The sequence below is a fragment of the Catenulispora sp. GP43 genome, from assembly GCF_041260665.1.
GTDB lineage: Bacteria > Actinomycetota > Actinomycetes > Streptomycetales > Catenulisporaceae > Catenulispora.
On record NZ_JBGCCT010000036.1, the window covers coordinates 1 to 57,671 of the forward strand.

44 protein-coding genes and 5 pseudogenes (1 of these 49 running past the window's edge) are annotated in these 57,671 nt (G+C 70.1%); 25 read left to right on the forward strand and 24 right to left on the reverse strand.

Annotated features, from left to right (window positions below):
* Positions 1-456 precede the first annotated feature (456 nt).
* From ABH926_RS44870 to ABH926_RS44885, 4 genes and pseudogenes are all read left to right on the forward strand, one after another.
* Positions 457-1,749, forward strand: a complete 1,293-nt coding sequence (locus ABH926_RS44870; RefSeq protein ID WP_370373055.1) for a glycosyltransferase — start codon at positions 457-459, stop codon at positions 1,747-1,749.
* Positions 1,750-1,851: 102 nt separating this feature from the next.
* A complete protein-coding gene (locus ABH926_RS44875) occupies positions 1,852-2,175 on the forward strand; it encodes a hypothetical protein (protein WP_370373056.1) in 324 nt (107 codons plus the stop codon).
* Positions 2,176-2,752: 577 nt separating this feature from the next.
* A pseudogene (locus ABH926_RS44880) lies at positions 2,753-2,920 on the forward strand (MerR family transcriptional regulator); the annotation flags it as partial.
* A 980-nt stretch (positions 2,921-3,900) separates the two neighbouring features.
* Complete coding sequence (locus ABH926_RS44885; protein ID WP_370373059.1) at positions 3,901-4,122, forward strand: hypothetical protein; 222 nt, start codon at positions 3,901-3,903, stop codon at positions 4,120-4,122.
* A 59-nt stretch (positions 4,123-4,181) separates the two neighbouring features.
* On the opposite strand, the pseudogene ABH926_RS44890 reads toward ABH926_RS44885, so the two are convergent.
* From ABH926_RS44890 to ABH926_RS44905, 4 genes and pseudogenes are all read right to left on the reverse strand, one after another.
* Positions 4,182-4,559 (reverse strand): annotated as a pseudogene (locus ABH926_RS44890) (ATP-binding protein); the annotation flags it as partial.
* Complete coding sequence (locus tag ABH926_RS44895; protein WP_370373060.1) at positions 4,481-5,779, reverse strand: PP2C family protein-serine/threonine phosphatase; 1,299 nt, start codon at positions 5,777-5,779, stop codon at positions 4,481-4,483. The pseudogene ABH926_RS44890 and the gene ABH926_RS44895, both read right to left, overlap by 79 nt.
* 531 nt (positions 5,780-6,310) lie before the next feature.
* Entirely contained in the window at positions 6,311-7,990 is a 1,680-nt protein-coding gene (locus ABH926_RS44900) for a SpoIIE family protein phosphatase (RefSeq protein ID WP_370373062.1), read from the reverse strand.
* Between the two features lie 39 nt (positions 7,991-8,029).
* Positions 8,030-8,719 (reverse strand): class I SAM-dependent methyltransferase, encoded by a 690-nt coding sequence (locus ABH926_RS44905; RefSeq protein ID WP_370373063.1) that lies wholly within the window; start codon positions 8,717-8,719, stop codon positions 8,030-8,032.
* A 174-nt stretch (positions 8,720-8,893) separates the two neighbouring features.
* Here ABH926_RS44905 and ABH926_RS44910 point away from each other — a divergent pair, with 174 nt between their 5' ends.
* Positions 8,894-10,411, forward strand: coding sequence for a ricin-type beta-trefoil lectin domain protein (locus tag ABH926_RS44910; protein WP_370373064.1), 1,518 nt, complete (start codon positions 8,894-8,896; stop codon positions 10,409-10,411).
* A gap of 57 nt (positions 10,412-10,468) precedes the next feature.
* On the opposite strand, the gene ABH926_RS44915 is transcribed toward ABH926_RS44910, so the two are convergent.
* On the reverse strand, positions 10,469-11,317 hold the full coding sequence (locus ABH926_RS44915; protein WP_370373066.1) for a GntR family transcriptional regulator: 849 nt from the start codon (positions 11,315-11,317) through the stop codon (positions 10,469-10,471).
* 227 nt (positions 11,318-11,544) lie between these two features.
* Between ABH926_RS44915 and ABH926_RS44920 the strand changes: the two are divergent.
* From ABH926_RS44920 to ABH926_RS44930, 3 genes and pseudogenes are all read left to right on the forward strand, one after another.
* Positions 11,545-11,820: pseudogene (locus ABH926_RS44920) on the forward strand (ABC transporter permease subunit); the annotation flags it as partial.
* Complete coding sequence (locus tag ABH926_RS44925; protein ID WP_370373067.1) at positions 11,817-13,082, forward strand: 6-phospho-beta-glucosidase; 1,266 nt, start codon at positions 11,817-11,819, stop codon at positions 13,080-13,082. The pseudogene ABH926_RS44920 and the gene ABH926_RS44925, both read left to right, overlap by 4 nt.
* Positions 13,067-14,062: an N-acetylglucosamine kinase gene (locus ABH926_RS44930; RefSeq protein ID WP_370373069.1), complete on the forward strand. Its 996-nt coding sequence runs from the start codon at positions 13,067-13,069 to the stop codon at positions 14,060-14,062. The genes ABH926_RS44925 and ABH926_RS44930 overlap by 16 nt, the downstream gene beginning before the upstream one ends.
* Before the next feature lie 426 nt (positions 14,063-14,488).
* Here the strand turns inward: ABH926_RS44930 and ABH926_RS44935 are convergent, their stop codons facing one another.
* Positions 14,489-17,131, reverse strand: a complete 2,643-nt coding sequence (locus ABH926_RS44935; protein ID WP_370373071.1) for a cell wall-binding repeat-containing protein — start codon at positions 17,129-17,131, stop codon at positions 14,489-14,491.
* A gap of 127 nt (positions 17,132-17,258) precedes the next feature.
* Positions 17,259-17,957, reverse strand: coding sequence for an aspartate/glutamate racemase family protein (locus tag ABH926_RS44940; protein ID WP_370373073.1), 699 nt, complete (start codon positions 17,955-17,957; stop codon positions 17,259-17,261).
* A 229-nt stretch (positions 17,958-18,186) separates the two neighbouring features.
* Between ABH926_RS44940 and ABH926_RS44945 the strand changes: the two genes are divergently transcribed.
* Positions 18,187-20,172: a substrate-binding domain-containing protein gene (locus ABH926_RS44945; protein ID WP_370373074.1), complete on the forward strand. Its 1,986-nt coding sequence runs from the start codon at positions 18,187-18,189 to the stop codon at positions 20,170-20,172.
* Positions 20,173-20,230: 58 nt separating this feature from the next.
* On the opposite strand, the gene ABH926_RS44950 is transcribed toward ABH926_RS44945, so the two are convergent.
* Positions 20,231-20,506: a hypothetical protein gene (locus tag ABH926_RS44950; protein WP_370373076.1), complete on the reverse strand. Its 276-nt coding sequence runs from the start codon at positions 20,504-20,506 to the stop codon at positions 20,231-20,233.
* A 37-nt stretch (positions 20,507-20,543) separates the two neighbouring features.
* On the opposite strand from ABH926_RS44950, the gene ABH926_RS44955 reads away from it, so the two are divergent.
* A complete protein-coding gene (locus ABH926_RS44955) occupies positions 20,544-21,104 on the forward strand; it encodes an AAA family ATPase (protein WP_370373078.1) in 561 nt (186 codons plus the stop codon).
* 170 nt (positions 21,105-21,274) lie between these two features.
* On the opposite strand, the gene ABH926_RS44960 is transcribed toward ABH926_RS44955, so the two are convergent.
* The 6 genes and pseudogenes from ABH926_RS44960 to ABH926_RS44985 form a co-directional block, all read right to left on the reverse strand.
* Positions 21,275-24,640, reverse strand: a complete 3,366-nt coding sequence (locus ABH926_RS44960) for a fibronectin type III domain-containing protein (RefSeq protein ID WP_370373080.1) — start codon at positions 24,638-24,640, stop codon at positions 21,275-21,277.
* Between the two features lie 118 nt (positions 24,641-24,758).
* On the reverse strand, positions 24,759-27,281 hold the full coding sequence (locus tag ABH926_RS44965) for a GH32 C-terminal domain-containing protein (protein WP_370373082.1): 2,523 nt from the start codon (positions 27,279-27,281) through the stop codon (positions 24,759-24,761).
* 20 nt (positions 27,282-27,301) lie between these two features.
* Positions 27,302-28,309 (reverse strand): carbohydrate kinase, encoded by a 1,008-nt coding sequence (locus ABH926_RS44970; protein ID WP_370373084.1) that lies wholly within the window; start codon positions 28,307-28,309, stop codon positions 27,302-27,304.
* A gap of 125 nt (positions 28,310-28,434) precedes the next feature.
* Positions 28,435-29,187, reverse strand: a pseudogene (locus ABH926_RS44975) (ATP-binding cassette domain-containing protein); the annotation flags it as partial.
* Between the two features lie 83 nt (positions 29,188-29,270).
* Positions 29,271-30,305 (reverse strand): ABC transporter permease, encoded by a 1,035-nt coding sequence (locus ABH926_RS44980; RefSeq protein ID WP_370373086.1) that lies wholly within the window; start codon positions 30,303-30,305, stop codon positions 29,271-29,273.
* Positions 30,306-30,313: 8 nt separating this feature from the next.
* A complete protein-coding gene (locus ABH926_RS44985) occupies positions 30,314-31,339 on the reverse strand; it encodes a substrate-binding domain-containing protein (RefSeq protein WP_370373088.1) in 1,026 nt (341 codons plus the stop codon).
* A 301-nt stretch (positions 31,340-31,640) separates the two neighbouring features.
* On the opposite strand from ABH926_RS44985, the gene ABH926_RS44990 reads away from it, so the two are divergent.
* From ABH926_RS44990 to ABH926_RS45015, 6 genes are all read left to right on the forward strand, one after another.
* Positions 31,641-32,699, forward strand: a complete 1,059-nt coding sequence (locus ABH926_RS44990; protein WP_370373090.1) for a LacI family DNA-binding transcriptional regulator — start codon at positions 31,641-31,643, stop codon at positions 32,697-32,699.
* Positions 32,696-33,160: an AAA family ATPase gene (locus tag ABH926_RS44995; protein WP_370373092.1), complete on the forward strand. Its 465-nt coding sequence runs from the start codon at positions 32,696-32,698 to the stop codon at positions 33,158-33,160. The genes ABH926_RS44990 and ABH926_RS44995 overlap by 4 nt, the downstream gene beginning before the upstream one ends.
* Before the next feature lie 106 nt (positions 33,161-33,266).
* A complete protein-coding gene (locus ABH926_RS45000; protein WP_370373094.1) occupies positions 33,267-35,705 on the forward strand; it encodes a penicillin acylase family protein in 2,439 nt (812 codons plus the stop codon).
* A 170-nt stretch (positions 35,706-35,875) separates the two neighbouring features.
* Positions 35,876-36,406, forward strand: a complete 531-nt coding sequence (locus tag ABH926_RS45005; RefSeq protein ID WP_370373096.1) for a hypothetical protein — start codon at positions 35,876-35,878, stop codon at positions 36,404-36,406.
* A 168-nt stretch (positions 36,407-36,574) separates the two neighbouring features.
* Entirely contained in the window at positions 36,575-37,129 is a 555-nt protein-coding gene (locus tag ABH926_RS45010) for a hypothetical protein (protein WP_370373097.1), read from the forward strand.
* Between the two features lie 58 nt (positions 37,130-37,187).
* Positions 37,188-37,673, forward strand: a complete 486-nt coding sequence (locus ABH926_RS45015) for a hypothetical protein (protein ID WP_370373099.1) — start codon at positions 37,188-37,190, stop codon at positions 37,671-37,673.
* Positions 37,674-37,705: 32 nt separating this feature from the next.
* On the opposite strand, the gene ABH926_RS45020 is transcribed toward ABH926_RS45015, so the two are convergent.
* Positions 37,706-38,404, reverse strand: coding sequence for an anti-sigma factor (locus ABH926_RS45020; RefSeq protein ID WP_370373101.1), 699 nt, complete (start codon positions 38,402-38,404; stop codon positions 37,706-37,708).
* A 351-nt stretch (positions 38,405-38,755) separates the two neighbouring features.
* Positions 38,756-38,914, reverse strand: a complete 159-nt coding sequence (locus ABH926_RS45025) for a hypothetical protein (protein ID WP_370373103.1) — start codon at positions 38,912-38,914, stop codon at positions 38,756-38,758.
* A gap of 177 nt (positions 38,915-39,091) precedes the next feature.
* Here ABH926_RS45025 and ABH926_RS45030 point away from each other — a divergent pair, with 177 nt between their 5' ends.
* Positions 39,092-39,424, forward strand: coding sequence for a hypothetical protein (locus ABH926_RS45030; RefSeq protein ID WP_370373105.1), 333 nt, complete (start codon positions 39,092-39,094; stop codon positions 39,422-39,424).
* Between the two features lie 63 nt (positions 39,425-39,487).
* Here ABH926_RS45030 and ABH926_RS45035 read toward each other — a convergent pair whose 3' ends face one another.
* Entirely contained in the window at positions 39,488-40,090 is a 603-nt protein-coding gene (locus tag ABH926_RS45035) for a hypothetical protein (protein WP_370373107.1), read from the reverse strand.
* Positions 40,087-41,019 (reverse strand): NAD-dependent epimerase/dehydratase family protein, encoded by a 933-nt coding sequence (locus ABH926_RS45040; RefSeq protein ID WP_370373109.1) that lies wholly within the window; start codon positions 41,017-41,019, stop codon positions 40,087-40,089. Before ABH926_RS45040 ends, ABH926_RS45035 begins: the two co-directional genes overlap by 4 nt.
* A 142-nt stretch (positions 41,020-41,161) precedes the next feature.
* On the opposite strand from ABH926_RS45040, the gene ABH926_RS45045 reads away from it, so the two are divergent.
* Together ABH926_RS45045 and ABH926_RS45050 are read left to right on the forward strand one after the other, a co-directional pair.
* Complete coding sequence (locus ABH926_RS45045) at positions 41,162-41,905, forward strand: TetR/AcrR family transcriptional regulator (RefSeq protein ID WP_370373112.1); 744 nt, start codon at positions 41,162-41,164, stop codon at positions 41,903-41,905.
* 10 nt (positions 41,906-41,915) lie between these two features.
* Positions 41,916-42,572, forward strand: coding sequence for a hypothetical protein (locus ABH926_RS45050; protein WP_370373114.1), 657 nt, complete (start codon positions 41,916-41,918; stop codon positions 42,570-42,572).
* A gap of 236 nt (positions 42,573-42,808) precedes the next feature.
* Here ABH926_RS45050 and ABH926_RS45055 read toward each other — a convergent pair whose 3' ends face one another.
* Positions 42,809-43,996, reverse strand: a complete 1,188-nt coding sequence (locus tag ABH926_RS45055) for an acetyl-CoA C-acyltransferase (RefSeq protein WP_370373116.1) — start codon at positions 43,994-43,996, stop codon at positions 42,809-42,811.
* A 91-nt stretch (positions 43,997-44,087) separates the two neighbouring features.
* On the opposite strand from ABH926_RS45055, the gene ABH926_RS45060 reads away from it, so the two are divergent.
* The 3 genes and pseudogenes from ABH926_RS45060 to ABH926_RS45070 all read left to right on the forward strand — a co-directional run bounded on the left by ABH926_RS45060 (position 44,088) and on the right by ABH926_RS45070 (position 45,051).
* Positions 44,088-44,579, forward strand: a complete 492-nt coding sequence (locus ABH926_RS45060) for a winged helix-turn-helix transcriptional regulator (protein WP_370373118.1) — start codon at positions 44,088-44,090, stop codon at positions 44,577-44,579.
* A gap of 21 nt (positions 44,580-44,600) precedes the next feature.
* A pseudogene (locus tag ABH926_RS45065) lies at positions 44,601-44,804 on the forward strand (PaaI family thioesterase); the annotation flags it as partial.
* A 52-nt stretch (positions 44,805-44,856) separates the two neighbouring features.
* Positions 44,857-45,051 carry a hypothetical protein gene (locus ABH926_RS45070; protein ID WP_370373120.1) on the forward strand — a complete coding sequence of 65 codons (195 nt, stop codon included), beginning with the start codon at positions 44,857-44,859 and terminating at the stop codon, positions 45,049-45,051.
* 27 nt (positions 45,052-45,078) lie between these two features.
* Here ABH926_RS45070 and ABH926_RS45075 read toward each other — a convergent pair whose 3' ends face one another.
* The 5 genes from ABH926_RS45075 to ABH926_RS45095 all read right to left on the reverse strand — a co-directional run bounded on the left by ABH926_RS45075 (position 45,079) and on the right by ABH926_RS45095 (position 54,700).
* A complete protein-coding gene (locus ABH926_RS45075) occupies positions 45,079-46,731 on the reverse strand; it encodes a glycoside hydrolase family 13 protein (RefSeq protein ID WP_370373122.1) in 1,653 nt (550 codons plus the stop codon).
* A gap of 117 nt (positions 46,732-46,848) precedes the next feature.
* Positions 46,849-49,788: a CBM35 domain-containing protein gene (locus tag ABH926_RS45080; protein WP_370373124.1), complete on the reverse strand. Its 2,940-nt coding sequence runs from the start codon at positions 49,786-49,788 to the stop codon at positions 46,849-46,851.
* 77 nt (positions 49,789-49,865) lie between these two features.
* On the reverse strand, positions 49,866-52,301 hold the full coding sequence (locus ABH926_RS45085; protein WP_370373126.1) for a choice-of-anchor D domain-containing protein: 2,436 nt from the start codon (positions 52,299-52,301) through the stop codon (positions 49,866-49,868).
* A gap of 254 nt (positions 52,302-52,555) precedes the next feature.
* Entirely contained in the window at positions 52,556-53,569 is a 1,014-nt protein-coding gene (locus tag ABH926_RS45090) for a LacI family DNA-binding transcriptional regulator (RefSeq protein ID WP_370373128.1), read from the reverse strand.
* A 72-nt stretch (positions 53,570-53,641) separates the two neighbouring features.
* Complete coding sequence (locus ABH926_RS45095; RefSeq protein ID WP_370373130.1) at positions 53,642-54,700, reverse strand: LacI family DNA-binding transcriptional regulator; 1,059 nt, start codon at positions 54,698-54,700, stop codon at positions 53,642-53,644.
* Positions 54,701-55,091: 391 nt separating this feature from the next.
* Between ABH926_RS45095 and ABH926_RS45100 the strand changes: the two genes are divergently transcribed.
* From ABH926_RS45100 to ABH926_RS45110, 3 genes are all read left to right on the forward strand, one after another.
* Positions 55,092-56,492 carry an ABC transporter substrate-binding protein gene (locus ABH926_RS45100; protein ID WP_370373132.1) on the forward strand — a complete coding sequence of 467 codons (1,401 nt, stop codon included), beginning with the start codon at positions 55,092-55,094 and terminating at the stop codon, positions 56,490-56,492.
* 106 nt (positions 56,493-56,598) lie between these two features.
* Positions 56,599-57,588 carry a carbohydrate ABC transporter permease gene (locus tag ABH926_RS45105; protein WP_370373134.1) on the forward strand — a complete coding sequence of 330 codons (990 nt, stop codon included), beginning with the start codon at positions 56,599-56,601 and terminating at the stop codon, positions 57,586-57,588.
* Positions 57,589-57,607: 19 nt separating this feature from the next.
* A protein-coding gene (locus tag ABH926_RS45110; RefSeq protein WP_370373136.1) for a carbohydrate ABC transporter permease crosses the window boundary here: on the forward strand, positions 57,608-57,671 show its beginning. The gene runs 887 nt beyond the window's last position; the window shows 64 of its 951 coding nt (coding positions 1-64); the start codon lies at positions 57,608-57,610; its stop codon lies off the right edge, out of view.

Genomic DNA, 57,671 nt, shown 5'->3' on the forward strand with positions numbered 1-57,671 from the left:
ATAACAGGGCTAACCCCCCGGCCCCCCCGCCTGGCCCAACCCCCCCCCACCCCCCCCCCGGCGGGGGGCCCCCCCCCCCCCGGGGGGCGCCCCCCGGCCGGCAACCGCGCAGCGACGACGGACCCCGACTTCCACGCGATCCTCGACGTCGCCGCGGACCCCGACGCCGAGGCCGGGCACGCGTCCGGCCCCGAACGCCTGACACAGGTGGCGGCCGCCTGGCCGGTCCTGCACGACCCAGCCAAACGCACCACCCAAGACCGCACCCGCACCCAGGCCCCGCTCACCGCCGACCAGCCGTCATCCACACCCAGACCCCACCACCATCCGGCCCGCACATCCACGTCGGACCCACAATCCGCCCGCACGACAGCAACTGCCCCGCGTCCCGTCGGCGCCCGGGGTGTCCGAGCAAGACCCGGACACCCCGGGCGCCCGGATGAAGGAGCCATTCGCATGCCGCACAGCGTCCCCCACCGCCCGGCCGCCCTGGCGCCGACCCATCGCCCGGCCCGGCCCCGACGCAAGATCGCGATCGTGTCCACCTATCCGCCGCGGGCCTGCGGCATCGCCACCTTCACCGCCGACCTGCGCCGCGGTCTGACGACCGCCGCACCGGACCTGGAAGTGGTGGTGGCCGCGGTGGACCGGGACCGGCTGGCCTACGGCTCGCCCGTGCACACGGTCATCGACCAGGACGACCCGCAAGACTATCCGGCCACCGCCAGCCGGCTGGCCGCCGAAGGCGTGTCGGCGGTCCTGATCCAGCACGAGTTCGGGATCTTCGGCGGCCCCGACGGAGCCTGGATCCTGGACTTCGCCGCCGCCCTGACCGCCGCCGGTATCCCGTACCTGACCACCCTGCACACGGTCGTCTCCCAGCCGACCCCGGGACAGGCACGAACGCTGCGGCAGCTGTGCGGCGGCGCTGCGGCCGTGACCGTATTCACCCCCACCGCGCAGCGCCTGGCCGTCGCAGCCGGCATCGCCGCCCCCGGCCGCATCCACGTCATCGGCCACGGCGCCCCCGACATCCTCTATCCCGCCCCCGCTCGACAGACCGGCCCGAACCTGCGGCCCGAGGTCGCCGCCGCCCTGGCCGGCCTGCAAGGGACGACCCTGGCCAGCACCTTCGGCCTGATCTCCCCGAACAAGGGCCTGGAGGCCGGCATCACCGCCGTCGCCCGCCTCGCGGCCGAACTGCCCGACCTGCACTACCTCATCGCCGGCGCCACCCACCCCGAGATCGCCCGGCAGTACGGCGAGGACTACCGCAACAGTCTTACCGCCCTGGCCGCCGACCTGGACGTAGCTGACCGCATCGTCTTCCTGGACCACTTCCTCACCGACACCGAGATCGCCGCCGTCCTGCACGCCAGCACCGTGTTCCTGACCCCCTACCGCTCGGCCGAGCAGATCAGCTCAGGGGCGCTGACCTTCGCCCTGGCCGCCGGCGTCCCGGCGGTGTCGACCGCCTACCACTACGCGCGCGACATGCTCGCCGACGGCGCCGGCATCACCGTGCCGACCGGCGACGACGAGGCGTTCACCGCGGCGCTGCGCACCATCCTCACCGACCCCGGCCGCCTGGAGGCGGCCACCACCGCTGCCCGCGACACCGGCGACCGCCTGCGCTGGACCACCATCGCCGACCGCTTGGCCGACGTCATCCGCACCGCGAACAGCCGACCCGCCGCTCCCGCCCACGGCAGGCAGCTGCGGCCGGCCGCCGTCTTGAGCACCGCCTAAAGCGCAGGCCCAGCCGAGAAAGCCACATGTCGGTCAGGATCTGCCTCAAGGAGAGGCAAGAGTCCTGATGGGCATGAGCCAGCAGGAAAGGAGCGCGGCATCATGGCAGACACGTCCGCCCCGGAGATCCCTGACGACCTCATCGAGCTCAAGTGCCGCTTCCTGGTTTTGGACGCCCAACAGGCCCGATTCGTCAAGACTCTGCCGGCCTCGACGGACATCGCTGCCGGGAAGGTGCAGCTGAACGACGAGCAGCGTGCCGCCCTGACCGCGATGCAGGTCGAGCTGACTGAACTGGCCGTACAGATCCACCGGCACCCGTTCCTGGTCGCCCTGACACCAGTGCCGGTGGACCGGTATGCGGCAGATCGGGCGGCGACGAAGGCTGCCAGGGCGCAGTTGAATCATGAAGCCCCAGCCGCGTAGGCCGCCATGCCTGGCCCGTCGCCCTCACCTCCCCAAGGCCCCAGACGTCTTGGAGCCATGCACCGGAAGGAGCACACCTCACCCGGCCGCTCTCCAAAATCTGTAGCCGGCGATGTAGACATTCACGGCCCGCGTGGGTATGGTTTCTGTCGTAGGCGAAGCAGTCGATTGGGCGCGACAGACACGAACTGGCGCGAGCAGGACGGCAATAGGGTTCCGAAGCCAGCAGTACCGGCCCAGGGACCGACAGCCGGGAAGAGCCCGGAGCTGCCGAAAAGTACCGCATGTGTAGTACCCGGTCAGTAGGACCCGTAGAGAACAGGAGGAAACACACCATCAGGATCGCCCGGACGGCACATTGTGTCCGGGTGGGCAGGTCAGGCCCCGGATTGGAAGGTGGTCCCCGGTCAGCAGTCCGAGATCCCCGCGCCACGGCATAGGCAAGCGCCCTGCGCGGAAAAGTAAGCCGACGACTCGTCGGTAGGTAGATGGTGTTAATTCCCTCAGGGCCCGGTGCCATACGGCACCGGGCCCCTTACCGCGTTCCAGCGCAGATAAGGTGTATCCGGCCTACACCATGGGCCGGGCCGCCGAGATGATCGGCGCCACGCCCGCCTTCCTGCGGGCACTGGGCGAAGCCAAACTGTTCGTCCCGCTGCGCTCTGAAGGCGGCCACCACCGCTACTCCCGCTACCAGCTACGCCTCGCCGCCCGCGCCCGCGAACTCGTCGATACCGGAACCCCACCGGCTCAACGAGCAACTCCGCCAAGGCACCCAAGCACCCTCCGAGTAGAGCCACAGAAGCGCCGATCCGCACCTGCAGTGGCCGGCGGTCAGGTGCTCGACATTCCGTTAGGGAGAGTCGAGCAGTCGCCACGCCGATCAGACCGTCAAAGCGGCGCGGCGTCCGGCTTCAGCGGTTCCAGGCCGACCGTGCCCTCGGTGGGGCCGCTTTGGATCTGCACCAGGTCGCAGATCTGGTGGACCAGCCACATGCCGTGACCGCCCATTTGGCCGAGGGCGGGCCGGACCCGGCCGATCAGTGGATCGGTGATATGGCCGGCGTCGAGGCTGTGGGCTGTCCTGGACCCGCGTGGACGCCGACAGCAACGCGAGCATCCGATGGTCGTGCTGCCGCGAGCTGATCCGTGATCCAGGCACGCGCGAGCAGCTGCTCGGCTGCCACGACGGCGTCCCCGGTCATGGCTTCGGCCGGCGACTGGACGCTGAACGAAACCATCCACGACATGGCCCACCGCCGCCACCTCATCGTTTCGCCTGCTTGTTCATGTCTCCCGCTCCGCTTCTCTCCCGTGCTGCGGGCCGTTGTACCCAGGCGCCGCACCATCAACCGGTGGTTTCTCACGCCAGATGCCGCGAAGCTTTGAGGCTAGTCAGGAACAGCACGGAACCGCTGGTGAGGAGCGTATTGACGCCTCATCCGGTCCGTGGCCGCGACCTGATCAAAGTTGTGCGGGCGTACGGGCGGCTCCTTCATCCGGCTGCCCGGGCGTCCGGGTCGGACCCCCACGCGCGTGCATCGGTGGACACCGGTCAGTTGCTGTCGTCCTGTCAACACCTCGTGAATGTTGAGCACGTTGCACCTCGGGAAAATTGACCCCGGCGTGTTTCTAGGCCGCGTTCTGGCGACCGCGGACGGGGGTGAGGCCCGCGTGGTCGGAATCGACTTGGGCCAGGCAGTAGCGAGTCTTACGATCAAGCCCATGAGCAGCACTCCGGAGTCCTGGACCGTTCGCCACTTCTCCCAGGCCAACCCCAAAGGCCCGGGCTGCGATAGTGTGCCGGCGCTCTTGCGGAGGCTGGCAGATTCGATCGAGGCACTGGGCCCGGTTGAGGTTCAGGATGTCGTAATCCAGTCGGAGATGACCGAGTTCGGATCCTGGCGGTCGGGCACGGTCTACTTCCACCTGTCCGAAGACGACTGAGCACGGATCGCGGCGCCGATGAGTAAGGCCGGGCCAGGGCCGCTGCCGTGACGTGCTGCCTAGTCGCGGCTGGCGCGGTCCTTGGCGAGGAGTCCGCGGCGGGCACGGGTCCGGTAGGAATCGCCGGTGAGGGTGAGAACCTCGGCGTGGTGCACCAGACGATCGATCATGGCCACGGCGACAACGTCATCGGAGAACGTCTCACCCCATCGCCCGAAGGGCAGGTTCGAGGTGACCATGACGGAGCCCTGCTCGTATCTTGAGCCTATGAGCTGGAAGAACAGGTTCGCAGCATCCTGATCGAACGTGGTGTAGCCAACTTCGTCGATGATGATCAGCCGGTAGCGGCGGATCTTCTTCAGCTCGGCTTCGAGCCGTCCGGCCTGGTGGGCGTCCTGGAGTCGGGTAATCCAGTTGCTGGCGGTGTCGAACAGCACCTGTCCCTGATCGACTCCGCTTGTCTCGACGGCCCTCCACCGCCATCCGGCTCGGCGCCGATCACGTCTCGCCCGCGCGGCGTGGCGACGACGGCCGATTCGGGTCCGTGCCATACCGAGGTCCGTCGGATCGCCACCAGCGCGGCGTCGTCGTCACGCTGGCCGCCCGCATAGGCCAGCAGATCCCGGCGAAGGTGGTTCACCAAGGCCTCGGGAGCCGCGTCGGCCCAGCGTGCCGCGCGTTCAGCCAGGGGGTAGAAGGCGCCGGTGGAGTCGCGCGCCTCGGTGACTCCGTCGGTGAGGAGCAGCAGGGTGTCGTCGACGTCGAACGGGATGGTCACGGTGGAGACGGGACTGAGGGCCATGGCCTGCAGGCCCAGTGGCGGAGCGGCCTCCGCGCCGCCCACCACCACGGCCTCGCCGTGCCGCAGTCGCAGCGGCGACGGATGGCCGCAGTCGGTCAGGTACGCCAACGGCTCGTCGTCGGGGAACTCCAGCAGCAGCGCGGTGATGAAGTGCTCCCCGGTCTCGTCGCCGGACGCGGCGAAGTCGAGCAGGTAACGCTGGACGTGCCGGTCCAGGACACCAGCCAGTTCGGTCAGGTCAACCGCGCGTGCTGCGACCAGGCGGAACGCGCTGAGCAGCAGGGCCGCCTCGCCGACCGCGGCCAAGCCCTTGCCGCGGACGTCTCCGATCAGCAGCCGTGTCGCATGCGGGGTGCGGGTGGCGGTGTACAGGTCACCGCCGATCTGCGCCTCGTCCTCGGCGGCCAGGTAAGTGCTGGCGATGTGCAACGGCCCGATGTGGTCCGGCAACGGCCGGAGCAACGCCCGCTGCGCGGCCTCGGCCACGGATCTGACCTGCGCGAGCTGGCGGGCGCGGCGCTCGCGGACGACCGTGAAGACGACGATCAGGACCGTCAGCACCGTCAGCGCGACGATCTGGGCGATGTGGTTGCTGGTGGTGAGCCCGCCGTGGAAGACGGCGATCACCACCTGCGCCGCGACGGCGAGCGCGCCGATCCCGGCCGTCGCCAGGGCGCCGGCGAGCGAGGGCGCCAGCGCGGGCGCTATGACCAGGAGCGGGCCCAGGTGGATGTCGGTGGGAGACCGGAGGTCGACCGTCGCGATCACCACGATGAGCGCGACGGGAAGCAGCAGCAGCACCCGGCTGCGCTGCCCCGGCCAGTCGCCATCGGTCCACCGGGAGCGGACACCCATGGTTCAAATGTGCTCTGAACCTGGGCCCCGCGCATGTGCGCCGCCGCCGGGCAGTCGGTCTTCCACTCGGCCGGCCTCACCCGCGCGGCGGTGCGCAGGCAGTAGAGCCGGCAGAACCGGGGGCACAGGTCCGCTGGAGGCAACCTCCAGGTCGTCCATTCTTCAACGAGGCCGGTCGGCCCGGAATCCGGAGGCAGCACCATGAGCGTCGGCTACGACCAGACCCCGCACAGCGAGGTCGCGCTGGCCGAGGCGGCTTCAACAAGTTCGAGGGCAAGATCCACGTCGACGGCACCCATCCGGAGCACAGCAGCTCCGGGGCTGAGGGTGCCGAGAAGTTCATCCCCGCTGGTCATCGGCTCGTGGTCGTGCCAGTCGAGCGGCGATGAGCCCGGGAGGTTGGTCTTTTGGCTGGGCACAGCTGATCGGCGCAAAGGCTGACGGACTTCAACAAGGAAGCCTGGGGTTCGAGTGCGGTGCTCCCGACAGGATTCGAACCCGCGACCATCGGAATAGGTGGTCGTGATCTTGTCAACTATCAGTGATGGCCAGCTCGAACCACACCACTTTGCCGTGCGCGGTCCGGCTGGCGCCCCAGCGCTGAGCCAGTCGGCTGACCAGGAACAGTCCGCGGCCGTTCTCGTCGAGATCGCCGGCCTCGAGCAGGATCGGGAGGTAGTGGTCGTCGTCGCGCACTTCGCACAGCAGGGTGCTGGTGTGCAGCAGCCTCAGCTCGATCGGGCCGGTGGCGTAGCGGATGGCGTTGGTGACCAGTTCGGTGACCAGTAGCTCCGCGATGTCGTGGAGCTCGCTCAGGGACCAGCCGGCCAGGGTCTGACGGATCAGCCTGCGGGACCGGGCCACCGCCGCCGGACGGGGGCTGAGCAGCCAGTGCGCCACGTCCGAAGCAGCGACTCTGGACAACCGCGCGGCCAGAACGGCGACGTCGTCCTCGTGCCTGTCGGGATCAATCGTGCCGATGAGCGCGTCGCACAGCGCCTCGGGGTCGGTCGTCGCCGGTCTGGCCAGCCGCAGACTCTCGGCCAGGGCCTCGATCCGCCCCCCTATGTCGTCTCCGCGCGCCTCGACCAGGCCGTCGGTGTACATCAGCAGCGTGTCGCCGTCGCGGATCGGGATCCGCACGGTGTCGAAGGCGACGCCGCCGACCCCGATCGGCGCGCCGGACGGAACCGCGACCGGCTCGACGCCGCCGCCGCGGCGCACGATCAGCGGCGGGAGGTGGCCGGCGTTGGCCAGCTGGCAGATGCCGGCGATCGGATCGTAGACCACATACATACAGGTCGCCAGGTGATCGTCGCCCATGCGCTGAGCCAGGTTGTCGAGTTGGCGCAGCAGTTGGTCCGGCGGCAGATCCAGGGCCGCCAGCGTCTGCACCGCGATGCGCAGGTGGCCCATCGCCGCGGCCGAGCGCACGCCGTGCCCCATGACGTCGCCGATCACGATTCCGACCCGGCTTCCGGACAGCGCCATGGTGTCGAACCAGTCGCCCCCCACCTCGACTTCCGGATTGCCCGGCAGGTAGCGGTGCGCCACCTCGACGCCGGTGAGCCCGGAGGGCGCGGACGCCGACACGGCCCGCTGGAGCTCGGCCGTGGTGGCCTGCTGACCCCGGTACAGACGGACGTTGTCGATGCTGAGCGCGACCTGCGCGGCGAGCTGTCCGATCGTCAGCACGTCGGCGTCGTCGAACCGGTGCCGCTCCGGCCGCCGCGTCACCGCCACACAGCCGAGCACGCGACCGCGGACCGACAACGGCACCGCCAGGTAGGCGCGGCCCGCCACCAGCGGGATCAGGTCGCGGGTACCGTGGTCGAGCGCCATGGCGGCGGCTTGAGCCGGCGCCACGCTCGGCACATACACCGGCAAGCCCGTCGCCATCGCCTCGTGGCACGGGCTGGTCGCGTACATGATCCGGACCGCACCCTCCGGCATCACTTCGCGCCAGCGCCCGGGCGGATCGTCGTCGGCGACGGCCACCCGACGCATCAGACTCACAGCAGTGGCGTGCGGCGACAACGGTGCCGGGGCACCGTCCACGAACAGGGCGTCCAGCAGGTTGATGGAGGCGAAGTCCCCCAAGCGGGGCACCAGGGCTGCCGCGAACTGCTGGGCGATCGCGACCATGTCGACGCCCGTGCCGATCGCCTCAGTCGCCTCCTTGAGGAATTTCAGGTGGTCGTGCACGTCCACATGCCCACGTCCCTGGTCACGCCGAACTCGATCCCCCCTCTAGGGATCACCGCCGTCCGCGCGACGGCACAAGTAGAACAATTGAACCTCTGGCCCGGCCTCCGAGGTTTCCGGGGCGTAGGACATCGTCCGCGCCGGCTCGACGATGAAGCCCGAATCCTGCAGGATCGACCGAAGCTCGTCCCGCAAATACCCCGTCACCCGGATGCGGCCGCCCAGAAACGGGATCGGGACGTCGTCGATGTCGGCCTCGACCATGGCCAACGCCATGAGCCCCTGCGGCACCAGGATATCGCGCAGCAGCCCCAAGGCATCGCGCAGTCTGGCGCGCGGCAGGTGCAGCAGCGAGAAGAAGGCCGTCACACCGTCGAATCGACCGAACTCCGGCGCCAGGTCCAGAACGTCGCCCAGGACGAACCGGGCCTGAGGGACGTTCGCCTGCGCGATCTCGAGCATCCGCGGAGAGATGTCCAGACAGGTGACCTCACATCCGGCGGAAACGAGCTGTCGGGCGGTCGGCAGCCCGGTGCCGCAACCGACGTCCAGGACGTGTGCGCCCGCCGGCAGTTCCTCCAGGAGGGTCTCGGCACACGCGACCTGCCCTTCCTTATGAGGAAAGGCCTCGTCGTAACGCGCGCCGATGGCATCGTAGGCGCGCGCCTGGACGGCCTCGCGCTCGATCCAGGCGGCGTCCCTGTGAGCCTGCGGGTGCAGTCTCTGCACAACCATGCGCACCCCATGGTTCACACGGCGGACGTCCGGAAATACTCGCAGGTCAATTCTAGACGCGGTCCGCGCCGACGGCACCAAGCCCCCCACGCGGCCGGCTGCGGTCGAACTTTCGACAGCTCGGAACGCCACTGGTATTGACCACTGGTATTTACCAGTCGCATGATGTCCGCCATGACAACCCCCCACCGCGGGCGCCGGATCATGGCCATGGCCATGACGACCGCCGCCGCCGCGACCCTCACGGTGGCCTCCGGCGCCGCCTTCGCCAGCAACGCGCATCAGCTCAGACCGGTTGCCGCGGGCGCGACCGCGGACGCGGCCGGGCCGCTTCAGGTCCAGGAATGGCTGTATCCGGGTCCTGTCGGGAACGTCACCTGCTCCGCTCCGGCCGAGTACGCGGACGGTCGCGTTCAGAAGGGTGTGCTCAAGGCCGAGTACATCGACATCGATGGGTCGGGCGATCCTGAGACGCTGTTTGCGAGCAATCCCGCCTATGCGTGCAACGGCTACAGCGCTGCGAATGTCGCCGACGTCAAGGCGCACTCGGCTCAGCAGTACGTCACGGTCTCGCTCGCCGATCTGTCGTCCGAGGAGGCGTTGACCGGTTCGCCCGCCAAGACTGCCGCCGCGATATCGGCGATCACCTCGTTGGTGAAGAGCATCGGGTTCACCGGGGCTGATGTCGACTTCGAGAACTACTGGTCGTGGGTCGGCGACGACCAGGCCAACTACTACAACTTCCTGACGCGGCTGGCCGCGAGCCTGCATGCCAGCGGGCTCAAGCTGCAGGTCGAGGGGCCGCCGGACACCACTACCGGGTTCAACTACGGCACGGTCCTGGCCGACGGGGTCGACCAGGTGGTCATGATGGCCTACGACGACGAGTACCAGTCGCCGGTGGGCAGTACCTGCCTGGCGTTCTCCCCCTACTCCTGGATGCAGGACCTGCTCAGCGGGGCGCTCGCGCAGATTCCGGCGGCGCAGCGGTACCGCTTCGTCGCCGGGCTGCCGGCGGAGGCGTACACGGCGACGGCCAAGTGCCAGACCATCGTCGGGAATCAGACCGTTGCGGACATGGCCAAGGCACCCGGCTACTCGACCGACCCCGCGGTCATCGCCTCGCGCCGCGACCCCGGTTCCGGCGAGATCCGCTGGAGCTCGGGCGGTGCGTTCTACGACTACGTCGACCAGACCGCGTTGGACTCCAAGCTGCAGTTGGTACGGAACCTGGGCATCTCCACCATCTCAGTGTGGACGCTCGGCGGTGGCAACGCCTGGTTCTCCGCCAACGCGCTGAACGCTGTGGGCCCGACCACTTACGTGGGGACCGCGAGCAACCGTTGCCTGGACATGCCGAGCAGCGCCAACCAGACCCGCGCGGACGTCTACGACTGCGACGGCTCGGCGAACCAGAGCTTCGTGCACGCCACCGACAACTCACTCCAGGTCCTCGGCAAGTGTCTGGACGCGCAGGGGCGCAAGACGGCCCCCGGAACGCCCGTGGTCCTGTACACCTGCAACGGGCAGACCAACCAGCAGTGGGCGTGGCGCTCGGACGGCACGTTCGTCGGCGTCCAGTCCGGCCTGTGCCTGGACGTCACCGGCGGCGCGGTCGTCGCGCCGAACGGGACGTCCATGGAACTGTGGCCGTGCACCGGTCAGTCGAACCAGGCGTGGACCGCGCGCTAGGACTGGTCAGCGACATTAGAACTGGTAAGCAAGATGTCGCGTCGGTCTGGGCTCCGCCTAGGCCGGCGCGGCGAAGTACGGGTCGGCGGGCATCCCCGCCCCGGCGTCCCCGGTGCCCGTGGCCCACTGACCGGCCAGCACCCGCCCGCCGCCGCGGCTCTTGGCCAGTGACAGCCGGGACACCACGCGGTACCGGTCGCCCCGGTACACCGAGTGCGCGAACTCCACGACCCGGCCGTCGGCGTCCTCGGTGACCCGCTCGAACAGCAGCGCCGGGAAGTGGACGGGTACGCCGAGCAGCCCGGCCTCCTCCTCGTCGGTGACGGTCGGCTCGATGGTCTGCACCGCGTCGGTCACACCGATCCCGTACCGCGTCTCCAGAAGCTCGTAGAAGGAGTTCTCCTCCAGGTCCCGCGCGGTGATGCCGGGCACCAGGCGCTCGGGCAGGTACAGCGTGTCCACCGACATCGGCTCGCCGTCGACCAGGCGCAGGCGGACCACGCGCAGCACCGGCGCCGAGGGCGCCAGCCGCAGCCGGCGGCCGACCCGCGCGCCGGCGCTGATCGCGGTGAAGCTGACGGTGCGGCTGCTCCAGGTCCCGGTCACGCCGGCGACGGCGTGCGCCGTGTGCGGGTTCTGCGGCGCCGGGGCCAGGTTCTGCGCGATCTTCGGCCGGGCCACGAACATGCCCTGCCCGTGCCGCTTGACCAGTAGCCCGTCGCGGACCAGGTCCTCGGCCACCGCCCGGACCGTCGGCCGGGAGACCGACAGCTGCGCGCACAACTGACGCTCGGAGGGGATCGCCTGGCCCGGTTCGGCGGTCTCCACCAGGTCGAGCAGGTGGTCGCGGACACGATCGCGCTTGGCATGCCGCGATTGCGCCGACGCCGGGACCCTGCCGTCCATGTCACTGCTCCTTCGTGCGCGGTTGCCTCCGGGGCGGGCGCGAACGACCCCGAACCAGTTCATGGTGCCGTACCGGGGGCCACTGGTCAATCTCTTGTGCAACTGGTAAACGAACTGGTAAATATTCGCGAACCACTCCTCACGCGATCGAGGTATGCATGAACAGACCACGCAAGGTCGGCTCCCTGGCGGCCGTACTGTGCGCCGGCGCGGACGACACCACCCCGGTGACCATCCCGCAGGAGTACCTGGACGCGGCCCGGATCGACGGCTGCGGGGAGGTCAGGGTCGTGTTCCGGGTGGTGGTCCCGATGACGCGGCCGGCCATCGCGGCGGTCGCGCTGTTCCAGTTCTTCTCGGCCTGGAACGACTTTGGCCTGGCCGTGGAGTGGAACCTCACCATCGCCGCCACGCTGATCGCCATGGCCCCGGTGATCATCGTGTTCTTCCTCGCCCAACGCGCCTTCATCGAGGGCGTCACCATGACAGGAGTCAAGGGTTGAAGATCGTCGTCGTCGGTGGCGGTTCCACCTACACCCCCGAACTGGCGGACGGGTTCGCCCGGCTGTACGACCGGCTCCCGCTCGACGAGCTGGTGCTGGTCGACATCCCGGCCGCCGCCGAGCGGCTGGAGCTGGTCGGCGGCGTCTCGTCGCGCATCTTCGGCCGGCTGGGGCATCCCGGCCGGGTGCTGACGTCCACGTCCCTGGACGAGGTCCTGGACGGCGCCGCCGCGGTGCTGCTGCAACTGCGGGTCGGGGGCCAGGCAGCCAGGCACAGCGACGAGACGTTCCCGCACCTGTGCGGCTGCGTCGGCCAGGAGACGACCGGGGCCGGCGGGCTGGCCAAGGCGCTGCGGACGGTTCCGGTTGTCCTGGACATCGCCGAGCGCGTCCGCCGGGCAGCTCCGCAGTCGTGGATCGTCGACTTCACCAACCCGGTCGGCATCGTCACCCGCGCATTGCTGGACGCCGGACACCGCGCGGTCGGTCTGTGCAACGTCGCCAAGGGCTTCCAGCACACGTTCGGGGACTGGCTCGGCGTGGACGCCGAGTCGGTCCAGCTGGACCACGTCGGACTGAATCACCTGACATGGGAGACCGGCGTGCGGGTGGACGGCGTGGACGTGCTGCCCAAGCTGCTCGCCGAACACGCCGACAGCCTGGCCGCACGTTGCATGCTGCCGGTGGACATGCTGCGCGGGCTCGGCGTGATCCCGTCCTACTACCTGCGCTACTACTACGGGCACGATCGGGTGGTCGCCGAGCAGCGCGGCACGCCGTCCCGGGCCGAGGAGGTGACCCGGCTGGAGCGCGAACTCCTGGAGATGTACGCGGATCCGGCGCTGGACACCAAGCCGGAGCTGCTCGGCGAGCGCGGCGGGACGTACTACTCCGAGGCCGCGGTGGAACTGGTCGGCGGGCTGCTGCGCGACACCGGCTCGACGCAGGTGGCCAACGTGCGCAACGGCGGCACGTTGCCGTTCCTGAAGCCGGAGGCGGTGATCGAGGTGCCGTGCCGCGTCGGCGACAACGGCGCGGTGCCGCTGCCGGTGACCCCGCCGGAGCCGCTGTACGCCGGGCTGATCGCGCATGTGGCGGCTTATGAGGAGCTGGCCGTGCGCGCCGCGGTCGAAGGCGGGGTCGAGCGAGTCGAGGCGGCACTGCTCGCGCATCCGCTGATCGGGCAGGCCGATCAGGCCCGGCAGCTGGCGTCCGAGCTGGTCGCGGCCAACGGCGCGCACCTGCCGTGGGCGACGGCGTGACGCCGCTGCTGCTGGCCGTCGACGGCGGGAACAGCAAGACCGACGTGCTGCTGGCCGACGCCGACGGCCACGTCCTGGGGCGGGTGCGGGGCGGGCCGTTCCGGCCGCAGGTGACCGGGGTCGGAGCGGCGCTCGACGGGGTGGATGAGCTGATTGCCCAACTGATGGCAGGCTCGGCGGCCGTCGCACGGCTCTCAGCGTTCGTCGCCGGCGCCGACCTCCCGTCCGAGGAGCGCGACCTGGCCGCGGCCGTCGCCGCACGCGGCTGGGCCGAGCGGGTCGACGTCGCCAACGACACCTTCGCGGTGCTGCACGCCGGCTCCGAGAGCGGATGGGGTGTCGCAGTGGTCTGCGGTACCGGGATCAACTGTGTCGGACTGGCTCCGGACGGCCGGACCGCGCGCTTCCCGGCCCTCGGCGCCATCTCCGGCGACTGGGGCGGCGGGATCGACCTCGGCGCCGCGGTCCTGTGGCACGCCGCGCGCGACGAGGACGGCCGCGGTCCGGCCACCGCACTCGCGGCCGGGGTGCGAAGCCACTTCGGCCGCGACACGGTCGCCGCGGTGACGGAGGCGCTGCACACCGGCGCGCTCGACACCGCCGCGCTGCCCGGCCTGACGCGGCCGCTGTTCGCGGCGGCGTCGGCCGGCGACCCGGTGGCGCTGTCCCTGCTCGACCGGCAGGCCGACGAGATCGTCGCCATGGGGGTCACGGCGTTGCGCCGGCTGGCCCTGCACGAGCAGCCGGTCGAGGTGGTGCTCGGCGGCGGAATCCTGGCCGCCGGCCACCCCCGCCTGGCCGAGCGGGTCGCCGCAGGTTTCGCCACGGTCGCACCCGGCGCGGTGCTGCGCACGGTCCACAGGCCGCCGGTGGTGGGTGCCGCGTTGCACGCGTTGGCGACGCTGCATACGGCCCCTGAAACGCTACGGGCTGCCCGCTCGCGCCTGCTCGACGCCTGCCAGGCCGAGGAGGCGGCATGAGCAAGGAGCTGAGCCGGTGGGCCGATGCCACGATCTTTCCCGGGTTCTCCGGGACGGTTGTTCCCGACTGGCTGAAGCGGCGGATCGCCGAGGGCATCCGGGGCGTGGTGCTGTTGCGGTTGGTCCAGGCCGCGAGCCGGGTCGAGGTGCTGCTCGGCGGGCCGCTGACCGGCCCACCTCTGGTCATCGAGGTCGCCGACGAGCCCACCCCGGCGATCGGCGAGACCGGTTGGGGCCTCGGCCTCGGACGACTGCTGGCCCGGCGCCGTCCTGGCCCTGATCGCGGCGCGGCCCGACGCGATCCTCGTCGAGATGGGACTCCCCCACCACCGAGCCGCGCCGGGGGCGGCGTTCATCGGTACCCGCGGGACGTCGCGCGTCAGCGCGCTCGCGGCGGTGGAGGTGCTGATGGGCGACTGGTGATCGTCAGCCGAGTTGGCCGCCGAGCACCGTGGCGATCTGGTTCACGACCTCCTGGCCGATGGCGTTCGCCCCACCGAAGACCTCCACGCCGTGCAGCGTCGACGACCACCCGTGCAGCGTCACGAGCAGACCCGGGTCCGCGGACTCGGTGCCGGTGAGCAGCAGCGGCTGGCGGGCGTTGGCGGCGAACGCGCCTCCGGTCAGCGCGTCCGGGAAGTTGTAGGCGTAGGCGACGCCGACGCCGGTCGGGGCCGAACCCGTGGTGTGGACGACCGCGGCGGCGACGTCTTCGGCCGTCGCGAACCGGTCGGGGCCGGCCAGGCGGTTCACCGTCTTCGCGGCGGTCTTCAGCGTTCCCACGGCGGTCACGGCCGCGCCGCCCACCGCGTCGACGGTCTTGTGTCCGGCCAGGAAGGCGGCCGTGGCCGGGTCCAGTGTGGGGCCGTCGGACAGCACGATCGGGGCGTCGCGCACCGCGCCGAGCGGTCCCGCCGCCAGAGCGTCCGGGAAGTCCTTGCCGGTGGCGACGATGGCCTCGGGGGTCGGACCGAAGGACGCGGCGATCTGGAGTGCGGTCTGGAATCGGTCGCCGCCGCCGTAGCGGACCACGGTGTACCCCGCGCTGCGCAGCGACTTCTCGATGTCGGGCGAGACCGCGCTCGCGCCGCCGAGGACATAGACGATCTTGTGGGTACCGGGTCCTCCCAGGACGCGATCGATCTCGGCGCGTGTGGCGGTGTCGAGCCTGGACGGGTCGGTGAGCAGCAGCGGGCCGTGGAAGTGGGCTGCCAAGGGGACTCCGGCCAGCGCGTCGGGGCTGGCGTCGCCGCGGGCGAGGACGACCGACGCGGCCGCTCCGTCCCGCCACTGCGCCTGCGACGCCAGGCGTCCGGTGTCATAGCGATCGGTGCCACCGATGCGGCGGACAGTGGGTTTCACAGGCGGCTTCGGCTGAGGGGGCGTCGGCGGCGCGGGAGGCACCGTGATGGTGACGTTTTGGGACGCGCTGCCGGTCCAGCCGTACTGATCGGTGACGGTGATCGTGACGTTGTAGGTGCCCGATGCCGCGTAGGGGTGGACGAAGGTGCCGAACGCGGTCTTCTGCGTCACGGGTGCGGAGCCGTCCCCGAAGGTGGCCGTGGCCGATACCAGCGTTCGACCGGTGTCCATGGACTCCGCGAAGACCGACCCTTGGGGGATGTCAGTGCCGGGGCCGCCCGGAGCGACGTAGATGTCCGGCGTGAAGGTCTCCGGCTGCACCCAGGTCTGGGTCGTCGTCGAGAAGGTGGAGCCGCCCGCGTCGGTGACTTCGACCTTGACCGTGTAGGTGCCGTCCGCCTTGTAGGTGTGGACAGCATCCGGCGAGGTCTGCGGACCGGTGGATTCGCCGTCGCCGAAGAAGACGTCGTAGCTGACGACAGGTGACCAGGACGGCCCGACGCTGACGTTCATCGTCTCGGTGCGGTAGTCCTGCGGCGTGATCCCGCCGGATCCGGACACCTGGATCCAGGGCGTGACGGGGCGGCTGAACTCGAAGGCGCCACGATCCGCGTAGCTGACCGGCCCGACACCCGTGTCCGCGACCTCGGGGTCGTCGACTCGTGCATCGCCGCTGATGTCTGCCGACGGCTCGTCGCGCGCGCCGGAATCGGCGGAGTCGATGGCCGGCGAGCCGGTGACCAGGTCGTATTCCGGCCGTTGACGGCCGGCACCGGGGGCCGGCACAGGCGACCAGAAGCCGGGGTCGGCGGTCAGATCGTGGCTGCCACCGCCCGCGGTGTCGAAGGCGGCGGCATCAGCGTAGGGACTGCCGTTCCACCGCACCACCGGGCCGCCGGGGGCCGCCGTGGTGAGGATGTTGTAGCCGACCTTCACGGTGCCGGAAGCGGAGAGGTCCAGGGCGATGCCGACCCGGGAGCCGAGCGTCGTCGCCTGGCTCGCGATGTCGTTCTCGACGCCGACGTCCGAGGACGTGCCGGTCACCGCGATGGAGCTGCCGCCGTTCCCGTCGAGGGTGTTCGACACGACGTCGACGGTGCCGGAGTCGGCGACCGTGATCCCGCCGCCGTCGTCGGCCGCGACGAGATCGTCGGCGATGACGACGTCGGAGGACCCGGTCACACTGATTCCGGGGCCCTTCGCCCCCGCGATCTCACCACCGGTCACCGTGGCGCCGGTGACTCCGTCCAACCGCAGCGCGGGGATCGTCGGGTCCGGCGCCGCCACGCCGGACTGGGAGTCCCCCAAGCCGGGACGCGTCAAAGTGACGTTCTGCGACGCCCGGGCGATCACGGCCTCGCCCGCGGTGCCGGCGATCTTCACATTGCTGAGCGTCACGTCATGCTGATGATCGATCAGCACCCCGTAGGGTCCGCCGGTGATCGACGCCGCGATGCCGCTCAGGGTGACGCCGGATTTCGTGACGTCGATCCCGCCCTGGAACTGTCCGATGAGATTCAGTGTGGTTCCGGCGGTCACCAGAGGCGAGGCGAAAGCCCCTGCCACCGTGCAAAAGGGCACAGCCGCGTTACCAGGGCTCGAAGGCTTGTCCGAGCACGTCGAACGCCCGGGCTCGACGAGCACCGTGTTCCCGGCGGCATGCGCCGTCACCGGGGCGAGCCAGGCCACCAGCGTCGAGCCGGTCACCGCGAGCACAGAAATACGCCGAGCACGCATACGAAAGCCCCCACCCACCGAGAACCCGCCGAATAGGGCTCGGCGTCCATGATCGGCGAGACGAGCCGATTGATTTTCTTCGCCGCTCGGAGCGGTGTCAACTGTGCGGCTCGAGCGCCATGTCGAGCGCCGCCCGGCAATGCAGCGCGGTGGTCGGGAAGATGGGAACCGCGAGGTCGTCGATCCGGACGCTGAGTTCGAGCTCAGTGCATCCCAGGACGATCCCGCGGGCTCCCCGGGCCACCAGCCGCTGCCCGATCTCGATCAGCAGGTCGCGCGATTCCCGGGTCACGACACCGACGCAGAGCTCGTCGTAAATGATCCTCTGCACCTGCTGGCGGTCCGCCTCGTCCGGGATCAGCGACTCCACCCCGCCGGCCGAGAGGCGCTGCCGGTAGAAGTCCTGCTCCATCGTGTAGCGAGTGGCCAGCAGGCCGATGCGGTCGAGCCCGGCGGCCCGGACCGCCCGCGCCGTGACGTCGCCCAGGTGCAGCACCGGGCAGCCGACCGCCGCCGCGACCTGGTCGTAGACCTTGTGCATCGTGTTGGTGCCGATCATGATCAGCTCGGCGCCCGCCGCCTGGAGCGCCCGGGCCTCGGCGGCCAGCACGTCGCCGGACGCCGCCCAGTCGCCGTTCTGCTGCATCTGCTCGATCGGCGCGAAGTCCACCGACGAGACGACCACCCGGGCCGAGTGCAGACCGCCCAGACGCTCCTGGACGCCCTGGTTCAGGAGCCGATAGTACTCGGCGGTCGATTCCCAGCTCATGCCGCCGATCAGGCCGATTTTCCGCATGGGTCAACGGTGGACCGCCGCGGGATCTTGCCGCAACTCGAGAACGGACAGCGGCGATGAGGGCGGTACGGGCGACGCGCTTCGTTCCACCATCCGATGTCCGGCGTTCAGCCCTGGCTGGAGCCGCACCGTCGGGGTCCTTGTACCGTCGCCGCCAGCCGGGACGATACAAGGCTCTTACATGGGGGGACGTACGTTGGTGTCCAAGTTTCGCCCGGCAGTGTGCCGGGTGGCTTCAGCCGTCCTGGCATTCTGCTTCTTCGCGGCCGGGGTGGGCCCGGCGCCGGCGAGCGCGGCGGCGTACGTGCCCATCACCGGAGCCGGGTCGACGTGGGTCGGGAACGCGATGAACCAGTGGACGTCGCAGGTCGCGCAGCAGGGGGTTCAAGTCTCCTATGCCGGCACCGGGTCGACTGACGGCCGGATCCAGTTCCGCGGCGGATCGGTGGACTTCGCGGTCAGCGACGTTCCGTACGGCCTGGTCGACAAAGGGGTCGTCGATCCGCTGCCCGCGCAGCCGTTCGCCTACGCCCCGATCGCCGGGAACGGCCTGGCCTTCATGTACCACCTGACCTCCGGCGGGCATGAGATCACCGGTCTGCGGCTGGACCCGGTCACCGGCGCCAAGGTCTTCACCGGTGTCATCACCACGGGGAACGATCCTGAGATCGCGGGCGAGAACCCCGGCGTCGCGCTCCCGGCACGGGAGATCGTGCCGGTGGTGCGCTCGGACGGGGCGGGGACCTCCGCGCAGCTGACGGCGTGGTTCGCGAACCAGCCCTCGCTCGCGCCGATCTGGAACGCGTACTGTGCGGCGAGCGGTCGGGCAACGCCTTGCGGCCAGACGTCTTACTACCCGGTGCCGTCGTCGGCCGGCGCGCATTTCGTGGCGCAGTCGTTGGACACCGGCGTCGCCGATTACGTCGCCCAGCCCAGTTCGGAAGGCGCGATCACCTATACCGGGTACTCCTACGCGCTTCAGTCCGGTTTCCCTGTAGCGAAGCTGCTCAATGCGGGCGGAGCGTATGTCCTGCCGGCTGCCGGCAACGTCGCCGTCGCGCTGCAGAGCGCGAGGGTGGATGCTCAGGGGCTCGCCGACGTCAGCCGTGTCTACACGAGCGGGGATCCGCGTGCTTATCCGCTGTCGAACGTCAGCTACATGATCGTCCCGCTGTCGACGGCGGCCCCCTTCACGACCGCCAAGGGCCTGACCCTGGGCACGTTCGCCGACTACGCGCTGTGTCCGGGCCAGCAGACACTCGCCCAGCAGGGATCCGCGCCGCTGGCGCCGTCGATCGTGCAGACGTCGCTGGCCACCATCGCCAAGGTGCCCGGAGCCGGTGACAACGCGAGCCCGGCCTGCACGGATCAGACAGCCGCGCTGATCGCGGACACGCCGCAACCACCACCGTGCGACATGGCCGGCAGCACGGTCTCCTGCACCACCGGCGCGAATCCGGTGCCCGCGCTCGCGATCTCGCCCGGCGGCGCGGCGCACCAAGGCGACCCGGTGTCCTTCACCGCGACCGTCGACCCCGGCCTCGCCGGAACGTTCACACTGGCCGTGACAGCAGGGCCGCAGCCCGCGACGCCCTTGACGTTCGCGGACGTCGACGGCACCGGGAACTTGGTGCTGACCACCCTCGCGGCGGGCAGCTACGAGTTCGTCGTCTCGTTCACCCCCAGCGGCGGCCCGGCGTGGACCACGTCGAGCCAGCCGGTCGACATCACCATCGCACCGATCAACCATGCCCCGGTGGAGACGGTGACCACGGTCCTGCCGCCGGGCGCCCTCGCGATCGCGGTCTCCGGCGCCCCGACCGTGGTGCTCCCCGACACGGTCCTGAACCCCGCGGGCGACCTCTTCCAGACGACAGGTGCCCTGACCCCGATCGTCGTCACCGACAACCGCGCGGCCTCCCCCGGCTGGACGGCCACCGCCACGGTCACCGACTTCAGCGACACGGCGGGCCACTCCTTCGACGGAGCGAACCTGGGCTGGACCCCGTCGGTCATCGACACATCACCCGCGCAGACGGTCACGGCGGGTCCAAGCGTCGCGCCGAACGCGAACGGCGGGTTGAAGGCCGGCACGACCCTGGCGAGTTGCAGCGGGCTCGGCACCGTGCACCTCGGTGCGGCGCTGCAGTTGGACGTGCCCACGAGTACGATCGCCGGGACGTACACGGCGACGATGACGTTCACGGTGTTGTGAGCTGCGGATGGTCGCCCACGGTCGGCCGTAACCCGCTCCGCACCGACTCGAAGCTGGTTCAGCGCAAAGCGATGAGTCCTGCGTCAGTCGGCCTGAAGCCGCAGGCCTCGAAGGAGAAGGGGCGCAGATCCGGTTCGAAAGCGCCGCCATCCCAGGCGACGTTGACGAAGCCGACCAGGGCGGTGGCCTTTCGAGCGCAGACCCAGCCGAGGCTGTGACGATGCACTCGTGTGTGCCAGTCGGTGGCCGTCTGGCCGTGACCGAAGGCCTCCGCGTGGAGGGCGTTGACTGCTGCGTTGTCAAAATCACCGCGCCACTGATACGTGATCGTCATGGTCGCATCGTAGGTCGCTGCCGCCTAAAGGAGTTCCATGCCCCGCTTCATCCTGACCGGCACGCCGGGCTCGGGCAAAACGGCCATCCTGCGCCGGCTCGAACTGGACGGTCTGGCCGTCGTCGAGGAAGCCGCCACCGACGTCATCTCCCTCAACCAGGCCCGCGGCATCGACGAACCCTGGTCCGGTCCCGACTTCATCGACGAGATCGTCGCGTTGCAGCGACGACGCCAGCTCACCATCGGCGAGCACCAGATCGGACCGGTCCTGTTCGACCGGTCCCCGATCTGCACCTACGCCCTGGCCCTGTTCCTCGGCCACCCCGTCGGACAGTGCCTCGCCGCCGAACTCGACCGCATTCGTGACCAGGCGATCTACGACCGCCGTGTCTTCTTCGTCAAGAGCCAGGGCTTCATCGCCCCGACAGCCGCTCGGCGCATCAGCCTGGACGACGCGCTCCGCTTCGAGGCGATCCACGCCGAGGCATACCGCTCCATGGGCTACAACCTCGTCACCATCGAACCCGGCCCGCTAGACACCCGCGCCGCCCAGGTACGGGCCCTGGTATCACCGTCAGTGCGGCCCTCTTCCCGGTGAAAAGCACAGCAGCGGTCGGCGGCAGGCAGCGCCCTCCCGGCGAGGCGCGCCTTACCGCCGACTACTGTCACCGGGCACCGAGCACCCCCACCCAGCCGAAAGCCGGCGAGCAGGGGGGCACTGCTCACCGGCTCCCGGCCGTCAGTCAGCTCAGCTCAGCTCAGCTCAGCTCAGCTGTGCTTGAACACCACGGTCTCCGCCAACCACACCGTCGACCCACCAGTCCCGAACGTGCCCGCCGCCGTGGCCCCGGCGCCCGGAACCTGGTCCTCCACCAGCGCCTCCATATCCCCGGTGTTCGAGATGTCGACCCGCTGCGTGAACCCGCCGCCGGCGCTGAGCACATCACCGAACCCGGAGTCGGCATAGAAGCCCACTGCCAACTCCCCGGCCGCCGAGGCAGCCGCCGTCGCGCCGGAGGAGACCGTGGCTGCCGCGCCAGTGGTGCCGGTGGCGTGTGCCTGGGTGTCGACCGCTGCGAGCCCGGCCGCCGCCGACAGGCCCGAGTACTCCAGAGCCGCCAGGCCGATCGCGGCGCCGCCCGAGGACGCCTTTGCCGTCACCGTCGGCTTCGTGCCCCCGCCGCCGGTGATCGGGGCGCTCCACACGCTCATCTCCGTATGGTCGGAGGCGGTGAAGTGGCTGATCTCGGTATAGGTATCACCCGCGGTATCGGTAACCGCCGTGGCGGTGGCCGACGAGGTGTTCCACACGCCGACCTCCACAACCAACCGGTCGCCGACAGTGATAGGCGCCCCGAGCGTGACCGCCGCCGAGGAGGCGCTCGGCACATGCGTCGAAGCCTGCTGCACGAACACCGGCGCCGCCACATTCGTCGGCACCACCGCGTTCGACGGCGCCGAGGCCACTCCGGTGCCCGCCGAGTCGGTCGCGCTGACCGTGAACGTGTAGCTGGTCCCGTTGGTCAGGCCGCTGATGGTCGCCGACGTCGCCGGCGGCGTACCGGTGACGGTGGTCGGCGTCAGGGCGCTGCCGTTGGCATACGGCGTCACCGTGTACGAAGTGACCGCAGCCGCGCCGGAAGCCGGGGCGGTCCAGGAGACCGTCGCCGACGACGGCCCGGCCGTGGCGGTGACCCCGGTCGGCGCGCCCGGCACGGTCGGCGCCGCCGCGCTCAGGTGCACCGTGGCCGCGACCGACGGCACGCCGGCCTTGTTCACGATGAACAGCATGTAGTCACCGGGCGGCGCGATCGCGCCGCCGGCCGGCGCCTGCACCGACAGGGTCCCGTCGCCCGCGGTGAACGACAGCGGCACGAAGTGCTGGTCCATGTCCGACTGGTGGGTGTCGGCGGCGTAGGAGACCAGGTTCACCGAGGCGATCGAGGCCGCGTCCGGGGTCGTCACCGTCATCGCAGCACCGTACTGCGCGGAGCCGGGACCTGCGGTGATCGTCGGGCGCGGGCCGTTGAACAGGTACGAGGGCGAGTACACCTGGCTGTTGTACTGGCCCGGGTCGCTGGTGCTCTCCTCATGGCCGCCGCCGGCGATCAGCACGGTGCCGTCCGGCTCCAGCACCGCGGTCGAGTGGTAGTTGCGCGCCGCCGCGATCGAGCCGATCGTCGTCCACTGCTTCGTCGCCGGGTCCCAGATCTCCGCCGGCAGCACGCCGGAGGTCACCGTGTCCTGGTTCGAGGTCGGCTCCCCGCCGATGGCCAGCACCCGGCCGTCGGCCAGCATGGTCAGCGTGTGGTAGACCCGCGGGTAGTTCATCGGCGCGACCGGCTGCCAGGTCGGCGTCGCCGAGGTCAGGTCGATGGTGGCGGCCCCGGCGACCGCGGTGGTGGTGGAGGTGACGCTCGGCGAGCCGCCGCTGTACAGGATCTGGCCCGGCCGGTACATCACCGACGAGCCGTTCTTCAGGCCGCTGGCACCGACAGACGTCCACGTCTGGGCGTTGGCGTCCAGCCAGTAGGAGACGTCCTCGGACGGGCCGATCGTGAACACCTTGCCGTTGGGCGCCAGGTAGGAGAACGGGTACTCCTCCTCGTGCACCTGCGAGGTGTTGATCGCCGACAGCTCGGTCCAGGTGTTCGCGACCGGGTCGTAGATCTCGGGGGTGTCGGCCCAGACGTTGGCGCCGCTGGAGTTGCCGCTGATGGCGACATACCGGCCGTCCGGCAGCTCGGTCAGGTCCGGATACCAGCGTGGCAGGTGCATGTCGGCGACGCGGGACCAGGTCTGGGTGGCGGGGTTGAAGATGGTGGTGTCGACGATCCCGAGGTTGCCGGTCGAGGAGGCGCCGTAGCCGCCGACCACCAGCACCCGGCCGTCGGGCAGCTTGGCATTGCCGGCACAGAAGATGCTGGAGGGCGCGGTGATCTCGGTATAGGTGCCAGCGGCGGGGTCGTGGAGGTAGGTGGGCTCCGGCGTCTCCCAGCCGTCCCACTGCAGGTCCTTGCCGTCATCGAGCACCACCGAGTGCACGGCCACGATCGGCGAGGTCTGCAACGGCCCGAACTGCCCGGCCGGCACCGGGTCCGGCACCACCGAGTTCGACGGCTGCGACACCGGGCCGGCGCCCACAGCGTTGGCCGCACTGACGGTGAAGGTGTACGGCACGGCATTACTCAGCCCGGACACGGTCACCGACGGCGTCGGCGGCGTACCGGTCACCACGGTCGGGGTACCGGGGACGCCGTCGGCATAGGGCGTGACGGTGTAGGAGGTCAGCGGCGAACCGCCGTCCGGCGGCGCGGTCCAGGTCAGCGTCGCCGAAGCGCTTCCGGCCACGGCCGCCAGACCGGTCGGAGTACCGGGCACGGTCGCGGTGCCGGAGTTCTCCGCCTTGAGCACCACGGTCGCGGCAAGCCAGACAGTGCTTCCGCCGGTACCGAACGCGGCGTTCGGGGTGGCGCCGGCCGCGGAGGTCACCGCGTCCTCGACCGCGACCTCCATGTTGCCGGCGTTGGAGACGTTGGCCCGGCCAGTGAAGCCCGAGCCCGGCGTGATGGTGTCGCCGAACCCGGAGTCGGCGTAGAAGCCGAGCGCGAGCTCACCGGCGCCAGTGGTAGCCCCAGTAGCGCCGGACGCCACCGTCCCGGCCGCGCCGGTCTTCCCGGTGTTGTGGGCCTGTACGTCCACCACCGAGGCGCCGCCGGCCGAGGACACGCCCGAGTACTCCAGCGCCGCGACCCCGACGTCGGCGGTCGAGGTCGGCTTGGCCGTCACGGTCAGCGCACTGCCGCCGCCGGCGGTGACCGGCGCGGTCCACACGCTCAGCTCGGTGCCGTCGGAGGCGGTGAAATGGGTCAGCTCGGTGTAGGCGTTCCCGGCCGAGTCCGTCACCGAGCCGGCGGTCGCCGCCCCGGAGCTCCACACCCCCACCTCGACGATCATCCGGTCCCCCGCCGTGACGGCGGCGGCCGGCTTCGCCGACAGGGTACTGACGTTCGACGCGTGCGCCGTGGCCTGCTGCACGAAGCTCGGCGCGCCTCCTGAAGCCGCTGCGGGCGCGGTCGCTGATCCGACCGCGCCCAGGACCGTCACCACGGCCAGCGCTAGTGATGCCTTCACGTTCCCCCCACCTGTCGACGGCACGGCCGCTCGGCCGCGTGCGTTCAGAATCGGACGCGCGCCTGATCGGGGATAAGAGGTGACATCACTGAACACGGGTTAATTCGGGTGCTGCTATTCAGGGCCAGATGGAAGCCAGCTTCCAGACGTGCAGGCCCGCGACGGTGGCGCGGCCGCCCTCGGCGAACACGTCCAGACCGGTGCTCGCCGGATCCGGGAAGATCTGCGTGGTCAAGACCCGGGTGCCGTCGGCGGTGTAGACCTCGACCGAGGAGGCGTCCACCAGGATGTGCAAGGCCAGCGCGCCGCCGGTCAACGCCACCGGCGCCGACTCCACCGACGGGAACGACGGATCGAACCCGACGTCGCCGGAGGCAGTGCGGTCCACGAACAGCCGGCCGCTGCCCGCGTCGTAGCCGATGCGGGTGCGCTGGCCGCCGGCTCCGGTGCGGACGTCCAGGCCCACCTGGCGCGCGCCGTGCGGGTTGAGGCTGACCTGCGCCTCGAACTCCGGGCCCGCGTTGGCGGGGACGGGGACGGCAACGGGGACCGTCGTGGAGTCGAGCTGGATCGCCGACGTCGAGTACTGCGATCGCCGCAGCGAGTTCAGCGAGATCGGCTGCTGGGTCAGCTGGACCGTGCCGTCCACGGTGGTCAGACTGAGCCGGCGCGGCAGGCTGTCGGCGCTGCGCCACGGCGAGGTCGGGATGTTCTGGCCGTACTGCCAGTTGTTCATCCAGCCCACCATGATGCGGCTGCCGTCCGGGGTGTCGTTGAAGGTGCTGCTGGCGTAGAAGTCCGGTCCGTAGTCGATCCAGTGCGCGCGCTGGATCACCGACAACGCCGGGGCGGAGGCGGCCATGAAGTCATCGGCGAGGATATGACCCCAGCCGCCGGTGGCGTGGTCGACGATCTGGATCCGCGCCTGCTTGCCGACCAGGTCGTGCAGGTCCCAGGAGGCCCAGTCGAGGTTCTCGCTGTCCGAGCCGGTCGCCGAGCGCACCACCTGGCCGTCGACGACCAGGTTCACCGAGGTCTGGTCGTCCTTCGGCTCGGCCTTCTGGTCGGAGAACACGATGTCGCCGACCATCAGGTGGCCCCAGCCGCCGGTGGCGGAGTCCACGGCCTGGATCTGCGCCTGCTGCCCGGCGTAGGCGCTGACGTCCCAGTTTGTCCAGTCGAGCTCGCCGCTGTTCGTACCGGTGGCGCTGGCCACGACCTTGCCGCCGATCAGCAGGTTGACGGCGGTCGGCGCGGCGGCACCCCAGGGATGATCACCGCCGCCGACCTGCAGCCCGATGTAGTGCGAGGAGATCGTGAACGCCGGGGAGGTGACGGTCCCGGTGCCGCCGTCCCCGGCCGGGGAGAACGTGTCCAGGACACGCGGCGTGAGCTGGTTCGGCAGCTGCTCGGCCAGCGGCCCGGAGCCGGCGAAGGAGCCGGTGGCGCTCCAGCCCTCGTCGGCATAGGTGGTGCCGGCCGACCAGTCCTGGAACAGGGTTCCCGGCGGCGGCGTGCCGTCCCCGGCGCCCGCGACGTAGGGATGATCACCTCCGCCGACCAGGAAGTTGAGATAGAGCTTGGTGACGGTGAACGTCGGCGAGTCCAGCTCGCCGGTCGAGGGGTCGCCGCCGTTGTAGGAGTTCGCCAAGCCGGGCGGGGTGAAGCCGGTGACCTGCTGCTGGTCCGGCAGGGTTCCGGCCGCGGGCGCGGAGCCGAAGGCCGTGCCGGTCGCGGTCCAGGTCCCGTAGCCCGCCGCCGAGTCGAAGTCCTGGAGGGTGTCGCCGGCCGGCGGGGTGTAGGGCGGGTCGCCGCTGGTGAAGGTGGCGCCGTTGAAGTCGCCGACGAAGTACTGCACGCCGGATCCGCCGGCGACGGCGCCGGGGTTGGTGCCGACGACCAGCACCCACTTGGTGCGCGCCGGGTCCCCGTCCACCGGCAGCGGGAACAGGTCCGGGCACTCCCACGCGCCGCCGACCGCCCCGGCCGGGCCGAAGTCCGACAGGTGGGTCCAGGACTTCAGGTCCTTGGACGTGTAGAAGGACACCTTGTGCTGGTCGGACAGCGCGACCGTCATCAGCCAGGAGTGCGTGGGCTGATACCAGAAGACCTTCGGGTCGCGGAAGTTCTGCGACCCCAGGTCCAAAACCGGGTTGCCGCTGTACCTGGTCCAGGTGGTGCCGCCGTCGAGGCTGTAGGCCAGCGACTGCGCCTGCTTGCCGGTCGCCTTGTACGCGCTGGTGTAGATCGCGACCAGCGGCGGGTTCGCGGCGGTGCCCAGGCCCGAGGAGTCGGTCCGGTCGAACACCACGCTGCCGGAGAAGACCATCTCGTCGGCGTCCTGCGGGATGGCCAGCGGGAGCTGCTTCCAGTGGACGAGGTCGGTGCTCACGGCGTGGCCCCAAGACATGTTGCCCCAGGTGGCGCCGCTCGGGTTGTACTGGAAGAACAGGTGGTACTGGCCCTTGTAGTAGATCAGGCCATTGGGGTCGTTCATCCAGTTCTGCTGCGGGGAGAAGTGGAACTGCGGGCGGTAGATCTCGTGGTACAGGGCGTCGGCCGAGGCCGGCGGGCCGGCGACTGAGGCCGCGGTGAACAACGCGGCGACGGCGAACAGTACTTTGAGCCGGGTTCGGGACATGGTGGTACCTCCTTAGCTGTTCAGCGGAGGACGGCCGGGGCTTCGAGGTCGGCCGGGGCTTCGAGGTCGGCCCGGGTCGGAGGGTCCGAGCCGCGACGGCCGCACGTCATGGCGGCGGCCCGAGCAGCGTCGGTGAGGACCGTGGTGAGGGCGTCGACGCCGATGGCTCGCAGGTCGGCGCGGGCCGGGGCGCCGAGCAGGCGCCGGTCGTGCAGGCCGGCGAGGAGGGCGCTCATATAGGCGTCGCCGGCTCCGACGGTGTCGACGACCTCGACCGGGAACGCCGGGACCTCGATGATCCCGGCCGCGCAGGCCGCCACGGCTCCGGCCGCGCCCTGGGTGACCACCGCGAGGGCGGTGCCGGTGGCGACCAGGTGCTGGGCGAAGGCCGCCGGCGGGATGGCCGGGGACAGCCACCCGAGGTCGGCGTCGCTGAGCTTGACCACGTCGGCCAACTCGATCAATGTGTTGATGCGATGGCGCGCGTCGGGGATCGCGGCCATGTGGTCGGGGCGGATGTTCGGGTCGTAGGTGATGGTGGCGGTGGGGCGGACTCGGCGAACCAGGGCGGCGATCTCGTGCGCGCCGGGTGGCAGGACCGCCGCCAGCGACCCGATGTGCAGGGCCGCGAGCGAGTCCGGGTCGAGCTGCTGGAGTTCGGCCTCGGTCCACTGCCAGTCGGCGGTGCCGTGGATCCGCAGATCGTAGTGCGGGCCGCGGGACACCAGCGCCACCGACGACGGCTCGGCCGCCGCCACCACGCCGCGCATGTCGACGCCCGCGTCGGCCAGACGGCGGCGCAGGATCCGGCCCGGCGGGTCGCCGGAGATGCGCGCCGCCATGCGGGTCGGGATGCCGAGCCGGGCCAGGCCGACCGCGACGTTGGCCGGCGAGCCGCCGGGGACCGCTTGATAACAGTCGTGGACATCGACCGGGATCAGGTCGATCAGCGCCTCGCCGACCACCGCGACGGCGGCGGTGCCAACATCGGTATCGGTATCGGCGAAGGCGCCCTGTGCTTGAACCATCAGCCGGCCGCCAGGTTGTCGGCCGCCGGCTTGTCGGCGGTCTGCTTGTCAGCCGTCGGCTTGTCGGCGGTCGGCTTGTCGGCGGTCGGCTTGTCGGCGGTCAGCTTGTCGGCGGTCAGCTTGTCGGCCGCCAGATTTCCGGGCGCGGCGCCGGTCATGATCGCGACCGCCTCCGACATCTCGATCTCGCCGGGCCGGACCACCGCCACCCGCCGGCCCAGGCGCTGGACGTGGACCCGGTCCGCGACGTCGAACACCGCCGGCATGTCGTGGCTGATCAGGACCACCGGCAGGCCGCGCTCGCGGACCCGGCGGATCAGGTCCAGGACCATGCCGGTCTCCTTGACGCCGAGCGCCGCGGTCGGCTCGTCCATGATCACCACGTGCCGGGCGAAGGCCGCGCTGCGCGCCACCGCGACGCCCTGCCGCTGCCCGCCGGACAGCGTCTCCACGCTCTGCTTCATCGAGCGGATGCCGATCTTCAGCTCGGCCATGTGCCCGGCGGCCTCGTTCTGCATCCGGTCCCGGTCGAGCATCCGGAACACCGAGCCGAGCACGCCCTTGCGCCGCCGCTCGCGGCCCAGGAACAGGTTCGAGGCGATGTCCAGCGCCGGGGCGACGGCCAGGTCCTGATACACGGTCTCGATGCCGGCGCGGCGCGCGTCGGCGGGGCCGTGGAAGCGGACCTGCCTGCCGTCGAGCCGCAGCTCGCCGGAGTCCGGGCTGAGCGCGCCGGACAGGGCCTTGATGAGGCTGGACTTGCCGGCGCCGTTGTCGCCGATCACCGCCAGGATCTCCCCGGGCAGCAGGTCGAAGTCGCAGCCGTCCAGGGCGGTGACGTGCCCGTAGCGCTTCACCAGGCCGCGGGCCTGGAGCACCGGTTGCTCGCCGGCCGTCGCGGCCCGCGCGTTCTCGGTGGTCGGGCTGGATTGACTGGACTGCGATTGACTAAACCGTGCCGTCACTTGCGCCTCCTGCGGGCGAGTTGGTCCACCGCCACGGCCGCGATGACCAGGATGCCGGTGATGAGGATCTGGTAGACCGAGTCGACCCCGGTGAGCTGCAGGCCGTTGCGGATCACGCCGACCAGCAGCGCGCCGTACAGGGCGCCGACGATCGAGCCGCGCCCGCCGAACAGGCTGATGCCGCCCAGGACCACCGCGGTGATCGAGTCCAGGTTCTCGGTCTGGCCGGCCTGCGGGTCGCCGACGCCGGTGCGGGCCACCAGCAGCAGCGCCGCGATCCCGTACAGCGCGCCGGCGATCGTGTAGACCGTGATCAGCTGACGCCGGACATCGACGCCGGCCAGCCGCACCGCGTCCGGGTTGTCGCCGACCGCGTACAGGTGGCGCCCGGCGGCGGTGTGCCGCAGGACGTACCAGGCCAGCGCGAACAGCACCAGCATCAGCACCGAGCCGTAGGTGACGCGGGTCTGCCCGAGCGGGAAGGTGTCGCCGAGCTTGGTCAGCACGGTCGGCAGCCCGGTGACGGTCTGTTCCTTGGACGTGATGTGGGTCAGCGCCATCGCGATGTTCAGCGTGCCGAGCGTGACGATGAACGGCGGCAGCTTGGCCAGCGTCACCAGCGAGCCGTTGACCGCTCCGAACAGCGCGCAGACCCCGATGCCCGCGGCGATCGCCAGCCAGACGGGAAGCCCGCCGGCCACCGCGAGCCGGGTCATGACGATGGAGCCGAACGCCATGACGGCGCCGTTGGACAGGTCGATCCCGGCGGTGAGGATGATCGCGGACTGGCCGACGGCCAGGGTGCCGACCACCATCACCTGCTGCAGGATCAGGGACATGTTGCCGCCGGTCAGGAACCGGCCGGAGGCGAAGGAGAAGTACAGACAGGCCAGCAGCAGCGCGCCCAGCGGCCCGAGGGTCGGGATCCGCAGCAGGGTGGCCAGGCGGCTGGGGGCCGCCTCCGGTGGGGAGGCAGCGGCACGCTCAGTGGTCGGCGCGCTCACGGTACTCACGGTGCTCGTGGCGTTCATCAGGCGGCTCACGATCCCCAGCAGTTGGACTGGCCGTAGGACGCGTCCTTGGAGTCGACGCCGGCCGCCGGGGTGGCGGCGATCAGGCTCACGCCGGTGTCGGTGTAGCCGCTGGGCTTCTTACCGGTCTTGGCGAAGTCCCTGACCGCGTCCACCCCGAGCGTGGCCATCTTCAGCGGGTACTGCTGCGAGTCGGCGGCGAACTGGCCCTGGGTCAGGGCGCTGACGCCGGTGCAGGAGCCGTCGATGGTCACGATGGTCACCGCCTTGTCCTTGCCGGCGGCCTTGAGCGCCTGGTAGGCGCCCATCGCGGCGGGCTCGTTGATCGCGTAGACGAGGTTGATGTCAGGGGCCTTCTGCAGGCAGTTCTCCATCGCGGTCTGCCCCTTGGCCTGGTCGCCGCCGGTGTCCGCCTCGCAGGCGATCGCGGGGTCGCCCTCGGCGATGCCGAAGCCGGACAGGAAGCCGTCGTGCCGCTGGACGCCGACGTCCACGCCGGGCGTCAGGTCGAGCATCGCGATCTTCGCGGCCTTGCCGGCCATCCTCACCTTGGCGAACTGGCCGATGAGCTTGCCCGCGGTGAGGTTGTTCGTGGCGAACAGCGCGTCGGCGGAGTTCTGCGGGTCCGGCGGCGTGTCCAGGGCGATCACGACGATGCCCTGCTGGCGGGCCCGGTCCAGAGTCGGGGCGATCGCCTTGGGGTCGCTCGGGGTGATCAGGATGCCTTTGACGCCCGCGGCGATCATGTTCTCCACCGCGGTGACCTGGCCGGAGTTGTCGCCGTCATAGGCCCCGGCGGCCGTGAGCAGCTTGACGCCGTCCTTGGCGGCCTCGGCCTGCGCGCCCTTCTTCATGGTGACGAAGTAGGGGTTGGTCTCGGTCTTGGTGATCAGGCCGACGGTGATCGAGCCGGAGCCGCCGGAACCGCCGGAACCGGACGAGCCACCGGAGCCGCCGGAGCCGCACGCGGTCAGCGTGGCGGCCAGGACGAGCGCGGCTATCGCCGGGGATGCGAATCTCGATGACATGGACATGGGGGTCCCTTTCGGGTCGGTTTCGGGTCGGTCTCGGACAGCCGGTGCGGAGCGAGGGCGCGACGGCATGGCCGGCTGTGTGGGTGGGCCGACCTGCGCGTTCAGCGATGCCACTAGCGGGGAAACGTTTCCATAGGGTTGCTGGAAACGTTTCCTTGGAAACGTTTCCTGGTACCGTAGGGCCGATGTGACGCGCTGTCCAGAGGTAGGCGAGAATCGGTGTCGATCGTGACTGTTCCGTTTCCGACACCGCCGTGGGGCGAGGCAGGGGGCACCGTGGCGCAGGGCCGTCGGGGGTGTTGTGGTTAGGCAGGCCGGGGCCGGGCGCGGCGTCACCATGCGCGACGTCGCCGATCGCGCCGGCGTGGGCCTGGCCACCGTCTCGCGGGTGGTCAACGGCGCCTCGGGGGTGGCGCCGGAGCTGGCGGAGAAGGTCCGCGCCGCGGCCCGCGACCTGGGCTACCGCCACGACGCCACGGCCAGCAGCCTGCGCCGCGCCGACCGCCGCACCGACACCGTCGCGCTGGTCCTGGAAGACGTCGCGAACCCCTTCTCCTCGGCCCTGCAACGCGCGATCACCGACGCCGCCGCCGAACGCGGCGTCCTGGTGCTGTCCGGCAGCAGCGACGAGAACCCGAGCCGCGAGCGGGACCTGGTGGAGACGTTCACCGCACGCCGCGCCGACGGCCTGATCGTGGTCCCCACCGGCCAGGCCGACGACGCCTTGCGCGCCGCGCAGAGCTTCGGCACCCCGCTGGTCGCGGTGGACCGCATGGTCGACCTGGACGGCGTGGACACCGTCACCGTCGACAACCGCGAGGGCACCGCGGCGGCGGCCGCACGCCTGCGCGAAGCCGGCCACCGCCGGGTCGCCTACTTCGGCGACCAGGCGACGATCTGGACCGCCGGGGAGCGCCTGGCAGGGTTCTCCGACGTCTTCCCGGCCGCGACCGCCGCCGACACCCCGGGCGCCCCGGGCAGCCCGATCCGCCTGGGCCTGAGCAGCGTCGAGGCCGCCGAACGGGCCGCGCACGAGGCACTGGCCAGCCCCGAACCGCCGACCGCGTTCGTGTCGGGTCAGAACCTGATCACCATCGGCATCCGCCGGGCCCTGCAGGAAGCAGGGCTCGAACACCGGATCGCGCTGGTCGGCTTCGACGACTTCCCGCTGGCCGACCTGCTGACCCCCGGGGTGTCGGTCATCGCGCAGGACCCCGCGCAGCTGGGGATCGAAGCGGCGCGCCTGCTGTTCGCGCGACTGGACGGACACGAGGGACCGGCGCGGCACACGGTGGTGCCGACGCGCTACATCGCACGCGGGTCCGGGGAGATCCCGGCGCCGGCGAATCCCGCCCCATGAAACGTGTGCTGGTGACCGGCATGTCCGGCGTCGGCAAGTCCGCATTGCTGGAGGAACTGGCATCGCGGGGCTATGCGACCGTGGACACGGACTACGGCGACTTCCACGAGGTGGTCGACGGCGAGCGGCTGTGGCGGCACGAACGGATCGAAGCCGTGCTCGCCGCCGCTTCCGTCGGCGAGTCAGGCGTGCTGTTCGTGCAGGGGACGGTCCGCAACCAGAGCTCGTACTACTCGCGGTTCGATCACATCGTGTTGCTCAGCGCCCCGGCAGAGGTGCTGGTCGAGCGGCTTTCGACCCGGACGACGAACACCTACGGCAAGGATCCGGCAGAACTCGCCGAGACCCTTGAGTACGTGCAGACCGTTGAGCCGCTACTGCGTAGGTCGGCAACATTGGAGGTGGTGACGACCGTTCCGGTAGCCGAGGTCGCCGACATCGTTCTGGAGCATGTGGGCTGACCGCGCAAACGTACATCAGCGCACTAATCCCCAGGGCGGATGATCCGCCCCGGCTTACACCGACGGGCGGATGTCATAGCTCTGATATAGGCATACCGTGCCGACTATGACCAGTAGCCCTTTGCGGACCAAACGAATGGCGGCCGTGCTGGCCGCCGTGGCCATCGTCGCGGGAACCCTGGCGTCAGCCCCGGCATCCGCGTCGGCCGCCAGTCCCCCGGCCGCGACGACCACTCTGGCCGCCTTGTCCGCCGACGGCGCCCACTTCGCAGTCGACATCCGTCGGACCGAATACGGCATCCCGCACATCCTCGCCGGCGACTACCCCAGTCTCGGCTACGGGTACGGCTACGCGTTCGCCCAGGACAACATCTGCGTGATGGCCGATCGGATGCTGACGGTGAGCGGTGAGCGATCCCGGTTCCTCGGGCCGACCGCGACCGTGGACGATCCGCTCGCCGGCCCGACCACCAACCTCGACAGTGACCTCTACTACCAGAGCGTGCGGCAGGCGGGCCTCGTACAACGCCTGCTGGCGCAGCCGGCGCCGCTCGGCCCGACGGCGCAGATGCGCCAACTGGTCGACGGCTATGTCGCCGGCTACAACCGATATCTGCGGGACACCGGTGTGGCGCATCTGCCTGACGCCACCTGCCGCGGCCAGGCATGGGTGCGCCCGATCACCGCGCTGGATCTCTGGGACAACATCCTCGACGTGGACAGGATCGCCGGAAGCGCACAGTTCAAGGCCCCGATCGCCGAGGCGGTTCCGCCGACCGCCGGGGCGACGGCGGCCCACACCTCTCCGGCGCTCTCGACCGCCCTTTCCAGCACGCTGGAAGCCAAGAACAAAAGTCTGGGCAGCAACGGCTGGGCCCTCGGCAAGGACGCCACCGCCGGCCACGACGGGATGCTTCTCGCCAACCCGCACTATCCATGGGCCGGCTACGCCCGCTTCTATCAGATCCAGCTGACGATCCCCGGCGTGATCGACGTGACCGGTGCCAGCCTGTACGGCTCGCCGGTGGTGGAGATCGGGCATACCAGGGGATTGGCCTGGACCCACATAGTGTCGACGGCGAACCGCTTCACCCTCTACCAACTGGCCCTGGCCCCAGGCGATCCGACCAGCTACCTGGTCGACGGCAAGGCCATACCGATGACGCGGCAAAACGTATCCGTAACCGTGCGCGGCACTGATGGGAAGCTTTCAACCGTCGTTCGCACTCTCTACAGCACGAAGTACGGGCCCGTACTCGCCGCCAGCTGGACGACATCGAGCGCCTTCGCCCTCGACGACGCCAACGCCGACAACCTCCGCTCCATGAACGAGTGGCTGGCGATGGACACCTCGCAGAACCTCGACCAGCTCCACCGGGCGCAGGACACATATCAGGCCATTCCGTTCGTGAACACCATCGCGGTCGACACCGCGGGCACCGCCTCCTACAGCGACGCCGGCGTGGTCCCGAACGTCAGCGACGCCGAAGCGACACGCTGTATCGACACACCGGCAGGCCGCCAGGCCTACCCCGAGACCTTCATCCTGGACGGCTCGACCACGGCCTGCGCCTGGGGCACCGACCCCGATGCCATCACACCCGGCATCTTCGGGCCGTCCCACTATCCCCACTTGCCCCGCGGCGACTTCGTCGCCAACTCCAACAACAGCGCCTGGCTCACCAACCCGGCAGCGCCGATCACCGGCTACAGCGCCATCTACGGCAACGTCGCCACCGCACGGTCCCTGCGGACCCGGCTCGGACTGACCATGATCGGCCAGCGGCTGGCCGGCACCGACGGCCTGGGGGCTCCGGGGTTCACCCTGGGCGATCTGCAGACCGTCGAGCTCAACGACCGCGACCTCAGCGGCGAGATGGCCCGCGACGCGGTCGTCGCGATGTGCCGGGCGAACCCCGTCCTGACAGCCGACGACGGCACCCGCGTCGACGTCGGCGCCGCGTGCTCCGCGCTGGCGTCCTGGGACGGCCGGGGCGACGCCGGGAGCCACGGCGAGGTGCTGTGGCGGGCGCTATTCAGCCGACTCGGCGGGAGCTCCGGCCAGCCGTCGTGGTGGCGGGTGCCCTTCGACCCGGCCCACCCGGTCACCACCCCCGGCGGGTTCACCGCCGACGACCCGAACGTGCGGCATTCACTGGCCGACGTGGTGCAGCGGTTCACGGCCACGCACACCCCGGTGGACGCCGCGCCCGGCGAGGTCCAGGAATGGGACGGCGTCCCGCTCAACGGCTGCTCCGACGACGAGGGCTGCTTCGACGTTGTCTCGTCGTCCCCCACCGCGGGCCAGAACTCCTCGGTCGCCGACGGCGCCTTCGGATCCAGCTTCATCATGACCGTCGAGCTGACACCTTCCGGCCCGCACACCCGGACCATCCTCACCTACTCCGAATCATCGAACCCTTCTTCACCGCACTACACAGACCAGACTGTGCTCTTCTCGCACAAGCAGTGGGTCACAGAGCGGTTCTCCGAGGCCGAGATCTACGCCGACCCGCAGTTGCGGAGCACGATTCTGGCCGGCTGACATGACCACGGCGTGACCTCGGTGCGAGGGCCGGACCGGATCCCGGGTCGGCCCTCGCCTGCCGTTGTCGGTCCTGATTGAACCTCACACACCCAGATAGACGTTTTGTGCGAAAGGACCGATTATTGCCAATGCGGGCCGCCCAGGCCTGTGCGCCGGAGGTGCTCTCCATGTTCCGTTCAGTTCTCGCCGGTGGCGGACTTGCTGCCGCGGCCGTCCTGCTCGCTGCCTGCGGCGGCTCGTCGAGTCCGGCGTCGTCGCAGCCCGCGCCCTCGACGTCGTCCACATCACCCACATCGCCCACATCGCCCTCTTCGTCGTCGACCGGCACCGCACCCCCTGCGGCCGGCGCCGCCGTGTCCCTGGGCTCCACGTCGCTGGGCATGGTCCTGGTGAACGAGCAGGGCTTCACCCTGTATCTGTTCCAGGCCGACACGCCCACCATGTCGGCGTGCTCCGGCGCGTGCGCCGCGGTGTGGCCGCCGGCTACCGCCACCGGAACGCCGGTCGCCGGCCCCGGGCTCACCCCCTCGCTGCTGACCACCCTGACCCGTAGCGACGGCTCCAAGCAACTGGTGTACAACGGCCATCCGCTCTACACCTACGCCGGCGACAACGCAGCCGGCCAGACCGCCGGCGAGGGCAACACTTCCTTCGGCGCCGGATGGTTCGCGGTGAACGCCGGCGGCAACAAGGTCTGAGCGCACCGAGCGCTCCGGCGGCTCGATGCGCGAGCCGTGGTCGCGTGCGAGAGCCAGGTGAACCCTCCGGAGTCTTCTGACGTTTTGTGAAGCAGGACCCGTTTTGCGGGCCGATGGATTGACCGCATCGCATCAGGCGATGTGGTGTTCCCGCGGAAGAAGTTCGTCATGAACCGTCTCATCGCCATCGCAGCCGGTGCGGGCGCCGTCGCGGCGCTGGCCGTCGGGTGCGGAAGCTCCAGCAGTTCCAGCAGCAAGCCGGCGAGCACGCCGTCGTCCTCCAGCAGCGCCCCCGCTGCCTCGGCCGCCGTGCACACCGCGAACTCCAAGTACGGCCAGATCCTTGTCGACGGCTCGGGCCGCACCCTTTACATGCTGACGGCAGACAAGGGGCCGACGTCCACCTGCTACAACACGTGCGCGAGCATCTGGCCCCCGGAGACCACAACCGGCATGCCCGCCAACAGCGGGGTCACGGCCTCCCTGGTCAGCACCACCGCCAGAACCGACAACACCATGCAGGTCACCTACAACGGCCACCCCCTGTACACCTTCAGCCACGACGCCAAGGCCGGCGACGTGAACGGTGAGGGCATCGCGACCTTCGGCGGCACCTGGTACGTCGTCGGTACCAACGGCAACGCCATCACCGCTGTCCCGTCGACTACACCGTCGACGCCCGCGCCGAGTACGTCAGGAGGCGGAGGCGGCTACAACTACTGACATGCGACACAGCTCACCACCGCGACAGCCCGCCGCACGCCTCGCAGCGTCGGCGGCTGTGGTGCTGCTGGCGTCAGCATGCGCGGCGCAGCATTCCGCCGCGCCGTCGTCGACATCCACGCCGCCGAACTGCGCGGCTCCCAGCGGCAGGCCCGCATCTGACGGCAGCGCTGCCGCGCGCTATCTCGCGATCGCCAATGCGGGGAACCAGCGGCTGGAGACCGACTTCGACCACCTGAACGGCCCCGACCAGGGAAATCTGTCCGCCGCACAGGCCGATCTGCGCGATGCCGCCGCGACCGAGCATCTGTTCGATCGCTGCCTGCGGGCCATCGAGTTCCCGCCACCGACGCAGACCGCCGCCAAGTCGCTGTTCGCGGTCAATGAGGCGCGCGCCGACCTGACGGCCACGGCGGCCCACGCCACCTCGGTGGCGCGCCTGGCGGAGTATGAGAAGCAGCTGACAGCCGCCAACGTCCCGGTGGAGCGCGCCGTCACCACGATCCGGCAGCAACTCGGCCTGCCACCGCCCCCGACAAGCTGACCCCCTGACCCGCCTGACCCGCGGCGGAAGCGTCAGCCGGCCGGGACCGGGATTGTCAGGTTGATCCCCGGTGCGACGGCGACGTCGAAGTGATCGATCGAGGAAGCCGGTATGGCGACCGCGCCGGGGACGGTCACGGTGCCGCCGTGCGGGCCGGAGGACCAGGTGGAGGCGACTTCGACGCGCCCGTCCTTGCCGACCGCGGTCAGCGTGCAGGTGTAGTCGGCCGGGACGTTGCTCATCGTCACCTGCATCGAGGTGCCCCAGGCTTCGGGGTGGTACCGGATCGAGGCGGAGATGCCGTACAGACCGGTGGTCGCGACGGCGCGAGTAGCCGACGGTGTGCCCGAATGGTTGTCGCCCAGGAGGAAACCGCCGATGCCGGCAACGCTCGCCAGCAACGCCCCGGCTGCTGCCAGGCCGAGTCGGCGGCGGCGGCGGGGACTCCGGCCCCGGCCCACGCCGCGGGCTGCCGGACCGGGCGCGGCAACGGGCTCCGGCCCCGCGGCCAGCGCTGCCTCCGCCCCAGCCATGTCGAGCATCGTGCGCACCTCGAGCAGCTCGTCGTACTCCTGCTGACACTCGACGCAGTCCTGCAGGTGGATGCGGACCCGCTGCGAGTCGGCCTCGTCCAGGGCGCCGAGCACGTACGCACCGAGCCAGATCCGCAGACCGTCCTGTTCGCGGCATTCTTGGCGCCGCTTGCCGCTCTCCCCGTTGATCGCGTTCATGGCGTGATCCCGCGCTGCTCATAGGCCAGCGTCAGGGCACGCAGGGCGTGGTAGGTGCGGGACTTGACCATCCTGGCAGGAACGCCGAGTGTGGCCATCGCCTCATCCACCTCCCAACCAAGCTGAAACAGCGGACCGAACGGGCCTCGTGAAGCAACTGGAACTGCTCGGGGCAAAGCGACAGTGGGGGCCCGTCGGTGGTCGTCGCCACTGCGCTGGCAACGCCGTCCACACTATGGACACGGCCAGTGGCGGTCTTCGGTTCGATTGTTTGTTTCCCGCCACGGCCGTCGACTCGAGCCGGAACGCGATCCACGCAGCCGATGGTCACCTGGATGCTGTGGTCGAGGTCTACTGGGGACCCCGGCCCCGCAGACGCCAGGCCCACGCAAGCAGGCCCAGACCGACCAGGACCACCACGGCCCCCAGCCCGGTGTACTGGGAATGACCGGTCATCATCGACCCGTGCATCCGGCCGGAGCCCTGGGCGATCCACACGCCCCCGATCACGATCAACACGGTGCCGACAGCGCCACGAATCCACATCATGAGCTCCGATCACGAGGGCGAAGAACCCTGCTTTCGGTGACACGGAGAAGGCTGACGCCGGGTTCACACTCCGGCAAGGCCCGAGGACGCGCCCGGCGCAACTCGAACTTCCGGCCTCAGGGGCCCGCCACCATCGACATGCTCGTCCAAGAGCCCGTCACCGTCGACGGCAGCGGCCAGATCGTCAGCGGCGGCGCCACCGGCAAGATCGAAGGCGTGAAGATCAACCTCAACGGCTCGACGGACTTCTCCATCACGGTCCCGTCCAACATGGATCCCGGCACCTTCACCCCCGGGGGCCAGATCGTCGTCTGCACCACCATGAAGGACCCGAAGGGCAACACCATCGCCAGCGACACCGTCATCCGGCGCATGGAGGGCGGCACGGACCCGTTCGGGTTCGACATCTCAATGCTTCAGGCGTTCAACGACGGTGGTATGGCGTTCAACCTCGCCGAGATGGACGGCTAGAAGACTAGCGGCCGGCCAGGCGACAGCAGCGCCGCGGTCCACCGTTCAGCCCAGGTAGAAGCTTCAGGCGGGGCCCTCGGCGGCACAGTGCCGGGGGTTCCCGCCGAGGCGAGCGGCATGGCCGGCGTGGGCTGACCAGCCGGTCGTCGCGATGATGTCGCGGGCGATGTCGACGGCGGAGCGTCCGTCGGTGGGGATGCGGTGGACCCCGGCGGGTGCGGCGGTCTCCAGGTGGACGGCCATCTTCGCGCCGCGGGTGATGTGGGCGTCGAGTTGGCTGCCGATTTCGCGCCCGCCGAGCCGCGCTCGGGCAGTGTCGTCGTCGGCGGTGAGCAGGACGGCGATGATGCGTGCGGTCCCGCCCATGGCCCGGGTGATCAGGTCGGGTTCGAGGATGGAGACGGTGTTGGTGTAGATCAGCCTTCGACATCCGAAGGCTGAGTAGTTACGCCACATCGCGGCGAGGTTGTCCTCGGTGATCCGGGAGCGGTGTGGGTCTTCGGGCGGTGCGGGGAAGATCTGGTCCAGGTTGTCCCCTTCGACCAGGGCGTGCGCGATCTGCGCGGCTTGGAGTCGCGCCGAGACCTCCCAACCGGCGGTGGTCTTGCCGACTCCGGCCCGCCCTCCGATCAAGAGTGCTTCCGGTGGTTCGCCATCGAGCCTCATCGCGCAACCGTAACCCTCGGCGCCGCGATCATTTCCTTCAGCCCGACCTCGATCGGGGTCGGCTCGATGCCGAAGTGCCTGGCTGCGGCCGTGGAGTCCATGATGAACGGCTTGCGGAACTGGTACTGGGTCTCGCGCATCTCCCGGACGATCGGGTCGCCGAGGCCGGCGAGCCAGAGCAGCGTGCGGGGCAGCGCGGACAGCCGCGGCGAGGGTGCGCCGCTGAGCCGGGCGGCCAGGGTGGCCAGGTCGCGGAGGGAGGCCGGTTCCGGGCTGGGGGTGTGCCAGGCGCGGCCCCAGGCGTGTTCGTCGCCTGCGACGGCGACCAGCATGCGGGCCACGTCGCCGGCGTAGGTCCAGGTGTGCGGGGCGTCCGGGTCGGCGGGGGCGGCCGCGCGCTTGCCGGCCAGGACCTTCGGCATGACGCCGACGCTGAACAGGGTCTGGGTGCCGGCGCCGAGGTAGTCCGAGGAGCGGATCTCGGCGGTGCGCAGGTCGCCGGCTTCGTGGGCGGCCAGGGCTTCTTCCCACATCCGGGCCCGGACACCGGCTTTGGTTCCGGCCGGCCGCAGCGGATGCTGCTCGGTCATGGGGCCGGTCGGCGGACCGTAGACGTAGAGGTTGCCGGTGGTGATCAGTACGGCCCCGCTGGTGCGGGCGGCGTGCAGGAAGGCGGCGGCCAGCGGCGGCCAGTCGATCGGCCAGCGGTTGTAGGGCGGGTTGGCGCAGTTGTAGAGGGCGGTCGCGCCGGCACACGCCTCGGCGAGCGCCGCGGCGTCCGAGGCGTCGGCGGCGATGCGCTCGACGCCGGGACGGTCCGGGCCGGTGCCGCGGCGGGTGATGACGCGGACGCGGTCGCCACGATCGGCGAGGAGGGTGGCGGTGGCCGTGCCGACGGGGCCGGCACCGACTATGACGTGGACGGACATGGCGGGCTCCTGGGTTGGCGTGCACATCGTTCTCGTGAGAGAACGGTGTTCTCGCTTCCACTATCACCCTCGGTCGCACGCGCTGTCAAGAACGGTGTTCTCTGACCGGTCTGGCGTTCTCTGTTGTGCGAGAATGGGCGTCATGACGGTGCCATCACTGCGTGCCCGGGTCCGGGCCGAGACGGTCGAGCAGATCCGGGAGATCGCCAAGCGGCATCTGGCCGCCGAGGGCGCGAACCTGTCGCTGCGGGCCGTGGCCAGGGACGCGGGCCTGGTCCCGTCGGCGCTGTACCGGTACTTCCCCAGCCGCGACGCACTGCTGACCGCGCTGATCACCGACGCGTACACGACTCTGGCCGCCGACGCGAAGACCGCCGAGGCCGAGGTCCCCCGCGCCGACCTGCCGGGACGGCTGCTGGCGCTGGCCGACGGCGTGCGGACGTGGGCGCTGGCGAACCCGGCCGAGTACGCGCTGATCTACGGCAGCCCGGTACCCGGGTACGCGGCGCCGCCGGAGACCACCGGCCCGGCCTCCGAGATCGTGGTGACGATCGTCGGGATCCTGATCGACGCCGCCGTGCGGGGCCTGCGCCCCGCGCTGCCGCCCCGGCCGCTGCCGGAGGCCACGGCCGCGGAGCTGCGCGCGCTGATCGACCGGGGGCCGGCGCCGGTGCCGAAGCTGGCGGCCGACACCACGCCCGAGGCGGTGATCGCGATGGCGTTCACGCTGTGGACGCAGCTGTTCGGCCTGGTGTCCTTCGAGGTCTTCGGGCGGCTGGACGGCATGATCGACGCCCGCGAGGTGTACTTCGGGCATCAGGTGCGGGTGATGGCCGACCTGGCCGGGCTCGAAAAGCGCTCGAGCACCGCCGCCGCGCGAGAGTAAGTTCCCTGAGATGAGTGAACCGCGGGAGAGCGAACCGCCGCCCGAAGGCCGCACCGACCTGTCCCCCGCCGACATCGAAGCCCTCGACGACCGCTGGGCCCGCGCCTGGTCCCCGGCCGAGATCGCCCGGCGCCTGACCGGCGTCGAGGTGCCCTGGTACGTCGCGGCGGGCTGGGCCCTGGACCTGTTCCGCGGCCGGCAGACCCGGCGGCACGGGGATCTGGAGATCGCGGTCCCGGCGGCGGAGTTCGACCAGATCAGCGGCCTGTTCCCCGGCTACGTCTTCGAAGGCGTCGGTCAGGACTGCCTGTGGCCGGATCCCACACCCGAGGTGCTGGCCGCCACGCACCAGACGTGGCTTCGCGACCCGGCCAGCGGCGACTACGTCGTCGACGTGTTCCGTGAGCCCCATGAGGGCTCGACCTGGATCTGCCGGCACGATCGGACGATCCGGCTGCCGTATGCGGAGGTCATCTGCCACACGTCGGACGGCATTCCCTATTTGACGCCTGAGCTTGTGCTGTTGTTCAAGGCCAAGCACGCGCGACCGAAGGACCAAGCCGACTTCGACAGCGTGCTGCCCGAGCTGAGCCCGGCGCAGCGCGCGCGGCTGGCCGAGCTCATCGGTCACACGTACCCGGACCACGCCTGGCTGGCGCGGCTATAGCCGCTCGGCCAGCGCCTCGGCGGCGTCGGCGACCAGCTGGTCGTGGTCCAGCGCGCGCATCAGCACCAGGCCCGCCTCACGTTCCTCGGCGCTGTAGCCGAGGTCGGTGCGGCGGCGTCATCGCTTGCCCCGTCATCGTGCTCGTTGATCACCGGATGAAGTCGCCGATCATCATAACGGTCCTGATTCAGGCGGCTTCCGGCGACTTCAGGCGGCGCGGCCCGCGAGCCGGGCCCTCAGAGCGCTTCGACGATCGTGGCGTTCGCCAGTCCCCCGGCCTCGCACATCGTCTGCAGCCCGTACACCACGCCGCGCCGCCGCATCTCGTGCACCAGCGTCGTCATGATCCGCGCGCCGCTGGCGCCCAGCGGGTGGCCCAGCGCGATGGCGCCGCCGTTGACGTTGACCTTCGCCAGGTCGGCGCCGGTCTCGGCCTGCCAGGCCAGCACCACCGGGGCGAAGGCCTCGTTGACCTCCATCAGGCCGACCTCGGAGAGCTTCAGCCCGGCGCGGCGGAGCACCTTCTCGCTGGCCGGGATGATGCCGGTGAGCATCATGATCGGGTCGTCGCCGACCACCGCGAAGCTGTGCAGCCGGGCCAGCGGCGTCAGGCCGAGGCGCTGCGCGGTCTCGGCGCCGGCGATGAGCAGGGCGGCGGCGCCGTCGTTGATCGGGCTGGAGTTGCCGGCGGTCACCGACCAGTCGATCTGCGGGAAGCGCGCGGCGTAGTTCGGGTCCTCGAAGGCGGTGCGCAGTCCGGCCAGGACTTCGGGGGTGGTCGTGGGACGGACCGACTCGTCCATCGTGACCAGTCCGGCCCCGGTCGGGACCGGGACGATCTCCTCGGCGAAGCGGCCGGCGGCGTGCGCGGCCGCCGCGCGCCGGTGCGACTCGGCGGAGAACTCGTCGAGCTGCCGGCGGCTCAGGCCCCACTTGGCCGCGATCAGCTCCGCGCTGATCCCCTGCGGGACCAGCCCTTCGGGGTAGCGCGCCGCGACGCCGGGGCCGAAGGGGTCCTGGCCGGCCGCGTTGGACCACATCGGCACCCGGCTCATCGACTCCACGCCACAGGCCACCACCAGGTCGTAGGCGCCGGCGACGACCCCCTGCGCGGCGAAGCTGACCGCCTGCTGCGAGGACCCGCACTGCCGGTCGACCGTCACCGCGGGCACCGACTCCGGCAGCCCGGCGGCCAGCCAGGCGTTGCGGGTGGTGTTCATCGCCTGCTCGCCGACCTGGTCGACGCAGCCCCCGATGACGTCCTCGACCAGCGCCGGGTCCACCCCGGTGCGCTCGACCAGCGCCCGCAGCGTGTGCGCGAGCAGGTCCACCGGGTGCACGCCGGACAGTGCGCCGCCGGGCTTGCCCTTGCCGATCGGCGTGCGCACCGCACCCACGATCACCGCGTCCCGTGCCGTAGCCATCAGCGCTCCCCTTCCATCTGGCTCTTGTTGACCATAGTCAGGAGCTTAGACTCTGACTATGGCCAGCTCAAGCCAAGGTAAGGTAGGTCACATGGTGATGCAGTTGGAACCCGTCCTGGCCGACCGCGACAGCTGGAAGGCCGAGCGGTGCTCCATCGACAAGGCCATCAGCGCCGTCGGCACCCGCTCGGCGATCCTCCTGCTGCGCGAGGCGTACTACGGCACGAAGCGCTTCGACGACTTCGCGCGCCGGGTCGGCGTGACCGAGGCGGTCGCGGCGGCGCGGCTGAAGGAGCTGACCGCGCTCGGAGTGCTGGCCAAGCAGCCCTATCGCGAGCCCGGACAGCGGACCCGGTACGAGTACGTGCTCACCGACATGGGACGCGACCTGCTGCCGGTGGTCCTGGGGCTGATGCAGTGGGGCGACAAGTACCTGCAGCAGGACGACGGGCCGCTGAAGGTGGTCGACACGCAGACCGGCTCGCCGGTGCGGGTGCGGATGCAGAACGACGATGGGGAGGATGTGGGGCTGGACGATATGCGCCTGGCCGTGCGGCGCGATGCGGGTCCCGCATCTGAGTGAGATGAGTACCCTGCTGGCCGCGAGTCGTTCACCAGCATCGACATCCGCGCCACGTTCCTGCGGCCGGTGTGGCGCGGCACGCTGACCGCCCGCGCGCGGCCGTCGCATTCCGGCCGCACCATCACGCACTACGTGTGCGACGTGCTGCGCGAGGACGGCAAGGCGGTCGCGAGCGTCACCAGCACCATGATGACGCTGCGCGGGGAGGGCGCCGCCGGGCGCTGACTCGTGGGTCCTCGACGAGGCCGGCGACGCCCACGGCTCGTGCAAGCTCGAGATGATCATGCAGGAGCGCGGCGAGACCGAACTCGGCGAACTGCTGCACCACCGCGGCGATATCGATGGCGCGCGCACACCATTCCAGACAGCCGCTGACCGGGCGGATGCCAAGACCGCCGCGAGGGCCCAGCGCGCGTTGCGGAAGCTGGACCGGACGCCCTTGTGGTCGCGTCTGCGCAAACCGTCCCGGTAGTGCCATAACCCGGTTCCGAGACAGGCTTCAGGAATCGGCGCCCAGCCACACGGCAGCGTTCGGAGCAAGCACGCCGCCGCCGGCCGTGTCGTCACTGCTCGCCAGCAGCCGATACCCGCCGGGCAACGCGATCGGGACGTCGGAGAAGTTCACCATGCAGGTGAAGGCATCCGAGCGCGAGAACGCCAGGACGTCCGCGCCGGCATCGATCCAGGTCACGGCGGCTGGCAGCTGCGAGATCAGCTTCCGGCGCAGCGCCAACGCGTCCCGGTACAGATTCAGCGTCGACGCGGAGTCCTCACTCTGCGCCGCGACCGTGCTCTGCTTCCAGCGGGCCGGCTGCGGCAGCCAGGGTTCGGCCTGCGGGTGCGCGCCGGAGAAGCCGAACGGCGGCGCGTCGCCGGACCACGGCAGGGGGACCCGGCAGCCGTCGCGTCCGCGGTCGGTGTGGCCGGAGCGCTCCCAGGTGGGGTCCTGGATGCGGTCCACGGGGATGTCCACGACCTCGGCCAGGCCGAGTTCGTCCCCCTGATAGACGTAGACGCCGCCCGGCAACGCCAGGCTCAGCAGTGCCGCCGCCCGCGCGCGGCGGGTGCCGAGGGCGAGGTCCGACGGGTCGTCGTGGCGCTTGTGGCCCATGTCGAAGCTGGTGTCCTCGCGTCCGTAGCGCGTGACGTGCCGGATCGTGTCGTGGTTGGACAGCACCCAGGTCGGCGGCGCCCCGACGCTCGCGTGGGAGGCGAGCGTGTAGTCGATGACGTCCCGGATCGCCGCGGGTTCCCACGCGCTGCACAGGAACTCGAAGTTGAAGGCCGAGTGCAGCTCGTCGGGCCGCAGGTAGCGCGTGTACTGCTCGGGGGTCGGCAGCCAGATCTCGCCGACCATCACACGTTCGCCGGCGTAGGAGTCGGTGACCCGGCGCCACGCGCGGTACACGTCGTGCACTTCCGGCCGGTCCTGATACGGGAGATCGTCGGGGATCGGGACCGGACCGACGTCCGGAAGCCCGTGCTTCTTCATCAGCCCGTGGGCGACATCGATCCGGAAGCCGTCGACACCGCGGTCGAGCCAGAACCGCAGGATCTCCTCGAAGGCAGCGAGCGTCCCGGGGTCCTCCCAGTTCAGGTCCGGCTGCTCCGGAGTGAACATGTGCAGATACCACGGGCCCGGGCTGCCGTCGGACTCGGTGATGCGCGTCCACGCCGGACCGCCGAAGTACGCCTGCCAGTCGTTCGGCGGGAGATCGCCGCCCTCGCCCCTGCCCTCGACGAACCAGAAGCGGCCGCGTTCCGGCGATCCGGCACCGGCCGCCAGCGCCGCCTGGAACCAGGGATGCCGGTCGGAGCAGTGGTTGGGGACGATGTCCACGATGATCCGCAACCCGTGCTCGTGCACCGCCTCGATCAGCGCCTCGGCCCCGCCCAGGTCCCCGAAGACCGGGTCGATGTCGCAGTAGTCGGCGACGTCGTACCCGGCGTCGGCCATCGGCGAGACATACCAGGGCGTGAGCCACAGCGCGTCCACCCCGAGATCACGCAGGTACGGCAGTCTGGAGCGGATCCCGGCGAGGTCCCCGATCCCGTCGCCGTTCGCGTCGGCGAAGCTGCGGACGTAGATCTGGTAGATCGACGCGGTGCGCCACCAGGCGGTCGTCGAGGGGCCGGTGGTGGTTTCAGGCATGGGGGTTCCCGTCTGTGTGGTTCACAAGCTTCGTATGTCGTGCCGGTGCAGGTGCCGGCGCCGGCCCGGTGCCGCGAAGCGAAGCGACACCGGGCCGGACGAGTACTGCGATGCGGACTACCAGCCGCTGTCCCCCGGTCCCCGAGTGATGGAGTAGTTGCCGGGGTTGTTCAGACCGCCGGAGGCCGCGCCGGTGACAGTCACGTAGTTCGCCGTCATCCCGCCGCCGGTCAGGTTCCTGATATCGATGCCGTACGTCCCGGCGCCGCTGATCGCCAGATGGTCGAGCGTGAGGTTGGCGATCTGCTTGCCGTCGCCCATCAGCACGGCCTCGTACGTGGCGTTCGTGATCGTGTTGTTCGAGACCGTCACCGGCTGCGTGATGTCAGACTGGCTCGCGTAGATCCACAGCGCGCCGATGCTCGAACCGGCGTTGTATTCATAGGAGCCGGTACGCGTCAGCGCGTTGCCGGACACCGTGGTGGGACCGCTGAACCCGGCGCCGAAGCGGGTGCTGATGGTGATCCCGGAGCCGAAGGCGACCGTGTCGGAGACCTGGTTGCCGATCACCGCGTTGCCGCTTCCGCCGTAGACCCCGATGCCGTTGGCCTGGATCGGGCTCTCGACGGTGTTGTCGACCAGCGAGCAGTTGACAACGTTGCCGCCTTCGGTGTCCAGCGCGAGGTTGTCGTCACCGGTGTTGCGCACCTGTGACTGGTCGATCCGGGTCCCGCTGCTCCCACCGTGGACGTGGACGCCGTCGGCGAAGACGTCGCGGACGCGCAGCCCGGAGGCGTAGAGCCCGACCGCGGGAACCGCCCACAGCCCGACCTTCGTGTGCTCCATCCAGACGTCGAACAGCAGCGAGCCCTGAGCGAACGTCCCCTCGATCGCGGCCGCGCCGGAGTCGTTGTTCCGCGAGGTCTGGTCGCCGGAGATGGTCAGGTCGGCGATCTGGTTCACGCCGCCGGTGGTGTACAGACCGCCCATGCCGTTCTCGGCCGTGGACTGGATCGTCGTGTACCACTCGCCGGCGCCGCGCACCGGGACCCCGTTGATGCTGATCCGGCCGGAGATGTCGTAGGTCCCGGACGGGAAGTACAGGCCCGTGCCGGTCCCGGCCAGCGCGCTCAGCGCGTTGTTGATCGCGGAGGTGTCGTCGGCGCCGTTGTTCGGCGTGACGCCGTAGTTCGTGATCGGGACGAAGTTCGCCGGCATCGCGAAGGCCGCGTCCACCTGCTCGGTGTCGATGACGTCGAAGGTGTAGGAGGCGGCTGTGTCGGCGGCGTCCTTCTGCAGCTTCAGCACCGTTCCGGCCGGCCAGTTGCCGATCAGGGCCCTGGTCTCGTCGTAGAAGTGGTGCGCGGCGCCGCTGCTCGGGGAATGCGTGTCGTAGTAGCCGCCGCCGTAGAGCCAGGAGTACTTGGTGGTGAGGGTGAGGTCCTGGACCTTGTTCCCGTTGGCGTAAAGCGCGATCGGGGCGCTGGCCGCGGAGCCGTCGGAGTTGTCGGGGATCGAGTAGCGGACCACGATCGAGTTGGCCGGCTGGGTCAGCGTGACCTGCATGTACTGCCCGGTGGCCGTCAGCTGCACCGCGCGGCGGCCGGTCGATTCGGCCTGGATGCTCGGATAGGTGGTGCTGGCCGGCAGGACCGCGCCGGTGGTCTGCGTCTGCGGACTCGTCGCGGTGTACTCGGTGTACGGGAGCGTCGCGCCGACGGCGGCCAGCGCGGTGCCGTTGGCGACCGTGACGTCGTCGATCGCGACGTTGCCGCTGTCACCGCTGTCGTGCTGAAGGCCGATGAGGTTCTCACCGGAGCGCAGGGCGATGTTCTGCGCGGAGGTCAGCCATCCACTGCCGGCGGGCAGCGAGAGCTGGCGGCTCTTCAGACCGTTGATGTAGAGCGAGAGCGTCTGCGCCGAACCGCTCGTGTTCGCGTAGCGAAGCGTCACGGCGTCGGTGCCGGCGGTCGGGACCTCGGCGTCGATGACCGTCTCGGCACCCTGGCCGGTGAAACCGGTGAGATAGCCGGTCCCGGTGTAGCCGCTGATCGACGTCGCGACGGTCGGGCCGCCGGCGGTGAAGGCGGTCTCGGCCTCGTACGTCGCACCGGAGGGCGGCGGCGGGCTGGAGCTCGGGGAGGTCGACGGCGTGCTGCTCGGCGTGCTGGTCGGAGCGGTGATCGGGGCGACGACGATGTTGTCGAGGTTGACGTTGCCCAGGTCGGAGGAGTCGAACTTGTAGGCGACCGTGTTGCTGCCCGCGTTCAGGCTGATGGTCTCGGTCTCGGTTCCCCACGTGTCCCAGTTCGCGGTGGCCGGGAGCAGGATCTGCTTGAGCTTGGCGCCGTTGACGTACAACGACAGCGACATCTGCGCACCAGTGCCGTTGGCATAGCGCAGCGTCGTCGTCGTGGATCCGGCAGCGGATTCCGGAACGGTGAACGCGGTGTTCGCAGAACCCTTGTTCGTGTCGGTGTACCCGCCGACGAAGCCGGTGCCGGTGTAGTTCGCGTGGTCGCTGGCGACGACCGCGCCGCCGGACAACGCCGCGTTCTCGGCCTCGAACTGGCCGGCCGGAGGCGGCGCCGGCGGGGTGACGGTGATGTTGTCGAGGTTGACGTTGCCCAGGTCGGAGGAGTCGAACTTGTAGGCGATGGTGTCGGTTCCGGCGTTCAGCGCGACGGTCTCGGTCTCGGTGGTCCAGGTGTCCCAGTTCGCCGTGGCCGGCAGTTGGATCTGCTTGAGCTTGGCCCCGTTGATGTACAACGACAGCGACATCTGCGAGCCGGTTCCGTTGGCGTAGCGGAGCGCGACGGTCTCGTTCCCGGCCGCGGAGGCGCTGACGGTGAAGGTCGTGTTCGCAGAACCCTTATTCGTATCGGTGTATCCACCGACAAAGCCAGTGCCGGTGTAGTTCGCATGGTCGCTAGCAACAACGGCGCCGCCGGATAGCGCGGCGTTCTCGGCTTCGTACGTCGTACCGGCGGCCGACGCCGAGTGCGCCATGGACCAGACGGCGACGGTGGCGAAGGTGACCGCTCCCGCGGTCGACACCGCCAGGGCCCTTCTGCGTCCTCGGGCTACCGCGAGTGGTCTGAGTGGGGTGGGTGTGGGGGACATGATCACTCCTTTCAGTGCGTGTACGCCTCGAATTCCGAGAGTTGGGCGGCGGGCCAGCCGGTGTTGCCGGTGATGGTCAGCGTCAGGGTGCGGACACTCCGGGCCGGGAAGGTGATCGTCACCGAGTTCCCGGCGACCGCCGGGTCGAAGACATAAGCGGCGGAGGCCACCAGCGGCACGCCGTCGGCCGAGACCGCGATGGTCTGGGTCCGCGCGCCCCAGTTCGGCGGCAGCTTCAGCACGATCCGGTCCACCGGGACGGTCTGGCCGAGGTCGACGGTCGCGGTCTGCGGGAACGTCCCGTCGGCGCTCTCGAAGTAGGTGGTGGGGTCGCCGTCGGTGAGCTTGTCCGGACCGCACCACGAGCACTGCTGCGAGCTGGAGGTCGCGGTCCGTCCCAGGGCCAGGTCACCGTTCGGGTCATAGCCGACGCCCTTGAGCCCGACGACGTAGGGACCGGCCGGCGATGTGCTGTCGATGGTGAGCAGACCGGTGAAGTTGCCGGACGTGGCCGGGTCGAACCCGACGTGGACGGTGCAGGACGCCCCGACCGCGATGGTCCCGCAGGCATGGTCGGTGGTGAAGCCGGCCGGGGCGGTGATGTTCTGCACGGTGACGGGCTTCGGCCCGGGGTTGGTGATCGTGATCGGCTGGGTCGCGACGGTGTTGAGTGCCTGGAAGCCGAAGTCGACGCCGGTCGCCTTGTCGATCATCAGGGCCCCGCTCGGTGGGAAGCCGCAGGCGGTGGTGTTCCAGCCGGCGTTCAGCCCGGACTTGGCGAGGGCGAAACCGCTGGCGCAGTCATAGGTTCCGGCGTGCGCTCCGAGACCGACCGCGACGACGTTGGAGAACGTCGCGGCGCCGGGAGCCTGGAGCTGCACGGCGAACGTCCCCGCGCCGGCGATGGCGACCCGGTCGACCGAGACGTTCGTGATGCTCTTGCCGACGAACTGGATCCCGGCGTACGAGCTGTCCAGGAGTGTGTCGTCGTGGACGGCGATGGCCCCGGTCATCGGCGAGTCGGCGGCGTCGAACCACAGCGCCGCGATCTCGGTCGGGTCGTTGGGGACCAGGTCGCCGGTGCGCAGCAGGACGTCGCCGGCGATGGTTGTCGTCCCGGACAACGGGACCGAGCCGAAGCGGTTGCCGACGTGGACGCCGCCGCCCTGGGTCACGGTGTCGGCGGCGAGGTCGTCGCTGACGGTGTTGTCGTGCCCGCCGTAGACGGCGAAACCGTTGGCCAGTTGCGGCTGGACCACCGTGTCGTGGACGAAGGCGTTGTCGTGGTCGGCGTTCTGGTCGGACCACATCGCCATTCCGTCGTCGCCGGTGTTGCGCACGAAGGTGTTCTGGACCGTGACGTGGCTGACGCCGTCGTGCAGGTTGATGCCGTCGGCGGTGGTGTCCTGGATCCGGGTGTCCGAGACGGTCAGCCCGTCGGCGGGGCCGTCGAACCACATCCCGACCTTGGTGTGCTGGATCCAGAGGTCGTCGACGCTCGAGCCGCCGCCGAGCGACCCGCCCAGACCGCTGTCGGAGACGGAGTCGTCGCGAACGGTCGTCTCGCCGAAGATGGCGAAGCCGCTGAGGTGGACGGCGGTGCTCGGGGTCGGGGCGGGCTTGCCGAAGACGCCGACGCCCGCGCCGTGCAGGACCGAGTACCAGGGCCCGGCGCCGGCGACCGTGACGGCGTCGACGGTGAGCTGGCGGGTGACGGTGAACGTGCCCGGCGGGATCCACACCGTCTTGTGCTCGGCGGCGCCGGCGTCGATGGCGTTCTGGATCGCCTGGCCGGAATCGGTGGCGCCGGTCGGGTCGGCGCCGAAGTCCAGGACGCTGAGAGAGCCGGCCGGCGCCGGGGCCGCCGGCGCGACGTCCTCGAAGTCGGCGACGTCGACGGTCGTCGGGGACGACGCCGTGATCCGCACCCGGGTTCCGGCGGGCAGGACCCGGCCCAACAGTGCGCGGGTGTCGTCGAAGTAGTGGTGCTCTCCCCCGTCGGCGGGGTTCTTGGTGAACGGGTAGTTCCCGTAGAAGTGCGAGTACTTGGCGGTCGTGGGCAGCGAGGCGAGCAGGGTTCCGGGTGCCTGGCCGCCGGCGGTGACCCGGAGCGAGGAATCGGCGCTGCCGTCGGCTATCGAGTACCGGACGTCGACCGCGTCAGCGGGCTTTGCAAGAACGAACTCGACGTACTGCCCGGCGGCCAGCTGGACCGCGCGGCGCCCGGTGGCCTCGGCCGCGAGCTGGGTGAAGGCGCGCGAGGCGGCGGTGACGGTGCCGTTCGTCGCGGCGGCGTCCACCGAGTCGTACTCGGTGAACGGAACGCGCGCACCCGCCGGAAGCGGGGGCGCGGCGCTGGATCCGGCAGACGCAGCCGGTGCGGGGGCGGTCACAGCGATCACGGAGCCGACGGCGGCTACGACGATCAAGATCGTGGTGCGGAGCATCGTGACGTACTCCTGACGCAGGCATGGGGGTACCCAGGCGTGACCCTTCGCGCTGGTGGCGGGGTTACGTCAAGGTTTCGAGGTGGTGTGGTGCAGCGAAACCGTACGGCTCGGCGACCCCGAAGTCCATAGGTCAACGCAAAAAGTCGCCAAGATCTACGGATTTCCTTGCGCTCGGACGCAGGAACTCACGCGTAGCAGCGCGAACAGGACAGCTGGGCGTGAAGCGGGGCCTGAAGCGGGGTGCGCAGCGCTCAGTGCCGGACCGGGCCGGTGGAGGCCCGGACGATCAGCTCCGGCTCGTAGAGCGTCTCCTCGCCGAGCACGGCATGGCCGCCCATCTGGGTCTTCAGGGCCTCCGCCGCGGCGGCCGCGATGGCCCGGACCGGCTGGCGGATGGTCGTCAGCGGCGGATCGGTGGCGATCATGTAGGGCGAGTCGTCGAAGCCGATGACCGACAGGTCGCCGGGAACGTTCAGCCCTAGGCGGTGCGCCGCCCGGACCGCGCCCAAGGCCAAAGCATCACTGGCGCATATCAAGGCAGTACAAATCACACCGGGCGCCAGCAGGCGGGTCGTCGCGGCCCGGCCGTCCTCGATCGAGAAACCCGTGTGGACGACCAAGTCCCGCCAGGCACCGGGTTCGACGCCGTTGCGTTCGCAGTGCGCGACATAGGCGCCGAGTTTCCGGGCCGACGGGATATGGCCGACCGGTCCGAGGACCATGCCTATCCGGGTGTGCCCCAAGGACGCGAGGTGGTCCAGCGCCTGGTCCACGGCCGCGGCGTCGTCGACACTGACCCGGCGGATGCCCTCATTGCTGTCCGCCTCGTTGATCAGCACGATCGGGATACCGCGTTCCCGCAACTCGCGGGAGTACTCCGGGCCCGCGTCGGCGTAGGAGGACCCGATGAAGATGATCCCCGCGACGTCGTGGTCCATGAGGAGCTTGATGTAGTTCGCCTCGGAGACCCCGTCCGCGGTCCGGGTGCACAGGACCGGCATCAGGCCCTGCTTCACCAGACCGGCGGAGACCGATTCCACGAACGCCGGGAAGATCGGGTTCTGCAGGTCGGGGACGACCAGCCCGACCAGGCCGGCCCGGCCCCGCCGGAACTTGGCCGGGCGCTCGTGCCCCAGCACGTCCAGCGCCGTGAGGACCCGGTCCCGGGTCTCCTGGGCGATGGACGGGTGGTCGTTCAGGACGCGGCGGACCGTGGCCAGGCTGACGCCGGCGAAGGAGGCGACGGCGGAGAGTTTGGTGGCCACGGCGGTCAGCGTACAACCGATCTACGCAAGAAATGAAGAATTCGCTGACGAGAATCGAGCAACCGCCGTGCTTCAGGCGGCGGCCTGGGCGTCCGGGCCGCGGACCGGGCCGGTCGAGCCCCGGACCACCAGCTCGGGCTCGAACAGGAGCTCCTCCACAGCGGTCCCGCCGCCCTCGACCTGGTTCAGCAGCATCGCCACCGCCGCCCGGCCCATCGCCTCGATCGGCTGGCGCACGGTGGTCAGCGGCGGGTCGGTGCAGTTCATGAAGCTGGAATCGTCGAAGCCGACGACCGAGACGTCGCGCGGGACGTCCATCCCGGAGCGGCGCACAGCCCTTATCGCGCCGAGGGCGAGCACGTCGCTGCCGCAGACCACGGCAGTGACGCCCTGCTTCAGAGCGCGGGCGGTCGCCGCGCGGCCGCCCTCCATCGAGAACTGCGCGTGCTCGACGACGACGGACAACGGCCGCGCGCCCGGACCCGACCGGCGCCCGGCGCGCTCGGCCTCGGCCAGGAAGGCCGCGATCCGGCGCCGCGACGGCATGTGGTCCTCGGGCCCGACGACCAGGCCGATGCGCTCGTGGCCGAGCGATGCCAGGTGGCCGTAGGACTGCTCGCACGCGACCTCGTCGTCGGTGGACACGCCGGGGAACCCGAGGTCCTCGACCGCCGCGTTGAACAGGATCACCGGGATTCCCCGAGACCTGAGCCGCAGGTAGTGATCGTGCGGCGCGGCCGCCTCGGCGTAGTGGCCGCCGCAGAACACGACGCCGGAGACCTGCTGGTCCAGCAGCATGTCGACGTATTCGGACTCGGACAGACCGCCGGCGGTGCGGGTGCACAGGACCGGGGTGAAGCCGCGCTGCGCCAGGGCGCCGCCGACGACTTCGGCCAGGGCCGGAAAGATCGGGTTCTGCAGCTCCGGCAGGACCAGGCCGATCAGCCGGGCCCGCTCCCCGCGCAGCTGCGTCGGACGCTCGTAGCCGAGCACGTCGAGTGCGGTCAGAACGGCTTCCCGGGTGCTCTCGGCGACGCCGGGCCTGTTGTTGAGGACCCGGCTCACGGTGGCCTCGCTGACGCCGACCTTCTTGGCGACTTCGGAGAGGCGGCGGGCTGGCGTGGGAGTCATAGCCGCAACGATACGACGATCTCCCGCAAAGTCTTGCACTCCCCTGTTCAGAATGCTGCGCGGATTTTGGCTTTCTCCCCGCCGCTCGAGCGTCGATGGCGAAGATTTTCACGGCCTGGAAACGAGCGCGGCGGAGTTCGGCGGACAACGCATCGACCTGGCGCGACCTGGAAGAATGCCATGGTTTGAGCGGATATTTCCGGGGTGGCCGTAATGAAGTCGTGTCCTTGCGAGGTTTCATCGATATCTTGCGGACCGGTTTGACGCGAGCTACGGTGAGGCCCACTCGACATCGGCAAGCCGATGATGTCGCCGCGGGGTTTCGAACCGATCACCCGAAACCGCCATCGCGCCACCCCCATCCCTCGTGTTGAAGCCAGGAAGGTGTTCGATGAAGAGTTCCACCCAGCGGCCCGCCGCCCGCACGGCGGCCGCCGTCGTCCTCATAGCCGGTCTCGGACTGTCCGCCGCGGCGTGTTCCAGCAGCAAGAGCGGCGCCAAGGACGCCGCGGCGCCGGCCGGGGGCGACGGCCCGGTCACGATCAGCGTCCCGTGCGAGCCGCCGACCAGCCAGGCCGGGCAGCGCAAGGAGTGGCTCGCCGACGTCGCGACGTTCGAGAAGGCGAACCCGAACATCACGATCAAGGGCATCGACACCTATCCCTGCGAGGACACCGCGACCTTCACGGCGCAGATGCGGGCCGGGACCGAGCCGGACGTGTTCCACACCTACTTCACCGACCTGAACCAGGTGCTCGACGCCGGGCAGGCCGCGGACATCACGTCCTACGTCAACGACACCACGGTCCCGGGCTTCAGCGACCTCGCGCCCTCCGCGCTGGCCGCCGTCACCGCAGGCAAGACCCTCTACGGTCTGCCGACCGGCATCTACACCCAGGGTCTGATCATCAACCGCAAGCTGTTCAAGCAGGCCGGACTGGACCCGGACCACCCGCCGACAACGTGGGCGGACGTGGAGAAGGACGCCAAGGCGATCACCGCGCTGGGCAACGGGATCTACGGCTACGGCGACTACAGCGCCGGCAACAACGGCGGCTGGCACTTCTCCTCCGAGGTCGACGCCAACGGCGGGCAGATGATCAACCAGGACGGGACCAAGGCGGCCTTCAACGCCCAGCCCGCGACCGAGGTGCTGCAGGCGCTGCACCAGATGCGCTTCGTCGACGACAGCATGAGCCCGACGCAGCAGCTGAAGTGGGGCGACCTGCAGAAGCAGATGGCCGCCGGGAAGCTCGGCATGTACATCGCCTCCCCGGACGACCTGTACAACGTCATCGTCCCGCAGGACGGCGGCAACGTCGACGACTACGGCGTCGGCCCGCTGCCCAGCACCAGCGGGACCCCGGCCGGCTCGCTGTCCGGCGGCGACGACGTCATGTTCAACAAGCACGACACCCCGGCGCAGATCCGGGCGGGCATCAAGTGGATCGCCTTCTCGATGCTGACCCCGGGCCAGGGCCAGTTCAACTACGCGCGCACCAAGGCCGACGGGCTCCCGGTCGGTTTCCCCGAGCCGCTGGACTGGGTCGGCGCGACCTCGGAGAAGAACGAGGCGCTGAAGGCCGCGAGCGCCACGGTGAACACCGCCTACTACAAGACCTTCGTGGACGCGCACGAGAAGGGCATGGGCGAGCCGGTCGACGCGCAGGCGGTCTACAAGACGCTGGACGCCACCATGCTGAGCGTTCTGAACGACCCGAACGCGGACATCCCGGGCCTGCTGAAGACCGCGGAGTCGCAGGTCAATACGCTGCTCGCCAACGCGGGCTAGACAAGCCGCCGCAGGGCCGGATCCGTTGACGTCCGGTCCTGCGGCACCGGTGGCGGGGCACGGCAGGCGATCAGGCGATCATGACCTTTCAGCGATGGAGCAGTTGATGGCGGAACAGATCCTCCTCAGACCGGGAAACCGGTCCTCGCGCCGGCTTCCCGCCGGCGGGCCGCAGCCGCCCGCGCGCGGGCGCCGGTTCGCGGTGAGTGTGCGCCGCAATCTGGCCGGATACGGGTTCATGGTCGGCGCTGTGCTGTGCTTCGCCTTGTTCTCCTGGTATCCGATGATCCGCGAGTTCGTCATGAGCTTCCAGGGGACGCACCGGGACCCGGTCACGCGGCTGCCCACGACGACCTGGGTGGGTTGGCGCAACTACACCCGGATCTGGCACGACCCGACGTTCGCCGCGGCGTGGAAGAACACGGTCGAGTTCAGTCTGCTCGCGCTGTTGATCGGCTTCGCGGTCCCGTTCGTCGTGGCCATCGTCCTCAACGAGCTACGGCACGCGCGCGGCTATCTGCGGGTCCTGGTCTACCTGCCGGTGATGCTGCCGCCGGCCTCCGCGCTGTTGCTGTTCCAGTACTTCTACGACCCGAACACCGGGCTGTTCGACCACCTGCTGCGCCTGATGCACCTGCCGACGTCGCAGTTCGTGCAGTCCTCCGGCAGTGCGATGGTCTCCGTGGTCATCGCGTCCACCTGGATGAACATGGGCGGCACGACGCTGATCTACCTGGCCGCGCTCCAGAACATCCCCGGCGAGCTGTACGAGGCGGCGGAGCTGGACGGCGCGGGCATCCTGGGGCGGATCCGGCACGTCACGATCCCGCAGACCCGGCTGATCCTGTCGATGATGCTGATGCTGCAGATCGTCGGCACGATGCAGCTGTTCATCGAGCCCTTCATCCTCACCAACGGCGGTGCCGGTCCCGGCAACTCGACGATCTCCGTGGTGAACCTGATCTACCAGTACGCCTTCAACCTGTCCGGATCCAGCAACTACAACAGCGCCTCGGCGCTCGGGGTGCTGCTGATGCTGGTACTGGGCGTCTTCTCCGCCCTGTACCTGTGGATCAGCCGAGACCGTGAGAACTAAGGGCAGGAGGGAGCCGACCATGACGACGCAGAACACCAGGACCCTGATCAACCGCGGCCGCGCGCGCAAGCGGTCCCCGCTGG

Coding starts and splice junctions, on each gene's coding strand:
- ABH926_RS44870 (WP_370373055.1), top strand. CDS start 457: ATGCCGCACAGCGTCCCCCACCGCCCGGCCGCCCTGGCGCCGACCCAT.
- ABH926_RS44875 (WP_370373056.1), top strand. CDS start 1,852: ATGGCAGACACGTCCGCCCCGGAGATCCCTGACGACCTCATCGAGCTC.
- ABH926_RS44885 (WP_370373059.1), top strand. CDS start 3,901: ATGAGCAGCACTCCGGAGTCCTGGACCGTTCGCCACTTCTCCCAGGCC.
- ABH926_RS44895 (WP_370373060.1), bottom strand. CDS start 5,779: ATGGGTGTCCGCTCCCGGTGGACCGATGGCGACTGGCCGGGGCAGCGC.
- ABH926_RS44905 (WP_370373063.1), bottom strand. CDS start 8,719: ATGGTTGTGCAGAGACTGCACCCGCAGGCTCACAGGGACGCCGCCTGG.
- ABH926_RS44910 (WP_370373064.1), top strand. CDS start 8,894: ATGACAACCCCCCACCGCGGGCGCCGGATCATGGCCATGGCCATGACG.
- ABH926_RS44915 (WP_370373066.1), bottom strand. CDS start 11,317: ATGGACGGCAGGGTCCCGGCGTCGGCGCAATCGCGGCATGCCAAGCGC.
- ABH926_RS44940 (WP_370373073.1), bottom strand. CDS start 17,957: ATGCGGAAAATCGGCCTGATCGGCGGCATGAGCTGGGAATCGACCGCC.
- ABH926_RS44950 (WP_370373076.1), bottom strand. CDS start 20,506: ATGACGATCACGTATCAGTGGCGCGGTGATTTTGACAACGCAGCAGTC.
- ABH926_RS44955 (WP_370373078.1), top strand. CDS start 20,544: ATGCCCCGCTTCATCCTGACCGGCACGCCGGGCTCGGGCAAAACGGCC.
- ABH926_RS44965 (WP_370373082.1), bottom strand. CDS start 27,281: ATGTCCCGAACCCGGCTCAAAGTACTGTTCGCCGTCGCCGCGTTGTTC.
- ABH926_RS44970 (WP_370373084.1), bottom strand. CDS start 28,309: ATGGTTCAAGCACAGGGCGCCTTCGCCGATACCGATACCGATGTTGGC.
- ABH926_RS44980 (WP_370373086.1), bottom strand. CDS start 30,305: ATGAACGCCACGAGCACCGTGAGTACCGTGAGCGCGCCGACCACTGAG.
- ABH926_RS44985 (WP_370373088.1), bottom strand. CDS start 31,339: ATGTCCATGTCATCGAGATTCGCATCCCCGGCGATAGCCGCGCTCGTC.
- ABH926_RS44995 (WP_370373092.1), top strand. CDS start 32,696: ATGAAACGTGTGCTGGTGACCGGCATGTCCGGCGTCGGCAAGTCCGCA.
- ABH926_RS45000 (WP_370373094.1), top strand. CDS start 33,267: ATGACCAGTAGCCCTTTGCGGACCAAACGAATGGCGGCCGTGCTGGCC.
- ABH926_RS45005 (WP_370373096.1), top strand. CDS start 35,876: ATGTTCCGTTCAGTTCTCGCCGGTGGCGGACTTGCTGCCGCGGCCGTC.
- ABH926_RS45010 (WP_370373097.1), top strand. CDS start 36,575: ATGAACCGTCTCATCGCCATCGCAGCCGGTGCGGGCGCCGTCGCGGCG.
- ABH926_RS45020 (WP_370373101.1), bottom strand. CDS start 38,404: ATGAACGCGATCAACGGGGAGAGCGGCAAGCGGCGCCAAGAATGCCGC.
- ABH926_RS45030 (WP_370373105.1), top strand. CDS start 39,092: ATGCTCGTCCAAGAGCCCGTCACCGTCGACGGCAGCGGCCAGATCGTC.
- ABH926_RS45035 (WP_370373107.1), bottom strand. CDS start 40,090: ATGAGGCTCGATGGCGAACCACCGGAAGCACTCTTGATCGGAGGGCGG.
- ABH926_RS45040 (WP_370373109.1), bottom strand. CDS start 41,019: ATGTCCGTCCACGTCATAGTCGGTGCCGGCCCCGTCGGCACGGCCACC.
- ABH926_RS45045 (WP_370373112.1), top strand. CDS start 41,162: ATGACGGTGCCATCACTGCGTGCCCGGGTCCGGGCCGAGACGGTCGAG.
- ABH926_RS45050 (WP_370373114.1), top strand. CDS start 41,916: ATGAGTGAACCGCGGGAGAGCGAACCGCCGCCCGAAGGCCGCACCGAC.
- ABH926_RS45055 (WP_370373116.1), bottom strand. CDS start 43,996: ATGGCTACGGCACGGGACGCGGTGATCGTGGGTGCGGTGCGCACGCCG.
- ABH926_RS45060 (WP_370373118.1), top strand. CDS start 44,088: ATGGTGATGCAGTTGGAACCCGTCCTGGCCGACCGCGACAGCTGGAAG.
- ABH926_RS45070 (WP_370373120.1), top strand. CDS start 44,857: ATGATCATGCAGGAGCGCGGCGAGACCGAACTCGGCGAACTGCTGCAC.
- ABH926_RS45075 (WP_370373122.1), bottom strand. CDS start 46,731: ATGCCTGAAACCACCACCGGCCCCTCGACGACCGCCTGGTGGCGCACC.
- ABH926_RS45085 (WP_370373126.1), bottom strand. CDS start 52,301: ATGCTCCGCACCACGATCTTGATCGTCGTAGCCGCCGTCGGCTCCGTG.
- ABH926_RS45095 (WP_370373130.1), bottom strand. CDS start 54,700: ATGACTCCCACGCCAGCCCGCCGCCTCTCCGAAGTCGCCAAGAAGGTC.
- ABH926_RS45100 (WP_370373132.1), top strand. CDS start 55,092: ATGAAGAGTTCCACCCAGCGGCCCGCCGCCCGCACGGCGGCCGCCGTC.
- ABH926_RS45105 (WP_370373134.1), top strand. CDS start 56,599: ATGGCGGAACAGATCCTCCTCAGACCGGGAAACCGGTCCTCGCGCCGG.